At 67.6% G+C, this 43,126-nt stretch carries 27 protein-coding genes and 1 pseudogene; 18 read left to right on the top strand and 10 right to left on the bottom strand.

What is annotated here, in order from left to right; translation table 11 throughout:
* A pseudogene (locus tag RJ1_RS34840) lies at positions 1-707 on the bottom strand (N-acetylmuramoyl-L-alanine amidase); the annotation flags it as partial.
* A 236-nt stretch (positions 708-943) separates the two neighbouring features.
* Here RJ1_RS34840 and RJ1_RS34835 point away from each other — a divergent pair.
* Entirely contained in the window at positions 944-2,521 is a 1,578-nt protein-coding gene (locus RJ1_RS34835) for a SpoIID/LytB domain-containing protein (protein ID WP_073367013.1), read from the top strand.
* On the opposite strand, the gene RJ1_RS34830 is transcribed toward RJ1_RS34835, so the two are convergent.
* Entirely contained in the window at positions 2,518-3,633 is a 1,116-nt protein-coding gene (locus tag RJ1_RS34830) for a glycosyltransferase (RefSeq protein ID WP_073367011.1), read from the bottom strand. The genes RJ1_RS34835 and RJ1_RS34830 overlap by 4 nt on opposite strands.
* A 148-nt stretch (positions 3,634-3,781) precedes the next feature.
* On the opposite strand from RJ1_RS34830, the gene glf reads away from it, so the two are divergent.
* The 14 genes from glf (at position 3,782) to RJ1_RS34760 (ending at position 26,516) form a co-directional block, all read left to right on the top strand.
* Positions 3,782-4,999 (top strand): UDP-galactopyranose mutase, encoded by a 1,218-nt coding sequence (glf, locus tag RJ1_RS34825; protein ID WP_073367009.1) that lies wholly within the window; start codon positions 3,782-3,784, stop codon positions 4,997-4,999.
* The gene (locus RJ1_RS34820) at positions 4,996-6,912 is read left to right on the top strand and encodes a glycosyltransferase (RefSeq protein ID WP_073367006.1); all 1,917 of its coding nucleotides are present in this window, start codon (positions 4,996-4,998) and stop codon (positions 6,910-6,912) included. Before glf ends, RJ1_RS34820 begins: the two co-directional genes overlap by 4 nt.
* The gene (locus RJ1_RS34815) at positions 6,893-7,411 is read left to right on the top strand and encodes a phosphatase PAP2 family protein (RefSeq protein WP_073367003.1); all 519 of its coding nucleotides are present in this window, start codon (positions 6,893-6,895) and stop codon (positions 7,409-7,411) included. The genes RJ1_RS34820 and RJ1_RS34815 overlap by 20 nt, the downstream gene beginning before the upstream one ends.
* A complete protein-coding gene (locus tag RJ1_RS34810) occupies positions 7,408-8,313 on the top strand; it encodes a decaprenyl-phosphate phosphoribosyltransferase (protein WP_073367000.1) in 906 nt (301 codons plus the stop codon). The genes RJ1_RS34815 and RJ1_RS34810 overlap by 4 nt, the downstream gene beginning before the upstream one ends.
* 1 nt (position 8,314) lies before the next feature.
* Positions 8,315-10,234, top strand: a complete 1,920-nt coding sequence (locus tag RJ1_RS34805; RefSeq protein ID WP_073366997.1) for an arabinofuranosyltransferase AftB family protein — start codon at positions 8,315-8,317, stop codon at positions 10,232-10,234.
* A 338-nt stretch (positions 10,235-10,572) separates the two neighbouring features.
* Complete coding sequence (locus tag RJ1_RS34800; RefSeq protein WP_073366994.1) at positions 10,573-11,583, top strand: alpha/beta hydrolase; 1,011 nt, start codon at positions 10,573-10,575, stop codon at positions 11,581-11,583.
* A gap of 291 nt (positions 11,584-11,874) precedes the next feature.
* A complete protein-coding gene (locus RJ1_RS34795; RefSeq protein ID WP_083400555.1) occupies positions 11,875-12,870 on the top strand; it encodes an alpha/beta hydrolase in 996 nt (331 codons plus the stop codon).
* A gap of 133 nt (positions 12,871-13,003) precedes the next feature.
* Positions 13,004-14,908, top strand: a complete 1,905-nt coding sequence (locus RJ1_RS34790) for an alpha/beta hydrolase-fold protein (protein WP_073367020.1) — start codon at positions 13,004-13,006, stop codon at positions 14,906-14,908.
* Between the two features lie 126 nt (positions 14,909-15,034).
* Entirely contained in the window at positions 15,035-15,616 is a 582-nt protein-coding gene (locus RJ1_RS34785; protein WP_073366991.1) for a DUF732 domain-containing protein, read from the top strand.
* 6 nt (positions 15,617-15,622) lie between these two features.
* Positions 15,623-16,603: a cutinase family protein gene (locus RJ1_RS34780; protein WP_073366989.1), complete on the top strand. Its 981-nt coding sequence runs from the start codon at positions 15,623-15,625 to the stop codon at positions 16,601-16,603.
* A gap of 192 nt (positions 16,604-16,795) precedes the next feature.
* A complete protein-coding gene (locus RJ1_RS34775) occupies positions 16,796-17,785 on the top strand; it encodes an LLM class F420-dependent oxidoreductase (protein ID WP_073366987.1) in 990 nt (329 codons plus the stop codon).
* 187 nt (positions 17,786-17,972) lie between these two features.
* Positions 17,973-19,868, top strand: a complete 1,896-nt coding sequence (gene fadD32 / locus RJ1_RS34770) for a long-chain-fatty-acid--AMP ligase FadD32 (RefSeq protein ID WP_073366984.1) — start codon at positions 17,973-17,975, stop codon at positions 19,866-19,868.
* Between the two features lie 103 nt (positions 19,869-19,971).
* Positions 19,972-24,975, top strand: a complete 5,004-nt coding sequence (gene pks13, locus RJ1_RS34765; RefSeq protein WP_073366983.1) for a polyketide synthase Pks13 — start codon at positions 19,972-19,974, stop codon at positions 24,973-24,975.
* A complete protein-coding gene (locus RJ1_RS34760; RefSeq protein ID WP_073366982.1) occupies positions 24,972-26,516 on the top strand; it encodes an acyl-CoA carboxylase subunit beta in 1,545 nt (514 codons plus the stop codon). Before pks13 ends, RJ1_RS34760 begins: the two co-directional genes overlap by 4 nt.
* 71 nt (positions 26,517-26,587) lie before the next feature.
* Here the strand turns inward: RJ1_RS34760 and RJ1_RS34755 are convergent, their stop codons facing one another.
* From RJ1_RS34755 to RJ1_RS34740, 4 genes are all read right to left on the bottom strand, one after another.
* On the bottom strand, positions 26,588-27,562 hold the full coding sequence (locus RJ1_RS34755) for a hypothetical protein (protein ID WP_073367016.1): 975 nt from the start codon (positions 27,560-27,562) through the stop codon (positions 26,588-26,590).
* Positions 27,563-27,840: 278 nt separating this feature from the next.
* Positions 27,841-31,164 carry an arabinosyltransferase domain-containing protein gene (locus RJ1_RS34750; RefSeq protein WP_073366981.1) on the bottom strand — a complete coding sequence of 1,108 codons (3,324 nt, stop codon included), beginning with the start codon at positions 31,162-31,164 and terminating at the stop codon, positions 27,841-27,843.
* Positions 31,165-31,230: 66 nt separating this feature from the next.
* Entirely contained in the window at positions 31,231-34,467 is a 3,237-nt protein-coding gene (locus RJ1_RS34745) for an arabinosyltransferase domain-containing protein (RefSeq protein WP_073366980.1), read from the bottom strand.
* A 107-nt stretch (positions 34,468-34,574) separates the two neighbouring features.
* Positions 34,575-36,365 carry a glycosyl transferase gene (locus RJ1_RS34740; RefSeq protein WP_073366979.1) on the bottom strand — a complete coding sequence of 597 codons (1,791 nt, stop codon included), beginning with the start codon at positions 36,363-36,365 and terminating at the stop codon, positions 34,575-34,577.
* A gap of 214 nt (positions 36,366-36,579) precedes the next feature.
* Between RJ1_RS34740 and RJ1_RS34735 the strand changes: the two genes are divergently transcribed.
* Positions 36,580-37,281, top strand: a complete 702-nt coding sequence (locus tag RJ1_RS34735) for an MspA family porin (RefSeq protein ID WP_073366978.1) — start codon at positions 36,580-36,582, stop codon at positions 37,279-37,281.
* Here the strand turns inward: RJ1_RS34735 and RJ1_RS34730 are convergent.
* The 4 genes from RJ1_RS34730 to dprE1 form a co-directional block, all read right to left on the bottom strand.
* A complete protein-coding gene (locus RJ1_RS34730; RefSeq protein ID WP_073366977.1) occupies positions 37,278-37,553 on the bottom strand; it encodes a hypothetical protein in 276 nt (91 codons plus the stop codon). The genes RJ1_RS34735 and RJ1_RS34730 overlap by 4 nt on opposite strands.
* 112 nt (positions 37,554-37,665) lie before the next feature.
* Positions 37,666-39,558 carry a galactan 5-O-arabinofuranosyltransferase gene (locus tag RJ1_RS34725; protein ID WP_174695058.1) on the bottom strand — a complete coding sequence of 631 codons (1,893 nt, stop codon included), beginning with the start codon at positions 39,556-39,558 and terminating at the stop codon, positions 37,666-37,668.
* An 11-nt stretch (positions 39,559-39,569) separates the two neighbouring features.
* Entirely contained in the window at positions 39,570-40,331 is a 762-nt protein-coding gene (gene dprE2 / locus RJ1_RS34720) for a decaprenylphospho-beta-D-erythro-pentofuranosid-2-ulose 2-reductase (protein WP_073366975.1), read from the bottom strand.
* Complete coding sequence (dprE1, locus tag RJ1_RS34715) at positions 40,331-41,764, bottom strand: decaprenylphosphoryl-beta-D-ribose oxidase (protein ID WP_073366974.1); 1,434 nt, start codon at positions 41,762-41,764, stop codon at positions 40,331-40,333. Before dprE1 ends, dprE2 begins: the two co-directional genes overlap by 1 nt.
* Positions 41,765-41,862: 98 nt before the next feature.
* On the opposite strand from dprE1, the gene RJ1_RS34710 reads away from it, so the two are divergent.
* Both RJ1_RS34710 and RJ1_RS34705 read left to right on the top strand, forming a co-directional pair.
* Positions 41,863-42,339, top strand: coding sequence for a GtrA family protein (locus RJ1_RS34710; RefSeq protein WP_073366973.1), 477 nt, complete (start codon positions 41,863-41,865; stop codon positions 42,337-42,339).
* Positions 42,340-42,452: 113 nt separating this feature from the next.
* The coding region (locus tag RJ1_RS34705; RefSeq protein WP_073366972.1) for a PIN domain-containing protein at positions 42,453-43,126 on the top strand (674 nt) is incomplete at its 3' end.

Raw genomic sequence — 43,126 nt, 5'->3', positions numbered from 1 at the left:
TCGGGCGCCGGTGCGGGAGCAGGAGTCGCTTCGGGCGCGGGCGCGCCGGCGGGTGCGGACGCCCCGGTCGGGGTCAGGATCTGGATCGCCTTGGTGAGCCCGACGTACACGGGTTCGGTGGCGACCTTGCCGTCGGACGCGGTCTTGTCGGTGCGACGAGTGTCGATCATGTCGGGGGAGACCCACTGGCCCCACGTTCCGTCGGCCTGCAGCGCGCGGACCTTGGACTCCGCGGATGCGAGCGTCTCGGAGGTGAGCGCCACCATGCTGAACGGGGTGTCGCGGGACAGTTCCTTGACGATCGCGCCGGGCTGCTGATCGGCCGGGGGCAGGATCGCGGGGTCGGAGACGTCGCCCGGGGCGGGGAGCTTCAGAGGGATCTGCAGGCTCGGGATCTGGATTCCGCCGGGAAGCTGCACGTTGCTGGGGATGTGGAGGTACGGCGGGATCTTCAGGTTCCGGAGGTCGCCGATGTTGACGTCGGGCAGGTTCAGCCCGGTCAGTTCCTTCAGCGGGATCACGATGTCGGGGATCTGCGACAGCACGACCTGCGCGATCTCGGTGGACACTGCCGAGTTGGAGGTTTCGTTCGTGGAGCGGACGTCGGAGGGTGCGCTACTGATGCCGTAGACCGCGACGGGACTTGCGACAGCCAGAGCGGCGACAGCCCCGAGGACGATCGAGGGCTTCGGTCGACGGTGCGGCAAGGGGGACTCTCCTCAGTTGTAGTTTCCTGCGAGCGACCTCGCGTGTCTGCAACTCGTGATGCTCGTGTGACGGAAGAGACTGTTGTTGCTAACTCCAGTCACTCTTGCCACACTAGTCGCACAGGTCCATAACGCTCAACCTTACATTGAGACTTTATCCCGGATTTCTCGGACCCGCTGAGACGAGGCGCACACCCCGTCTCAGCACTCGTTGTTCAGCGATGAGGAGTGCAGTGATGGCGAAGACCGAATTCGGGGTTCGTGCAGGTAGACCTGCCTGGACCCGCAGGAGGCGGTACATCGCGGGCCCTCCCGCCCGGCGCGGGTTCACGGCATCGCTGCTCCGCGCGTCGGCGCTCGGCATCGCACCCGTCCTCGTGATCGGCGCAGTCACCGGCGTGGTCGTGCATCTGCACTCCTCCGGGCAGGAGGTCCGGGAAACCGTCGCGTCCGACACGCCGTTCACGCTGTCCGGTCACGGCAACGGTCACGGCCGCGGGATGGGTCAGTGGGGCGCCTACGGATATGCGAAGGATCAGGGTTGGGCCGCCGAGCGCATCCTCGGCCACTACTACGGCGGGACCACGCTCGGAACCCTCGCCGACGCCCAGATCAGCGTCCGCCTGCAGGCGCGGGACGACCAGGCTCTCGACGTCTACTCCGACGCCGGCGCCGTCGTCGCCGGCAAGCCCGTCGGACCGGGGGAGGCCGTCCACCTGACCCCGACCGCCGACGGCGGCGCCAACGTCGTGGTCACCCGCGGATGCGCCGGCGAGGTCCTGTGGCAGGACGCCACCGACCACCCGTGGGTCGACCCGATCGACCTGGCCCCGGACCGCCCGGTGAACGAACACCTCAAGCTGTGCGCCGGCGACACCCCCTACCGCGGCGCCCTCGGGATCGCGCTCGACGGCGCCGCCATGCGCACCGTCAACGTCCTCGACATGGACGACTACCTGCTGGGTGTCGTGCCCGCCGAGGCGAAGGCCGACTGGGCCGACACCGGTGGGGCCGAGGCGCTTCGGGCGCAGGCCGTCGCGGCCCGCTCCTACGCCGCCGCCGAGAACCGCGAGGAGTACGCGAAGACCTGCGACACGCAGAGCTGCCAGGTGTATGGCGGTTCCGCAAAGGAAGACCCGCGGACCACCGACGCCGTCCGCTCCACCAAGGGCATGATCCTGACGAAGGACAACGAGGCGGTCGCGGCCGAGTTCTCCTCGTCCACAGGCGGATACACCGCCGGCGGCGAGTTCCCGGCCGTCGAGGACCAGGGTGACACGGTGTCACCGAACCACGACTGGGCAGTGACCCTGACCGCGGGCGACATCGCGTCCGCGTTCAACGTGGGAGACCTCGAATCGTTCGAGGTGATCACCCGCAACAACTTCGGAGTCGACGGCGGACGCGTCACCGGCGTGAAGGTGGTCGGATCGTCGGGGACGGCCGAGGCGACGGGCGCCGAGGCGAGGGCCAAGCTGAAGCTCAAGTCCGACTGGTTCACCGTCGGTGAAGGGCTCGGCGTGCCCGCACCCCCGGCCGCCCCCGATGTACCCGAATCCACCCTCGCGTCCGCGGGTGAGGACCAGGACACCGTCGGCACCACCGAGGGTTCGCCGATCGCCGAGAAGTACAAGGAACTCGGCGGCGTCAACAGCACGCTGGGGGCACCCGTCGGTCCGGAGATGATGCTGCCGTCGGAGGCGGGGAAGTTCCGGATGTTCACCAACGGAACCATCATCTGGACGAAGAAGCTGGGCGCGCAGGTGATCGACGCCAGCGTGCTCCGCGAGTGGTTACCGTCCGGCGGCAGTTAGGCGCAACCGGTTCCCTCGAGCACGGCGAGCATCCCGTCGACGGACTCGGCCCACCCGAAGTCCTCGGCCCGCCGCCGGGCCGACGCCCGGCGGGTGCGCGAGGGGATCTCGAGAATGCCGCTCACCGCTTCGGCGAACGCCGGACCCCGGTCGCGGGCGAGCGCCCCGCAGCCCGGTGTGATGATCTCGGCGAGAGCCGACGACTGTGACGCGACCACCGGTGTGCCCGCCGCCAGTGACTCGAGCGCCGACAGGCAGAACGTCTCGTGCGGTCCGGGCGCGAGCGACACGTCCGCCGACGCGAACAGCGACGCGAGGCGGCCCTTGTCGCTGATGAACCCGGTGAAGTGCACGGGGAGTCCGCGGGCCCGGTACTGCAGCGACTCGCGGCGGGGGCCGTCACCGGCGATGACGAGCCGGGCGTCGTGCCCCTGGCGTCGCAGCAACCGGACCGCGTCGATGCTCCGTTCGACCTGCTTCTCCACCGACAAGCGCCCGCAGTGCAGGAGGAATCGCTGCGCCGGGTCGGCGTAGGAGTCGCGCATCACCTGATCGTGTTTGCCGGGGTGGAACATCGTGAGATCCACACCGAGCGGGACCCGGTTCAGGTTGGGGGCCCCGATCCGGGTGAACTCCTCGCTCGCGAAGTCCGTCGTGCAGACGACGGCGTCGTAGTTGCGCGCCATCCGGCGGTTCGCGACGTCGGCCCAGCCGCGGGCCACGCGCCGGGGGAGGAATTGTCCGAGCAACCGGTCGAGGCGTTCGTGTGACACGACCACACTGCGGACCCCGCGGGCGCGGGCCCAGCCCCCGAAACCGCGCAGCGTCAGCCGGTCGGACACCTCGAGGACGTCGGGTCGCAGCCCGCTGACGACGTCGGCAACCCGCCGCGGATTGACGACGCGATAACCCCCCGTCGCGGGGATGGTGGGAGCAGACCGGGTGATCCGCAGGACCCCGCTCGGCAACAGCTCCTCGCAGTCGCGCTGACCTGGGACAACGAGGATCACCTCGTGTCCGCGTCCGACGTACCCCTGACCCCAGTTGTGGAGGGCCGTGCGGAGTCCACCCGACCGCGGTCCGTAGAAGTTCGCCAGCTGGACGATGCGCACCCGCTCATGAAGCGCGATCGCCGCGTCGGCGGGAACAACGAGGTCTGCAGAACCGGTGAATACAGGGAGAACTCCTCGTGCGTGCGGAAGGGGGTCCGTGCACCCCTTGGCCGCGCACGGGCGGCGGAGTCGCTTACCCTGGTTCATCGTGACCGCTGCAACCCCAGAGACAACCGCCCCTGGCCGGTACGACCTCATCGTCGTCGGCTCCGGATTTTTCGGACTGACCGTCGCCGAGCGTGCAGCAACACAGCTGGGTAAGCGTGTGCTGGTGCTCGACCGTCGTCACCACCTGGGCGGAAACGCCTATTCGGAGGCCGAGCCCGAGACCGGAATCGAGATCCACAAGTACGGAGCGCACCTGTTCCATACCTCGAACAAGAGGGTGTGGGACTACGTCACCCAGTTCACCGAATTCACGAACTACCAGCACCGGGTGTTCGCGCTGCACAAGGGGCAGGCGTACCAGTTCCCGATGGGGCTGGGTCTGGTGTCGCAGTTCTTCGGGCGCTACTTCACCCCGGAGGAGGCGCGGAAACTGATCGCCGAGCAGTCGAGCGAGATCGACTCCGCCGCCGCGTCCAACCTGGAGGAGAAGGCGATCTCCCTGATCGGGCGGCCGCTGTACGAGGCGTTCGTGCGCGACTACACCGCCAAGCAGTGGCAGACGGATCCGAAGAATCTGCCCGCGGGAAACATCACCCGACTGCCGGTGCGGTACACGTTCGACAACCGCTACTTCAACGACACGTACGAGGGCCTGCCCGTCGACGGCTACACGGCGTGGCTCGAGAACATGGCGAAGGACCCGAAGATCGAGGTCCGGCTCGAGACCGACTGGTTCGACGTCCGCGACGACCTGCGCGCGGAGAGCCCCGACGCCCCCGTCGTCTACACCGGCCCCCTCGACCGCTACTTCGACTACTCCGAGGGCGAGCTGGGCTGGCGGACCCTCGACTTCGAGACCGAGGTGCTGGAGACCGGTGACTTCCAGGGGACGCCGGTCATGAACTACAACGACGCCGACGTGCCCTTCACCCGGATCCACGAGTTCCGCCACTTCCACCCGGAGCGGGACTACCCGAAGGACAAGACGGTCATCATGCGGGAGTTCTCCCGGTTCGCCGAGAGCAAGGACGAGCCGTACTACCCGATCAACACCCCGGACGACCGCGCGAAGCTCACCGCCTACCGCGACCGCGCCAAGGAGGAGATGTCCGCGAACAAGGTCCTGTTCGGCGGCCGTCTCGGCACCTACCAGTACCTGGACATGCACATGGCGATCGCCAGCGCGCTCTCGATGTTCGACAACTCCCTGCGTCCGCACTTCGAATCCGGTGCGGACCTCGTGGGGGATGCCGAATGAGCGCCCGACATCTGCTCGAATCCGAGAAGGTCACCGCGGACGCCCCGTTACTCGGCAAGTCGCTGCTGCAGCGGGTGATCCTGCCGCGCGCCGGTGAGCCGCTCGACGTCCGCACCCTCTACCTGGAGGAGGCGAAGACCAACAGCCGCCGCGCGCATTCGCTGTCGCGGACGTCGCTGTCGGTCGGAGCCGAGTCCGAGGCGTCGTTCTGCACCTATTTCAACGCATTCCCGGCCAGCTACTGGCGCCGGTGGAGCACCCTGAACTCCGTGGTGCTGCGGCTCGAGCTGTCCGGGCACTGCCGCATCGACGTGTACCGCTCGAAGGCCGACTCGTCGCGCATCCACGTGGAGGGCCGCGAATTCCAGGACGGTGACGCCGCGCTGGAGTTCGAGATCGAGCTCGCCCCGTTCGAGGACGGCGGCTGGATCTGGTTCGACATCACCACCGACACCGAGGTCGTGCTGGAGAGCGCCGGCTGGTTCGCGCCGGTCGAGGCGCCCGGTGAGGCCACCGTCGCGGTGGGCATCCCCACGTTCAACCGGCCGACCGACTGCGTCAAGGCACTGACGGCGCTGGCGTCCGACGAACTCGTCACCGACGTCGTCAAGGCCGTCATCGTGCCCGATCAGGGCACCCGCAAGGTCAAGGACGAGCCCGGTTTCGCCGAGGCCGCGGAAGCGCTCGGCGACCGCCTGGTGATCCACGACCAGGCGAATCTCGGCGGATCCGGCGGCTACAGCCGCATCATGTACGAGGCGCTGAAGACCACCGACTGCCAGCACATCCTGTTCATGGACGACGACATCGAGATCGAACCCGACTCGATCCTCCGCGCGCTCGCCATGTCCCGGTTCGCGAAGACCCCCATGCTCGTCGGCGGCCAGATGCTGAACCTGCAGGAGCGCAGTCACCTGCACACGATGGGTGAGGTCGTCGACCGCCGCATCTTCATGTGGTCCGCCGCACCCAACGTCGAGTACGACCACGACTTCTCCCGGTACCCGCTCAGCGACCGCGAGAACTCGCGCCTGCTGCACCGCCGCATCGACGTCGACTTCAACGGCTGGTGGATGTGCATGATCCCCCGGCAGGCCGCCGAGGAACTCGGTCAGCCGCTGCCGCTCTTCATCAAGTGGGACGACGCCGAGTACGGTCTGCGCGCCCGTGCCGCCGGCTACCCGACGATCACGATGCCCGGTGCCGCGATCTGGCACATGGCGTGGAGCGACAAGGACGACGCCATCGACTGGCAGGCGTACTTCCACCTGCGGAACCGGCTCGTCGTCGCCTCGCTGCACATGCCGGGCAACGGTCGTGGCCTCGTGATCAACACCGTCAAGGCCACGATCAAGCACCTGCTGTGCCTCGAATACTCGACGGTCGCGATCCAGAACAAGGCGATCGAGGACTTCCTGCAGGGCCCCGAGCACATCTTCGCACTGCTGCCCACGGCGCTCGGCGACGTGCACGCGATGCGCAAGGAGTACCCGGACGCCGTCGTGCTGCCGTCGTCGACGAGCCTGCCGATGCCCTCCGGTGAGGAGGTCGGCGCGGTCGGCCTGCCGACGAACCCGCTCGCGAAGATCGTGCGACTCGGCAAGGGCCTGGTCCACAACGTGAAGCCCGCGCACGAGCAGCACCACGAGCGCCCCCAGCTCAACGTGCCCACACTGGACGCGCGCTGGTTCCTGCTCTCGCAGGTGGACGGCGTCACCGTCACCACCGCGGACGGGCGAGGAGTCGTCTACCGCAAGCGCAACCCGAAGCAGGCGCTCGAACTGCTGAAGGAAGCGATCCGGCTGCGCCGCGAACTGGCCCAGCGGTTCCCCGAACTCAAGCGCGAGTACCAGGACGCCGTTCCTGCCCTGACCAGCAAGGAGAGGTGGGAACGTGTCTTCGGCATCCAGTGAGGTCCAGATCCTGCAGACCATCCAGTCCACCATCGCGAGCCGTCCCGGCGTCGTCTCGACGGCGCGCGGGATGTCCCACTTCGGTGAGCACGCCCTCGGGTGGGTGGCGGTCGCCGGAATCGGCGCGGCGCTCGACAAGCCCCGTCGCCGCCAGTGGGCGGGCGTCGCGGTGGGTGCCGTCGGCGCTCACGCAGCCTCGATCGTGATCAAACGCATCGTCCGCCGGCCCCGGCCGAACGACCCGTCGATCCAGGTCAACGTGTCGACGCCCAGCAAATTGAGCTTCCCGTCCTCGCACGCCACGTCCACGACAGCGGCTGCCGTGCTGCTCGGCCGCCTCACCGGGCTACCCTTGCCTGCGTTGTTGGTACCGCCGATGCTGCTCTCCCGGCTCGTTCTGGGAGTGCACTACCCGACCGATGTGCTCGCCGGATCTGCCCTGGGGGCCGCCTCTGCGGTCGCGGTGCTGAAGGCCGAGCAGAAGTTTGGAGAGAAATGAGCGAGGAACCGGCCGTCGTCACCGGACCCCCGACATCCCTGGCGGCAGGCATCGTCAAGGCCGTTCGCCCGCGTCAGTGGGTCAAGAACGTCCTGGTCCTCGCAGCTCCCGTCGCCGCGGGCACGGCGACGGAATCCGACGTCCTGCTTCCCGTCGCGCTCGCCTTCGTGGTGTTCTGCATGGCAGCGTCCGGCATCTACCTCGTCAACGACGCGATGGACGTCGAAGCGGACCGCGCGCATCCCACCAAGCGTTTCCGCCCCATCGCCGCCGGTGTGCTGCCCGTCAACCTGGCGTTCGCGATGGCGGTCGTGCTGCTCGGCGGATCGATCGCCCTGTCGTTCCTCGCCAACTGGCAGCTGGCGGTCGTGATGGCCGTCTACATCGGTATCCAGCTGGCGTACTGCTTCGGTCTCAAACACCAGGCCGTGCTCGACATCTGCATCGTCTCGTCCGGGTTCCTGCTGCGCGCCATCGCCGGTGGTGTGGCCGCCGAAATCGCGCTGTCGCAGTGGTTCCTGCTGGTCATGGCATTCGGTTCGCTGTTCATGGCGGCCGGTAAGCGGTACGCGGAACTGCAGCTCGCCGAACGCACGGGCGCCAAGATCCGCAAGTCCCTCGAGAACTACACCACGACGTACCTGCGTTTCGTCTGGACGCTCAGCGCCACTGCGGTCGTGCTCTGCTACGGACTCTGGGCGTTCCAGCAGGACGACCTGAAGGGCACCAACTGGTACGCGATCTCCATGGTGCCGTTCACCATCGCGATCCTGCGCTACGCCGTGGACGTCGACGGCGGCGAGGCGGGGGAGCCCGAGGAGATCGCGCTGGGCGACCGTGTCCTCCAACTCCTCGCGATTGCCTGGATCGGAGTGGTGGGTGTCGCTGTCTACCTCGTCTGACTTGGTAGGAGGCGCCGAGGACTCGGACGCCGCCGCGGAGCGGACCACCGAACGCCACCGGAAGGCCATCCTCTCGAGGGTGGTCTTCCTCGGGGGTGTGGTCGTCTCGGCTCTCCTGATGTTCTGGGGCGCCTGGGAACGGCGATGGATTGCCGACGACGGTCTGATCGTGCTGCGCACGGTCCGAAACCTGCTCGCCGGCAACGGGCCGGTCTTCAACACGGGCGAGCGTGTCGAGGCCAACACCAGCACCGCGTGGACGTACATCGTCTACGCGTTCAGCTGGCTTTCCCAGGCCCGGCTCGAGTACGTAGTCCTGACGATCGCGCTGGTCCTGTCCACCGCAGCGATCGCGCTCGCCATGTTCGGCACCGCCCGCCTCTACCGCGGTGGGTCCTTCGCCGGCGGCGGCACGCTGTTCCTGATGCCCGCCGGTGTGCTCGTCTACATCGCGGTGCCCCCGGCCCGCGACTTCGCGACCTCGGGACTCGAAAGCTGCCTCGTCATCTTCTGGATCGCGCTGCTGTGGCTGCTGCTGATCCGGTGGAGCCAGGCCGCGACCCCGTCCACCACGTCGGTGCTGATCCTCGCGTTCACCGCGGGCATGGGGCCGCTCGTGCGCCCCGAACTGGCGATCCTGGGTGTTGCGTCGCTGGCCATGATCTTCCTCGCGCCCGGTCTCACGTGGAAGGTGCGCGTCGCGATGGTCTTCGTCGCCGGCATCGTCCCGGTGGGCTACCAGATCTGGCGCATGGGCTACTACGCCCTCCCGTACCCCAACACCGCGGTGTCGAAGGACGCCGGTGGTGCCAAGTGGTCGCAGGGTTTCGCCTACCTGTGGAACCTCCTCGGCCCGTACCTGCTGTGGCTGCCGCTGGTGTTCCTGTTCGTGGGCGCGGTGATCGCCTGGCGCGGTCGCGACAAGCACATCGGCGATGGTGTTCGTCACACCGAGGGGAACCGGCTGACCCGCCTGCGCCGGTGGCTGCGCACGCAGAACGCCGTCGTCGTCTTCATTCTCGCGAGCGGACTGATCCTCGGTCTGTACTCGTTGCGGGTGGGCGGCGACTTCATGCACGGCCGCGTACTTCTCCCCGTTCTGTTCTGTTTCATCGTTCCCGTCGCCGTTATTCCGGTACGAATTCCGGACCGTGCGTCGTGGGGACGTAATAAGGAATCGTCGATTTTCCTGGCAATGGCATTCCTGTGGGTCGGCACCGTGGTGTGGGCATTTTTCGCGTCGAACACGACTGGGATGCCGGAAGGTGTCGTTATCGGACGTTCCGGAATTGTCGACGAACGAGCCTTCTACGTTCTCAACACCGGTCATGCGCACCCGATTCGTGCCGACGACTACCTGGACTACCCGCGCATGCGCGCCATGGTCCAGACCATCGCGGACACCCCCGACGGTGGCCTGCTGATCCCGTCCGCCGACTACACGTACTGGTTCGTCGTTCCACCGCCCCTTCCGATCCCGGACGGCGGCGCAGGCCACACCGTCTACTTCCTGAACCTCGGCATGACAAGCATGAACGTCGGCCTCGACGTACGGGTGCTGGACCAGATGGGTCTCGCGTACCCGCTTGCGGCGCACACCGAGCGAATGGACGACGGCCGCATCGGGCACGACAAGAACCTGTACCCCGACTGGGTCGTGGTGGACACGGGAATGATCGACAAGCATCCGTGGATGCCCGGATTCCTCGACGAGGAATGGGTGACCGAGGCGCGGGTCGCGCTCACGTGCCCCGAGACGCAGGACCTGCTGACGTCGTACCGCTCGGAACTGACGTGGCCGCGTTTCAAGCAGAATTTCAAGGACGCGCTGCATTTGGCGAGTTATCGATTCGAGCGAGTTCCCGCATACGAAATTCAGCGGTGCAATCTCGAGCCGCCGTTCCCTGATCCGGCCAAATAGGGCGAACCGGGCCGGGCGTGTGTCACTGCGGCGTCCCGGGCAGATCTCGATGTCGGAACATCAGATCTCGTTTGTGTAACGCGGGAGCTGTCGGCGACGATGTACGTCGATGATGAGTCATTGATGACGGTGGTCTGGAAGTTCTCCGGAAAGCGCTCCGCGAGCGTTTGTCAGGGAACTTTGGGTGACATACAGTCCACCAAGCGCAGTGTGACTTGGAAGAGGTCCGCTGCCGACCCGGCGTCGAGCCAGGGCCGGCAGGTCGCCTGTTCCCCGACGGAATCCGCCGGAGCCGCCCAGTTGGCGGAGTCCGCAGACGAAGAGAGAGAGCAGTATTCATGCGTTTTGCCAGACCGAGGTTGTCTCAGCGCCTCAAGCAGCGTGCGATGGCCATCGGCGCCGTCGCACTGGTACTGCCTGTGGGCGCAGGAATCGCTGGTGGAGCCGTCGCCGCAGCAGCACCGACACACGCGGGTCCCGCCAAGACCGCGCCTGCGGGTGGCTACGAGGAACTGTGGGTTCCCTCTTCCATGGGACCGATCAAGGTCCAGGTCCAGTGGGCGGCCCGCGGCGGTAGCTCCGCGCTGTACCTGCTCGACGGACTGCGCGCACGCAACGACCGCAACGCGTGGAGCTTCGAGACCAACGCATTCGACCAGTACCGCAACGACAACGTGACCCTGGTCATGCCGGTCGGTGGCGAGTCCAGCTTCTACTCGGACTGGTACTCGGCGAGCAACTTCAACGGTCAGCCCGTCACCTACAAGTGGGAGACGTTCCTGACGCAGGAACTTCCCGACTTCCTGGCCAACTACGGTGTCTCGCGCACCAACAACGCCGTTCTCGGCCTGTCGATGGGTGGCAGTGCTGCCCTGACCCTCGCCGCGTACCACCGCGACCAGTTCAAGTTCGCCGGTTCGCTGTCCGGCTACCTGAACATCTCGGCTCCCGGTATGCGTGAGGCGATCCGCGTCGCGATGCTCGACGCCGGTCGCTTCAACGTCGACGCGATGTGGGGCCCGCCGTGGAACCCGGCGTGGCTGCGAAACGACCCGTTCGTGTTCGCCCCGCGTCTGAACGGCCTGTCGATGTTCATCTCGGCTGCCAGCGGTCTGCCCGGCGAATTCGACCACCCGCGCGCTCCGATCGACTACTACAACACCGCGAACGGCATGGGTCTCGAGGCCCTCGCCCTGGCCAACACCCGCGCCTTCCAGGTGCGTCTGGCCAGCCTCGGTGTCCCGGCCACCTTCGACTTCCCGGCCAACGGCACGCACTCGTGGCCGTACTGGGGTTCGGAGTTGTGGAAGGCCCGTGGCCAGATCCTGGACACGCTGGGCGCCTGGTGATCTAGACGCCACCACGTTCGTGGCGACCGCCGCCCCGCCTCACCGGCGGGGCGGCTCGCGCGCGTCCTGAAGTGCACCGTCCGGGATCGGACGGGTGAGAGGAAAACCTCGGATTCCGTTGCCCCGGGAGTGCACAACGGAACGCTTTGTCAGTAAGGTGATCCCGTCGAGACGCCACCCGCGCAGCGATCGCTGTGCGGGTGGCGTCTGTACGTGAGATTTTCACGAGAGTTATCAAGTGGTTGCCGCGGCCGCGGCGCGAGACGCATCAAGCGGAGGGAAGACGAGTTCATGCGAGTTGGGGGTTCGACGAGAACAAGCGGATGGGCCAGGCGTACTGCCGCCGCAATTGCTCTGGCGGTCGCACTGCCGCTGGGTGTGACCATGGTGGGCGGCGGCGCAACCGCATCCGCAGCCTTCGACCCCGCCGCGCAGGACTTCTGGGTCGATTCCTCCATGGGGCCGATCAAGAGCCGCATCTGGCGGGCCGCCGACGGCAACACCAACCGTGTCGTCTACCTGCTCGACGGTCTGCGCGCGCAGGACGACCTCAGCGGCTGGGAGGTCAACACCGACGCGGGCCCGTTCCTCGCCTCGCAGAACATCAACGTCGTCCAGCCGGTCGGCGGGCAGTCCAGCTTCTACTCCGACTGGTTGTCGAACTCGAACCTCAACGGCCAGAAGACGCCGTACAAGTGGGAGACGTTCCTCACCGAGGAACTCCGCGACGCCCTGGCGAACCGCCTCGGCTTCCAGTCCACCCGTAACGGCGTCATCGGCCTGTCGATGGGTGGCAGCGCCGCCCTGACCCTCGCCGCATACCACCCGGACCAGTTCAACTACGCGGGCTCGCTGTCCGGTTACCTGAACATCTCGGCTCCCGGTATGCGTGAGGCCATCCGCATCGCGATGCTCGACGCCGGCCGCTACAACGTCGACGCGATGTGGGGCCCGCCGTGGAACCCGGCGTGGCTGCGCAACGACCCGTTCGTGTTCGCGAACAAGCTTCGCGACAACAACACCCGCCTGTGGGTGTCGGCCGCCAACGGCATCCCCGCTCCCGGCGGCGCCGCACCGACCGGATTCATGGATGTCTTCAACGCGTCCACCGGTGCGAGCCTCGAGGCTCTGTCGCTGGCGAACACCCGTGCGTTCCAGGTCAAGATGGCGACCCTCGGCGCGAAGAACGTTTCCTACAGCTTCCCGCCCCGCGGTATCCACACGTGGCGTTACTGGCAGCAGCAGATCCACGATCTGGCCGGCGACCTCGGCAACACGATCGGGTAGCTGGGACGTAACAATTGCACCAGCTGTAACAGCGCGGCACCCCCACTCGTCTGTTGTTTGCGTGTAGAAAGAACCGGAACGCGAGGCCGTGCTCCGTGTTGTGGCCTCGACGCGCAGAGAGAGAGTGAACGTCATGCGAGTAGGCCTGTTCAGGGCAGAACGTCAGCGTTCGTCGGCCGGAAATGTTCGAAGGCGGACGCTGGCCTCGCTTGCCGCTGTGCTCGTGGTGCCGGTGGCGGTCGGGTTCACCCAGACCGCCACCGCCTCGGCTCTGCCGGTCGCCCATGCGGCGCCTGCCGCCGCGCAGGCGCCGGTGGCCACGCAGGCCCCCAGCGGCGCGACGATCCATCACGTCGACTGGCTCTCCGACCGTCGCGTCGCGATCTGGATCAACTCGCCGTCGATGGCCGTGCCGATTCAGGTGCAGATGCTGCTGGCACGCGACTGGAACTCGAAGCCGACGGAGAAGTTCCCGTCCGTCTACATGCTCGACGGTCTCCGCGCGCAGGACAACGAGAACGGCTGGACACTCGAGACCGACGCCGAATCGTTCTTCGCCGACAAGAACATCAACGTCGTCCTCCCGGTCGGCGGACAGTCCAGCTTCTACTCCGACTGGGTGGCCCAGGACAACGGCCAGAACTACCAGTGGGAGACGTTCCTCACGAAGGAACTGCCCCCGATCCTCGAAAGCGACTGGCGCACCACGCAGACACGCGGCGTCGTCGGTCTCTCGATGGGCGGCACGTCCGCGATGTTCCTCGCGGCCCGCAACCAAGGATTCTTCAAGTTCGCCGCCTCACTGTCGGGCATGCTGACCACCACCGCGCTCGGCATGCCGCAGGCGGTTGCGTACGCGATGAGCGACGCGGGCGGTTTCGACGCGAACGCGATGTGGGGTCCCCCGACCAGCTCGGCGTGGGAGGAACACGACCCCTACCTGCTGGCCGACAAGCTGAAGGGCGTCAGCCTCTACATCTCCAGCGGCAGCGGAACCACGGGTCCGTACGATCAGCCGTCCGGGATCCCCGGCGTCAGCACCAATTACGCCGGAATGGGGCTCGAGATCCTGTCTCGCCTCACGTCCCAGACCTTCGCGACCAAGCTCAACAAGCTGGGCATCCCGGCGCAGGTCAACTACCGGCCGTCCGGCACGCACTCGTGGCCGTACTGGCAGTTCGAACTGCACCAGCTGTGGCCGCAGCTCGCCAGTGCCGTCGACGTCGATCCCGAGAAGCCGGCGTGCACCACCGGTGGTTCCATCGCCGGGGTCGCGGGCGCCAACCCGTGGATCGGTGATTGCCTCACCCCCGAGTACAGCCTCGCGGGCGGAACGGTCCAGGACTTCCGCAACGGCCGCATCTTCGCCAAGTCCGACACCGGCGCGCAGCCGGTGGCCGGTGCCATCGGCGGCGTCTACCAGGCGACCGGTGGTCCGGGCGGGCCGCTCGGCTACCCGACGACGCCGGAGCTGGGCACCCCCGACGGCCGCGGCCGTTTCAACCACTTCGAGCACGGCTCCGTTTACTGGACGCCGCAGACCGGTGCGCACGCCGTCCGCGGGGCGATCCGCGACGAGTGGGCACGTCAGGGCTGGGAGGGCGGACCGCTCGGATACCCGGTGGCCGACGAAGTTCCGACCCCCGGCAAGGACGGCGCGGTACAGGGCTTCGAGATCGGTGCCATGTATTTCAGTCCCGCGAACGGCACGCACCGCGTGCAGGGAATGATCATGGGCAAGTACGCCGAACTCGGCTACGAGGGCGGCTGGCTCGGATTCCCGAAGACCAGCGAGATCCCCGTCAAGGACGGCGGCCGGTTCAACCAGTTCGAGAACGGCAACATCTACTGGAGTCCACTTTCGGGCGCCTGGGCCGTCGAGAACGGGCCGATCTTCGACGCCTGGAAGAGCGCCGGCTACGAGGGGGGTCGGCTCGGATTCCCGATCAGCGACAAATTCGCAATCCCGGGCGGCGTCCAGCAGAACTTCCAGACCGGTTACGTCACACTGATCGACAACAAGGCCGAGATTCACTGATGGCCGAGCAACGCTAGAAATGTCACGCGCAGCGGGCGGGGCCGGGTCCGGCGGACCAGGTTTCCGCCCGAACTGCGTCTGTACCCTGTCGAGAGACAACGACTTGGAAAGCAAGGACGGAAATAGATGCCGCAGCACTCACGAATCAGCACCACCTTCCGACGGGCGATCGCGGTAGGCGCGCTCGCTGTCGCAGCGAGCGGATTGTTGGTCGGGTGCGGTAGCGACGACTCCACGGCGACGTCCAACCCGTCCACCAGCGCAACGACATCCGCCGCGGCGTCCAGCTCCGCCGAGAGCTCGGCGTCCGCCGCGCCCAGCGCGAGCGCGTCGGCCTCGGCGTCGGCCTCCGCACCGGTGACGAGCCCGGGTGAGGCGGCGACGGCGCCGCCGGAGCAGCCCGAGGAAGTTCCGGGCGATTTCCCCGGCCCCAGCGAGGTCCCCGTCAGCGCCGACGGACAGAAGTTCCTCGACGCGCTGAAGAGCAAGGGCATCGAGCCGGCCGCCGACGGCACCATGGCAGTCAGCACCGCCGACTTCATCTGCCAAGCCAAGGCCGAAGGCAAGAGTGACGTCGACACGATGGTGTTCGTCACAGCGATGGTCGGAACCGAGGCGTCCGCTGCGGGTCAGGAACTGACCCAGGAGCAGGCCACGGCCAACGCGCAGACCTACATGGATGTCGCCCACGCGACCTACTGCAAGTAGACGCCGATGACGTTGACCGGGCGCGGAACGCGGAAGAAGAAGAGCAGCCTCCTGCGCAAGCTGATGGTGCTGATCGTGATCCTGCTGGTGATTCTCGTCGCAGTGATCGCGCTCTGGTACCTCCTCGCAGGACGGCTGCCCAAACCGATCCCGATCCCGCCCGGTCCCGAACGTCCCAACGCCCAGCCGGCGTCCTGCCCCGACGTTCAGGTGGTGGTCGTCCCGGGCACGTGGGAGTCCAGCGCCGCGGACGACCCGTACAACCCCACGGCCAACCCGGCGTCGCTGATGCTCAACGTGTCGCGGCCCCTGCAGGAGCAGTTCGAGCCGTCGCGCGCCGACGTGTACACCGTTCCGTACGTCGCCCAGTTCTCGAACCCGGTCGCCTTCCCGCCGGACGGGCAGCAGTCGTACAACAACAGCCGCGGCGCAGGTACGGCCGCCACCAACGACATCCTGGTGCGTCGCCACGCCGAGTGCCCCCTCACCAGCTTCCTGCTCACCGGATTCTCCCAGGGCGCTGTCATCGCCGGCGATGTCGCGTCGAGCATCGGTGCAGGTGACGGGCCGATTCCGGCTGATCTGGTGCTCGGTGTCGGGCTCATCGCCGACGGTCGCCGGGATCCGGCCGCCGCCACCGACGTGGGCCGGCCGGTCGCCGGCGTCGGAGCCGAACTGTCGCTGGCCGGGCTGCAGATCCCCGGAATCACGATGACCGGTCCCCGGCCCGGTGGCTTCGGTGATCTGACCGACCGGGCGGTCGAGATCTGCGCCCCGTCCGACGGAATCTGCGACGCTCCGGCGCAGGCGTTGAAACCGAGCAACTGGATCGGCAGCGGACTGCGGCTTCTCGAGTACAACAACAACCCCGTCCACGCGATGTACAACTCGTACGTGGTGGACGACTCCGGCACGACCGCCACACAGTGGATCGCCGGATGGGCTGCCGAGAAGATAGAGGCCGCCCCGACCCCGGCCCACAGTTGATTTTGTGGCGGATGGGTTCATCGTGGTCGGTGAGCCGTGAAACGTCCCAAACAGATAGGCGAGACGCGTACTGGCCGGTAGTGTGCGTTTCTCGGCACCGGTAGAGTGCTGCACTGTTGCGGCACCACCGGTGCCCGACCCACCGATGTTCACGTCCTGAACGGGGGCGTTTCACCACAGGAGAAGCTATTCATGAGTTCCGACGCCAGCTCGTTGCGTAAGTTCCGATTCGCGGCAGGCGGAGAGGGCAACGCAGACGAGGGCGGCGCGCGTCGGTTCGTCAAGCTTGCGCAGAAGGCCGAGGAACTCGGGTTCGACAGCTTCATGATCCCTGACCACCTGGGCAACCAGGTCGGCCCGATCGCCGCCCTCGGCGCGCTCGCGGTCGCCACCGACAAGATCCGCCTCGGCACCGCGGTGCTCGCCAACGGCTTCCGGCATCCGGCGATTCTCGCCAAGGACGCCGCCACCATCGACGTGCTGTCGGGTGGCCGCCTCGAGCTGGGCATCGGCGCCGGCTGGATGAAGGAAGAGTTCGACAAGGGCGGCATCGAGTACGAACGCCCGGGCGTCCGGATCGCCAAGCTCGAGGAGTCGCTGCAGATCCTCGACGTTTTGCTGCGCGGCCAGGAGTGCAACTTCGAAGGCAAGTACTACCAGATCAAGGGGCTCACGGGCAGCCCGCGGCCGCGGCAGGGTCCGCGTCCCCCCATCGCCGTCGGCGGTGGCGGCCCGAAGATGCTCGCGCTCGCCGCCAAGTACGCCGACATCATCTCCGTGGCGACGCCCACCAGCAAGGAAGGCAAGCTCCTGCTGTCGGGGGTCACGCTCGAGAAGACGATGGAACGAGTCGACCGGATCCGGGAAGCTGCCGGTGACCGGTTCGACGACATCGAACTGAACTGGACGATCACCACCATCGTCATCACCGACGACCGGGAGCAGACCGCCGAGATGGCGCTCGCGGCCCTCGACCAGGGCTTCCCGCCGAACATCGAGGTCGACACGAAGCTGTCCGTCGAAGACATCCTGAGCTCGCCGTATCTTGCGATCGGAAGCTTCGAGGAGATCGCGGATCAGATACGTATGGTGCGAGAAAAGACGACAATGTCTTACGTCGGTGTGTTCCCCACACAGATGGATGCGTTCGCGCCGATCATCTCGCAACTGAAGGGCGAGTAGACGCAGCGTACTGAGGGCGGCGATGCCAATCTGTAACATATCGATGGTTTGGACTCGATGAACTTATTCGGGTGAGTGGCGTGTTACGTCGTTTCCCGCGAGTTGTACAAGATCCGATTCGGCGAAGGAAGTCTGGGGCGCAGTCATGCCGGTGGCATGCCTGTGTGATCGCTTCGGAGGAGATGGAATGAACGCGAAGTTCGATGATTTTATCGACGAGAAGGGCCATATCAGGCTCGACTCGGGAAGCACGCTGGTCGACTACGTCCAGCGGCACACCCGGGAGAACTCGGACGAGCTGGCATACCGCTACATCGACTATTCGCGGGACAGAGACGGCGAAGCGCAAGAGCTGACCTGGGAACAGTTCGGTCACCGGCTGCGCGCCGTCGCGGCCCGCCTCCAGCAGGTCACGAAGCCCGGCGATCGTGTCGCGGTCCTGGCGCCGCAGGGTCTCGACTACGTCATCTCCTTCTTCGCCGCCATCCACGCCGGAACCATCTCGGTGCCCCTGTTCGACCCCGACGAACCCGGCCACACCGACCGCCTGCACGCCGTCCTCAGCGACTGCAAGCCTGCCGCCATCCTCACGGCCACCTCCTCCGCCGCGGGTGTTCGGCAGTTCTTCCGGTCCCTCCCGGCAGCCGAGCGTCCCCGCATCATCGCCGTCGACGCCATCCCCGACAGCGTCGGCGAATCCTGGGTGCGCCCCGAGATCGATCTCGACGACATCGCGTACCTGCAGTACACGTCCGGCTCCACCCGTGTCCCCGCCGGTGTGGAGATCACGCACCGCGCCGTGGGCACCAACGCCCTGCAGATGGTCGACTCCATCGAGCTCACCGAGAACTCGCGCGGCGTCACCTGGCTGCCGCTGTTCCACGACATGGGTCTGCTCACGGTCATCCTGCCCGCCCTGGGCGGCAAGTACATCACCATCATGAGCCCGCGCGCGTTCGTGCAGCGGCCGTACCGGTGGATCAAGGAACTCGCAGCCGTGTCCGACGGTGCGGGCACGTTCGCGGCTGCACCCAACTTCGCGTTCGAGCACGCGGCCGCCCGCGGTCTGCCGAAGAACGGGGAGAGCCTCGACCTCAGCAACGTCATCGGCCTCATCAACGGCAGCGAGCCGGTGACCACGTCGTCGATGCGCAAGTTCAACGAGGCGTTCGCGCCCTACGGTCTGCCGAAGACGGCGATCAAGCCGTCGTACGGCATGGCCGAGGCCACCCTGTTCGTGTCTGCCACCAGGCACTCGGACGAGGCCCGCGTCATCTACGTCGATCGCGACGAACTCAACGCCGGCCGCGTCGTGAAGGTGGACCAGGACGCCGAGAACGCCATCCCGCAGGTGTCCTGCGGGTACGTCGCGCGCAGCCAGTGGGCCGCGATCGTCGACCCGGAGTCCCGCATCGAGCAGCCCGCCGACCGGGTCGGTGAGATCTGGTTGCACGGCGAGAACATCGGCATCGGGTACTGGGGCCGTACCGACGAGACCGCCGAGACGTTCCACAACAAGCTCACCAACCGGCTCGCCGAGGGCAGCCACGCGGAGGGCACGCCCGACGACGCCAACTGGATGCGTACCGGCGACTACGGCGTCTACATCGACGGCGAGCTGTTCATCACGGGCCGCGTCAAGGACCTCGTGATCGTCGACGGCCGCAACCACTACCCGCAGGACCTCGAGTTCTCGGCGCAGGAGGCCAGCGGGGCGCTGCGTCCCGGCTTCGTCGCCGCGTTCGCGGTCCCGGCCAACCAGTTGCCCGCCGTCGTGTTCGAGAACACCCATTCGGGCCTGAACTACGACGCGGACGACTCCTCGGAGCAGCTCGTGATCGTCGCCGAGCGCGCACCGGGTGCGGGTAAGGCAGAGCCCCAGCCCGTCGCCGACACGGTGCGGGCTGCGCTGTCGAGCAGGCACGGGATCACCGCGCGCGACATCCTGCTGGTGCCCGCGGGCTCGATTCCCCGCACGTCGAGCGGCAAGATCGCCCGCCGCGCGTGCAAGGCGAGCTACATCGAAGGCACCCTGCGCGGCGGATACACGCAGACGGCGTTCCCCGATAGCGTTTCCGAATAGTCCACTTCCTGACAGGTAGCTTGGTGAGTTGATGGCTGAAAAAGATGATGACCGGGTCGGGGCGAGCGAAGCGACGGGGAATGTCACCGGCAGCACAGGTGACATGACGGTCGCGCAGCTGCGCGACTGGCTGCGTAACTGGATTGCCGACGCAACCGGGCAACCGGTCGGTCAGATCACCGACGACCGCCCGATGGAAGAGTTCGGTCTGTCGTCTCGCGACGCCGTCGCACTCAGCGGCGAGATCGAGGAACTGGTCGGTGTCACGCTCACGGCGACGGTCGCGTACCAGCACCCCACCATCGCGTCGCTGGCCACCCGCATCATCGAGGGCGAACCCGAGCAGCCCGACGACTCGGCCGACGCCGCGTACTACGCGTCGGCGACGACGTCCGACGCACACGACATCGCGATCGTCGGCCTGGCGTCGCGGTTCCCCGGGGCGGGAAAGACTCCTGCCGAGATGTGGCAGATGCTGGCCGAGGGCCGCGACGGCATCTCCGACCTGCCCGAGGGCCGCTGGGAGGAGTTCACCTCCGACCCGCAGATCAAGGCCGCGGTCGAGAAGGCCAACACCCAGGGTGGCTACCTCGACGACGTGAAGACCTTCGACGCGGAATTCTTCGCGATGTCCCCGCTGGAGGTCGCGAACGTCGATCCGCAGCAGCGTCTGGCGATGGAACTGACGTGGGAGGCGCTCGAGCATGCCCGCATCCCGGCCAGCGACCTCAAGGGAGAGCAGGTCGGTGTGTTCATCGGCAGCTCGGCCAACGACTACCAGTTGCTCGCGGTCAGCGATCCCGTCCACGCGCACCCGTATGCACTGACCGGCACGTCGACGTCCATCGTCGCCAACCGCGTTTCCTACTTCTACGACTTCCGCGGACCGTCCATCGCCCTCGACACGGCGTGCTCGTCGTCGCTCGTGGCGGTGCACCAGGCGGTGCGCTCGCTGCGGACCGGTGAGTCGGATCTCGCGCTCGCCGGCGGCGTCAACATGCTCGTGGCCCCACCCGCGACGCTGGGCTTCGACCAGCTGGGTGTGATGGCCCCCAACGGCCGCATCAAGGCGTTCTCCGCCGACGCAGACGGCATGATCCGCGCCGAGGGCGGCGGTCTCGTCGTCCTCAAGCGTCTCGAGGACGCCGAGCGTGACGGCGACGAGATCCTCGCCGTCATCGCCGGCAGCGCGGTCAATCAGGACGGTCGCTCGAACGGTCTCGCGGCACCCAATCCCGATGCGCAGGCCGACGTCCTGCGGCACGCCTACCGCGACGCGGGCATCAACCCGGCCGGGGTCGACTACATCGAGGCGCACGGCACCGGCACCATCCTCGGCGATCCCATCGAGGCCGACGCGCTCGGACGCGTCGTCGGTCGTGGGCGCGCCGACGACAAGCCGGCGCTGCTCGGTTCGGCCAAGACCAACTTCGGTCACCTCGAGGCCGCCGCCGGCGCCGCGGGTCTGATCAAGGTCGTGCTGTCGATGCAGGAAGACACCCTGCCGCCGACGCTGAACTTCGCCGGACCCAACCCGTACATCGCGTTCGACAAGGCGCACCTGCAGGTCATCCCGGAGGGCGCGGCGTGGCCGCGCTACACCGGGTCCGCCGTCGCCGGTGTGTCCGGATTCGGTTTCGGTGGCACCAACGCGCACGTCGTCGTGCGCGAGTACACCGGCCCTGCCGTCGACGACACGGCCGAGCCCGTCGACGGCGTCGTTCCCGCCCAGGAAGTGGTTCCCGCCCAGGAAGTGGTTCCCGGCCAGGAATCGGTGGCCGAGACCATTGAGCCGACGGTCGTTCTCGCGGTGTCGGGTGCGCTGCCGTCGCGGCGCCGTCGTGCCGCCGCGGAACTGGCCGACTGGCTGGAGACGGAAGAGGGCAGCACCACGCCGCTCACCGATGTCGCCCGCGCTCTCGCGCGCCGCAACCACGGCCGCTCGCGTGCCGCCGTGCTGGCGAAGACCCGCGCCGAGGCCATCACCGGTCTGCGCGCCGTCGCCGCCGGCAAGCCCGGGCAGGGTGTGTTCTCCGCGGACTCGCCGTCGTCGAAGGGCGCCGTCTGGGTTCTGTCGGGCTTCGGTTCGCAACACCGCAAGATGGCCAAGCAGCTCTATCAGGAGAACCCGGTCTTCGCCGCGGCCATCGACGAGGTCGATGCGCTGATCGAGGACGAGGCCGGCTACTCCATGAAGGAGAAGTTCCTCGACGACGCGATCGACTACGACGTCGAGACCTCTCAGGTCGGCATCTTCACCATCCAGATCGGCCTGGCGGCGCTGCTGCGTCACCACGGCGCCGAGGCCGAGGCCGTCGTCGGCCACTCGATGGGTGAGGCCGCGGCGGCGTACATCTCGGGCGGCCTGCCGCTCGAGGACGCCGTGCGGGTGATCTGCGCGCGGTCCCGGCTCATGGGCGAGGCCGAGGCCACGCTCGAGGGCGACGACATCCGGTTGATGGCGCTCGTCGAGTACAGCGCGTCCGAGATCGAGACCGTCCTCACCGACTTCCCGCACCTCGAGGTCTGCGTGTACGCGGCCCCGACGCACACCGTGATCGGTGGGCCGGAGCCCGAGGTCAACGCCATCGTCGCGCGCGCCGAGGGTGAGGAGAAGATGGCCCGCGTCCTCAAGACGAAGGGCGCCAGCCACACCTCGCAGGTCGATCCGCTGCTGGGCGAGCTGGCCGCGGAACTGGCAGGCATCGAGCCGACCAAGCTGAAGCTGGGCGTGTACTCCTCGGTCGACCAGGACACGTACTACCGCGCCGGCCACGAGCCGATCCACCGCGAGGAGTACTGGACCAAGGGTCTGCGCCACAGCGTCTACTTCACCAACGCGGTCCGCCTCGCCGTGGGCAGCGGGCACACCACGTTCGTGGAGCTGGCGCCCAACCCGGTGGCCCTGATGTCCGTGGCGGCCACCGCCTTCGACGCCGGGCTGCACGACATGCAGCTCATCCAGACGCTCAAGCGCAAGGAGGACGAGCCGCTCGGTGTCCTCGCGGCACTCGCGCAGCTGTACGTGCACGGGCACGCCGTCGACCTGTCGTCGCTGCTTCCCGAGGGTGACTTCGCCGCCGTTCCGCGCACCGCGTGGATCCGCAAGCCGTACTGGGTGGAGACCCGGATCGACTCGAGCGGCAACACCCGTGTCCCGGGCGCGCACGTGTCGCTGCCGGACGGCCGCCACGTGTGGGAGGTCCAGGCCGGTGCGGTCACCGACCTGCCCGCTCTGGTCACCGCCGCCGCGTCCCAGGTGCTGTCGGACGTGACGCTCGCCGCGTCCGTCCTGCACGCTCACGTTCCCGCAGAGGGAACGCTCACCACCACGCTCAATCCGCATCCGGGTGGTGCGTCGCTGCAGGTCCACGCGAAGAGCGGCGCGACCTTCACGCTGCTGTTCGACGCCGCCGTCACGTCCGGTGAGGCTCTGCCCCAACCCGTCCTCACGGCACCCGTGCAATCCACCTCCCCGGTGGAGGAGCTGCCGGAGGTCGTCGAGGACATCGGCGACAAGTGGGATCGGAACGGTTCGCAGACGCTGGAAGACCGGCTCGCGCTGATCGTCGCCGAGTCGATGGGCTACGCACCGGAAGATCTGCCCGCCGAGATCCCGCTCATCGAGCTGGGCCTCGATTCGCTGATGGCCGTCCGCATCAAGAATCGTGTCGAGTACGAGTTCGACATCCCGCAGCTGCAGCTGCAGGCCGTCAAGGATGCCAACCTGATGGAGGTAGCCAAGTACCTGCGCTACGCGGTCGAGAACCGCGAAGAGGTGCAGGCGCTGGCGGACCAGCAGAAGGCCGAGAAGGAGGCAGCCGACGCAGCCGAGGCCGCCGAGGCCGACCTTGATACGGAGGTTTCTGAGGCCGAGGGTGTTTTCGAGTCCACGCTCGACGCCGAGGACACCTCGGTGGAGGCGGAGGCCGAGGCGATCATCGCGGACACCCCGGTGCCGGAGACCGCGGAGGCGCCCGAGACGGGCAGCACGGAAGCGTTCGCCGACGGGAGCGGTTCCGACGTTCCGCCGCGCGACGCGGCCGAGCGCCTGACGTTCGCGACGTGGGCCGTCGTCACCGGTGAGTCCGCCAAGGGCATCTTCAACACGCTGCCGATCCTTAACGACGAGCAGGCGGAGAAGCTCGCGGCCCGGTTGTCGGAACGCGCGAACGGTGGGATCACCTTCGACGACGTCCTCGACTCCACCACCATCGAGGAACTGGCCAACGTGGTGCGCGGATTCCTCGAGGACTCCGGCAAGATCGACGGGCTGGTCCGCGCACTGCGGCCCCGCCCGGAGGGATCCGACGCCGTCCCCGTGTTCGTGTTCCACCCGGCCGGTGGGTCGACCGTCGCGTACGAACCGCTGCTGAAGCGTCTGCCCGCGGGCACGCCGATGTACGGGTTCGAGCGCACGGAGGGGCCGATCGACGTCCGGGCGGCCGAGTACCTGCCGTTGATCCGCGAGATCCAAGGTGACGGACCGTACGTGCTGTACGGCTGGTCGCTGGGCGGCGTGCTGGCATACGCGGTGGCGAAGCTGCTCCGTGAGTCGGGTGCGGACGTCCGGATCGTCGGACTGATCGACACGGTGATGGCCGGGGAGAAGGTCGAGGACACTCCCGACGAGATCCGTAAGCGCTGGCAGCGGTACGCCGCATTCGCGAAGAAGACATACAACGTGGACTACCCACTGCCGTACGACAAGCTCGCGGCGGCGGAGAGCGACGAGGAGCAGATCAAGATCCTCACAGAACTGCTCAAGCTGAGCGGCACGAAGATTCCGGGCGGGATCATCGAGCACCAGCGGACGTCGTGGCTCGACAACCGGGCGATCCAGACCGCCGAGTTGGAGCAGTACGACGGCGACGTCGTCCTGTACATGGCCGACCGCTACCACGACGACGTGATGAACCTGGAGCCCGCGTTCAAGACCCGCAAGCCGGACGGCGGCTGGGGTGACGCGGTGAAGAACCTGGAGATCATCCACGTGGGCGGCGATCACATCCAGATCGTCGACGAGCCGTACATCTCGAAGGTCGGTGCCGACCTCACCAAGAAGCTGTCGGCGATCCAGGCCGCCGGAACCGGAGCGCATCAGTGACCACCACCACCGCAGAGAAGCTTGCCGAACTGCGCGAAAAGCTCGAACTGGCAAAGGAACCCGCGGGCGACGTGGCTGTTGCCAAGCGTGCGAAGAAGGGCATCCCGAGCGCGCGCGAACGCATCGACATGCTGCTCGACCCGGGAAGTTTCATCGAGGTCGGCGGCCTGATGCGTCAGCCCGGTGACCCGAACGCCCTCTACAGCGACGGCGTCGTCACCGGCCACGGCACCGTCGACGGTCGCCCCGTCGCGGTGTTCTCGCACGACCAGACCGTGTTCGGCGGTTCCGTCGGTGAGATGTTCGGCCGCAAGGTCGCCGCGATCATGGAGTTCGCCGCCAAGATCGGCTGCCCCTGCGTCGGCATCAACGACTCGGGCGGAGCCAGGGTGCAGGACGCCGTGACCTCGCTGGCCTGGTACGCGGAGCTCGGCCGCCGGCAGGAGCCGCTGTCCGGCATGTGCCCGCAGGTCTCGATGATCCTCGGCAAGTGCGCGGGCGGCGCGGTCTACGCACCGATCAACACCGACGTCCTGGTGGCCACCGAGGAGTCGTACATGTTCGTCACCGGACCCGACGTGGTCCGGAAGATCACCGGCGAGGACGTCAGCCTCGAGGAACTCGGCGGCGCCCGGAACCAGGCCCAGTACGGCAACCTGCACCACGTCGCGCCGGACGAGAAGGCGGCGTTCCAGTGGGTGCGCGAGTACCTCAGCTTCCTGCCGTCGAGCTGCATGGAGAAGCCGCCGGTCGTCAACCCGGGTCTCGAACCGGAGATCACGGCGTCGGACCGCGATCTGGACACGTTCATCCCGGACGCCGACAACGCCGGCTACGACATGCACGACATCCTGCTGAGGATCTTCGACGACGGTGAGTTCCACGAGATCGGCGGGCAGGTCGCGCTGAACATCATCACCGGCTTCGCCCGGGTGGATGGTCGCACTGTCGGAGTGATCGCCAACCAGCCGCTGGTGGCGGCGGGTGCGCTCGACGCTGCGGCGTCCGACAAGGCGGCTCATTTCATCCGTATCTGCGACGCCTTCGACATCCCGCTGGTGTTCGCGGTCGACACCCCGGGATTCCTCCCGGGCCTCGAGCAGGAGCGGATCGGCGTCATCAAGCGCGGTGGCCGGTTCATCTTCGCGTTCGTGACGGCGACGGTGCCGAAGGTGACGGTCGTGATCCGCAAGGCGTACGGCGGTGCCTACGCCGTGATGGGCTCGAAGCAGCTGGGCGCCGACATCAACTTCGCGTGGCCCACCGCCCGGATCGCGGTGATGGGCGCCGAGGGCGCTGTCGACCTCATCGGCCGCCGGCAGATCGAGGCTGCGGGTGAGAACGCTCCCGCGGTGCGCCGGCAGCTGATCAACTTCTACAATGAGAACATCGCGACGCCGTACATCGCCGCCGAGCGCGGGTACATCGACGCGGTCATCGAGCCCGCGACCACCCGCCTCGAGATCCGCAAGGCGCTGACGATGCTGCGCGACAAGAAGGTGCAGCGCAACCCGCGCAAGCACGACCTGATGCCCCTTTAGTTCGTTTTCCCCGGCTCGCCCGATGTCGCACAGTGCGATTGCACCGATGCCACATCGGGCGCGGCGGGGACTCATGCCGACCGCAGGTTCGGCTCGGTGTGGACGAATACCGGCGGCCGCGGGCGTGACGCGGCCAGCGAGTACGCGGCGCGCAGATCCGCGAGAACCGTCGACGGGTCGGTCTGAATCTGCCTGGGCAGATGCGTCACGACGATGATCCCCTCGCGCTGCATCCGTGCCCGCCGCCGGACCGTCGCCTCATGTAACTCGGGCGAGAAATGGTACTTGAGCGAGTCGATCTCCCAGGCGACGGCGACGTCGTCCAGCCAGCCGTCGGGTCGCGCGATCCACAGCCCGGCGGCTGACAGCACGTCCACGTTGTGCCGCATCGGCGGCAGCCCGCTCGTCGCATACAGCCTTTGCGCGTGGACCTCGGCGACGGAATGCGCGTCGTCGCTCAGATCCCGCAGGACCGCCCGAGGCAGGCGGCTTCCGCGGTCGCTGCCCTGCGCGAGTTCGCGTGCGAGTTCGTCGACCGTGACGTCGCCGCGCTGGATGCCGCCGGCGAGGAGTGCACGGCAGCTGTCCGCCTGGACGGTGCGACGTCCGGCGTCCAGGAGGCTGCGCGCCGGCGGGGCGAGGCGTAGGAGGCCCCGGTGGACCGGTTCGGGCATGCGCCAGGTGCGCTCGACCTTCACGTACGACCAGTCCCGGCGATGCCGCGACGACGGGATGAGCAGTAGCACGTCGTTCCTGGACGCCGAAGCGGTGTAGCCGAACGCGGCCAGGGCGGCGTGCCCCGACAGCAGCGCGTCCGGGCCGCCGTATTCAAGGGCCGCGAGATTGCGCTGCAGCGTCGTCGGTGGCCCGTTGTGCAGCAGCACGACGCCGGGGAGGATCCGCTGCCAGGGACCGCCGTCGTTGCAGCGCGAGGAGATGGTGCCCTTCGCGACGCCGAGTCGCTCGAGGGTGGCGGCGCGGATCACCCCGTCCCGGCTGACGGCGGCTATCGCAGAAGGGTCTTCGGCCCAGGTTCCTCTTCGCATGGGTCCGAGCATGCCGTGGGCGAATCGGCCCGTCGCCGGAAAGCCCATGTCGGAAATTGCCCTGTGGATGGACGGGAAGTTGTGGACAACTCCACCGCGGAGCACCCGTTTCCGTCGTGTCGGACCGCCCGTCGCGGCGCCCGATGCGACATTCGTTCAGTCAGACGGAACGAATGTCACATTGGGCGATGCAAGCCGAGCGGGCGATGCAAGCCGAGCGCGCGACGCAAGCCGAGCGCGCGACGCAAGCCCGCACCGACGCGAGCCGAGCGGAACCGTTACGGGCTGTCGTACACCCGCAGGGTGCCGGGGTTCCACAGTCCCGAGCGGGTTGCGGTGTCGGTGTCGACGGTGGCCGCGGTGGCGTTCGGGAAGTACCGGTCGAAGCGTTCGAGGGAGCCCCAGTCGCGCCCCCAGTCGTCCCGCATGTAGGTGGGGATGGCGGTGGCGCTGGCGAGGAGCTCGGTGAACCCGAGGGGGCCGCCGTTCTCCGCGGACTGCCAGGTGTCGGTGGAGCTGACGGCCAGTGGGCGGTCGGGGAGGATGCGGTAGTTGGGCATTTCCGCGACGCCGTACTGGTGGTCGAACGGACGCTGGCAGGGGAACTGCAGGCCCACCGCCCAGTCCAGCAGCACCGGCTGTGAGCTGCCGATCGTCGAGTTGAGGGTCTCGAGCTTCGGTACCCGCGGCGGGGTGAATGCGAGCCACTGGTCGCCGGTGAGGTTGGGGTCGTTGGCGACGATCCGGACGGCGTCGGCGTCGGGGGACAGCTCGCCGATCGGGACGCGCAGGTTGCGCCACGACGGTGCCGGCCCGATGTCCTTGGGCAGGTAGGTGCCCTGGGCCTGGACGGTGCCGTCGGGCTGACGTTTGCCGTATTCGAGGAGCAGCGACTGGCCGTAGGTGAGGGCACCGGTGGGGTCGACCGACCAGATGCGTCCTGCTGCCGACATGACGATCAGCGGGGTGTCGTCGCTGCGTTCGGGGAGTGCGTACCAGCTGGACGACAGTGTGGCCGGTTCCTGGACGCCTTCCTGGTAGCTGCCCATCACGGGGGTGGTGCCGGGATCGAGTCCGAACGGCAGTTTGGCGTCGCTGCCGTTGACGCCGACGCGTCCGGTGCCGCCGCTGGTTCCAGCACTCGATCCGGTTTCGAAGCTGGGGCCGACGCTCTGATTGTCGGTGTTGCCCATGCCCTGCTTGACCTCGACGTAGTCGGCGGTCAGGTCGGACGGCACCCCGTTGGGGGAGAAGCCGACGGGGTTCGCGCCGCCGAGCGGGTCGGCGGGGTTCGCGAGCGGCTGCCCGGGATCGGCGAGGGGTGTGAGGTTTCCGCCGTTGGTGTCGCCTTCGACGAGGACGTCCTCGGCGAGGCCGCACGTCTGACCGGTCAGGGAGTCGAAGTTGGAGCGGGCCAGCGAGTACGCCGGGTACTGCGAGACGGCGCCCTTGAGGAGGGAGAGGACCTCGAACAGCACCATGATGCCGGCGATGACGGTGAGCGGGGCGGCAGCGAATTTCCTGATCCGCCTGCCCTTCTCGGTGTTCGCGCGGACGGGTGGCGCAGCGAATCCCTCGCGCAGGTACTGCCAGGCGGCCAGTGCGACGGCCAGTCCGAACAGGACGAGGAAGAACGTGTTGGACTGTCGCCCACCGATGGAGACGGGCTTGTCGAACCACGGCACGCCGTAGCTCGAGACGTACCAGTACCCGTTGATGCCTGCGAACGTCAGGGCCAGCATGAGCAGCAGCCCGGCCAGGAAGATCGTGCGGTTGCGGCGCGACCGCAGCGCGGACGCCGACACCGCGACGGCGGTGAGTGCGGCCAGTGAACCGGCGATACCCGCGTACGCCCCGAAGTGGTGGGTCCACTTGGTGGGGTTGAACATCATGAAGAAGATCGTGCCGAACACGACACCGAGCAGACGCCAGGACGGGCCGGTGGCGGCGCCGGGAATCCGCTTGCGGCGCAACAGGATGAACAGTGTCGTCAGCAGGCACAGGATCATCGTCAGGAACGCGAAGCGGCGCGCCACGGACCCGTCGACGGTCGGGACGAACAGGTAGTAGTAGCGCAGGAAGTCCTTGTACCACTCGAGGTTCGGGCCGATCAGGGTGCGGACCCGGGTGGCCTCCATGACGGTGGCCAGGGTCTGGTCGGCGAACACGACCACCAGGACTATCGCTCCTGCGGCCGCGATCGGAGCCAGTAGCGGCAGCGTCCCCACCTGGCGGTGGCGTTTGACGACGATGCGGACGAGCGGGCGGGCGCCGGCGAGCAGGGCAGCCACACACATGAGGCCCGTGGGGGCGGCCGCCAGAGTGAACGCGCCGATCAGCACCGCGACAGCCGCGGGGAGGAGACGTCCGGTGGCGATGGAACGCTCGATGGAACACCACGTGAGCAGGGCGCCGAGCGCCACGATGGGCTCGGGCCGCAGGCCGTTGTTGAAGGGCAGCCAGAACGACAGGAAGACGAGGCCGCCCGTCCACAACGCGACCTTGTTCCGCCGCACGGACCGGCCGAGGCGGGGAGCGACCTCCCGGCTGATCACCATCCAGCACAGGATGCCGGCGATGAGCGCGGGCAGCCGCATGAACGGACTGGCCGTCGAGATCTTCGCCATCGCCGCGAGGACGTCGTAGTACCAGCCGAACGGCGCCTCGGGCACACCGAACCAGCGGAAGTAGTTGGCCATGTACCCGGCGTGGTCGGAGACGCGGGCCATGGTGAGCAGGTAGCCGTCGTCGGAGGTGTTGGCGCCGATGAAGTGCCAGAGCACCAGCGTGCCCACGACGAGCGTGTCGAGTCCGGTGAACTTCCACCAGTGCGACGGGAGGAAGTTGCGGTGCCCGCGCCCGTCGGTGCCGTCGAGGCGGCCGAGGGCGACCAGGGCGATGGCCGTGGTGAGGAGGGCCACGATCATGGCGACGAGCTTGATGATCGTGGGACTCGACGAGAACCGGGAGTCGACGTTCATCGTGAACGACAGGCCCGCCGGCGCCGCCCCGTCGCGGAGGTCGCTGAACACGCCCACCACTTGGGGACGGAGGTCGCCCGTGAGGGAGCCGGCGATGGGGACGCCGGTCGGGGTGGTGAGGCCGACGAACTCGGCGGACGTCGCGTCGATGTTCGATGTGATGCGGATCTCGGAGCAGGCGCTCGACTGCACCTGTTCGCGCGGTGCCGTCGCGATCGTCACGTTGCGGTCGAGCACGTCCACGGACTTGTCGGACACGCGCACGAACATCGCGTTCAGCGCCGCACCCTCGCCCTGCGCGGGCGCCGTCGCCAGCAGGATTCCGCCCTGCGGGGGCAGTTGGGCCACCGCGGAACACGGAATGGTCGCCGACAGGTCGACTGGTACCTGCGACATCAGCGGAGCCTCGACGTCGCCGACGACGCCGTTCTCCGGCCAGTTCACGGCCGCGGTGGTCTGCTGGACCGGCATGAACGGGGCGGCCACTGCCAGCACGAACCCGATGAGGCCGGTGACGATGGCAACCAGACGAGCGGTCCGGAACTCACTCCGCCGGTCCTGGCGAGCAGGCGGCAAAGAGGCTTCGGGTTCGGAGACGGGAGTTGTCAGAGCGTCGGGCACGGTTGTCGATGGTATGTCAGGAACCTGAGGAGGCATATCCGTGGCTACCAGACGGTAGAGCCCTGCCTATTGGTAGCGCACCGGTCCGGCCGACCAGGTACCCGACCTGGTCACCTGTTCGGACTCCACGTGCGCCGGTGTCGCCGACTCGTCGAGCGGTGTGTACTGCTCGAGCGAGCCCCAGTCGCGGTCCCAGTCGTTCGACAGGTACGTGGCCAGGGTGCTCGCCGACAGGAGCTGGTCGGTCCAGCCCAGCGGCCCGCCGCCGAACTTGTCCTGCCAGGCGTTCGTGGACTCGGCGCCGATGCGGTCGGGCAGCACCCGCCACTCCGGGACCTCGGCGACGCCGTAGCGGTGGTCGAAGGGTCGCTGGCACGGGAACGCGAGCCCGACGGCCCAGTCGAGGAGCACCGGGTCGCTGGAGCCGACGACGGTCTGCAGCGTCTGCATCTTCGGCAGCCGGGGCGGCGTGACCGCCAGCCACTGGCCCGGGTCGGTGTCCGGGTCGTCCGCGACCAGCCGGACCGTGTTCGCCTCGGCGGGGAGCTGATCCAGCGGCACACGCAGGTTGCGCCACGACGGCGACGGCCCGATGTCGATCGGGTCGACGGTGCCGAGCGCGGTGACCGATCCGTCGGGACCGGTGACACCGTACTCGACCTTCAGTCTCTGACCGGGGGTGACGACGCCGTCGGCATCGACCGACCGGATGCGTCCGGCGGCCGAGAGGGTGAGGATCGGTGCGTCGTCGCTGCGCTCGGGCAGTCCGTACCAGCCGGTGGTGAGGGCGGCGGGTTTCTGCTCCCCGCCCGACTGGTAGCTGCCGAGAACCGGGGTGCGGGCGGGATCGAGGCCGAACGGCAGCGTCACGGTGCTGCCGTTGACGCCGGCGGTGGCCTCGGTGCCGCCGCCGGTGCCGGAGCTGGTGCCCGTCGTCGTCTCATCGGTCTCGGTGTCGACGGTGTTGGCGCCGCCGGTGGCGATCTTCTCGGAGTCGGCGGTGAGGTCGTCGGCGATGCCGTTGGGGGTGAAACCCTCCGCCGTGGTCGCGGCGAAGGCGCCGGCGCCGTTCGGGTCGGTGACGGGGGTGAGCGGCTGCAGCAGGGCCGCGGTCGGGTCGGTTTCGACGAGAACCTCGTCGGCGAGGGCGCACGTGCCGCCGGTCACCGACTCGATGTTGGCCTTCGCGATGGAGTACCCGGGGTACTGCGCGACGGCGCCCTTGAGCAGCGACAGCACCTCGAACAGGACGACGGCACCGGCCGCGACGGTCAGCGGAGACGGCGCGAGCATCCGGGCGCGCTTGCCGTTGGGTTTCGTGCCGTTCTCGTACGGTTCGCGGACGTGGTACCAGGCGGCGAGGAGCAGGGTGAGCACCGTGAGGCCCAGGAAGAGGGTGGAGAAGCCCTTGCCGGCGATCATCGGCGGCTTGTCCCACCAGGGGACGCCGTAGCTGGACACGTACCACCAGCCGTTGGAGCCGGTGAACGCCACCGCGAGGATGAACAGGACGCCCGCGGCGAACAGGGTGCGGTTGCGTTTGGACCGGATGCTCGCGGCCCCCACCCCGACCGCGGCGAGCACCGCCACCGAGCCCGCGAGGCCCGCGTACACACCGAAGTGGTGCGTCCACTTGGTGGGCGTGAACATCATCAGCAGCAGCGACGCGAACACGATGCCGAGGATGCGGCGGGACGGTCCGATCGCGGTCCCGGGCACCTTCCCCTTACGCAGGATCAGCATCACGCAGACCACCACACACAGCAGCATCACGAACACGCCGAATCGGCGGGCCAGCGAACCGTCCGGCGAGATCCCCATGAGCGAATCCCAGCGCAGCCGCTCGTCGAACCAGGCGACGTTGGGGCCGAGGGCGGTGCGCACCCGGGTCGATTCGAGCACCGTCGCCAGCGTCTGATCCGCGAAGACGGCCACCATCACCACGGTTCCCGCGGCGAGGATCGGCAGGATCTGGGACGCGAATCCGACCCGGTGGCCGCGCGCCATCACGATCTGCAGGATCGGCCGGGCACCCGCGATGAGGGCGGCGATACAGATCAGGCCCGACGGTCCGGCAGCGAGCGAGAACGCGGCGATGAGCACGGCGACCGCACCGGGCAGCAGTCGTCCGGTGGCGATGGCGCGCTCGATCGAACACCACGTGAGGAGGGCACCGAGCGCGATCACCGGTTCCGGGCGCAAACCGTTGTCGTACGGCAGCCAGAACGCCAGGAAGACCAGGCCGCCGGTCCAGAGGGCAGTTCTGTTGCGGCGCACGGCCACACCGAGCCGGGGGATGACCTCCCGGCTGATCACCATCCAGCAGAGGAGGGCCGCCAGCAGCGTCGGCAGCCGCATCCACATGCTCGCGGTGCTCACCTTCGCCAGCGCCGCGAGCAGTTCGTACGACCACCCGAACGGCGCCTCGGGGACGCCGAACCAGCGGAAGTAGTTGGCCATGTACCCGGAATGCTCCGAGACGCGGGCCATGCCGAGGAGGTAGCCGTCGTCGGAGGTGTTGGCGCCGACCACGTGCCACAGCAGCAGCGTCCCGATCACGACGGCGTCGACGCCGGTGAACTTCCACCAGTGCGCGGGCAGGAAGCGGCGGGCGCGTCGACCGTCGATGCCGTCGACCCGGTGCAGCGCGTACAGCGACGTCAGCGTCGCGAGGACGCACACGATCATCGCCAGCAGTTTGAGGAGGGTGGGGCTCGACGAGAACCGGGAGTCGGGGTGGACGTGCACGTTCAACCCCGCCGGCGCGGCACCCTCGAGGTCGGTGAACAGGCCGACCATCTGCGGGCGCTGATCGCCCTCGATGGAAGCGGTGACGGGTTCCGCGGTGCCCGTGACCTCGGCGGACGTCCGCTGGTAGTCGGAGGTGACGGTGAGTCCGGTGCAGCCCTGGAGGTCCGCGGCGGTCGCCGAGATCAGCGACATGCCGCGAATCGACACGTGGACCGTGCCGTCGGCGCCGGACCTGACGACGAGGCCGTTCTTCTCGAAGTCGGGTGCCCGGTTCGGGAGCGTCGAGACGACGGTGCCGCCGTCGGACCCGAGTTGGGCGAAGGCCGAGCAGGGGACGCTCACCTGCATGTCCAGCGGTGTGTACGAGACGAGCGGTGCCTCGACACTGTTCAGGGTGCCGCCCTGCGGCCAGTCGATCGACGCGGCATCCTGCTTCACCGGCAGGAACGGGGTGGCCAGCGCGAGAACGAAACCGATCAGACCGGTGACGATCGCGACGAGCCTGGAAGTGCGGATGCTGCGAAGGTCGGGCGGCGACGGCTGTGATGGCACAGGACGATGTTAGGCGATTGTGGCTCCGCCACCCGTGAGTACTTGTTAACCGCGGGCGGTTGACAAGTACTCACGGGGCCGAAGGCCATTGACGCGGTATATGTTTCCTACGTCAGCGCCCGCACATCCCACACCCACACGCCGTCGACGGACCTGGCGGGAGACCCGACGAGCTGACGGACCGTCTCGCGCAGCACGCGGTCGTTCTGGGTGTGCGGTAGCACCAGGACGTCGGCGTTCCAGAACTTCAGATCCGCCAGCGCCTGCGCCTTCGTCGCGTCGTCGATGGCGGGCACCTGTCCGGACGATTGGGCGGAGGCGAGGAGCAGGGCGGTGGGGCGGTCGTCGGGCCCGTACTTGCCCCGCTGTTCACTGCCGGCCGGCCCGACGAAATACCCACCGGCGATGGGGAATGCGAGATCCTGTTCGGTCTGCCACCGCAGCATCCGCGCGTTCTCCGGGGAGGGGAGCGGCACCGTGACGACCGAACCGTCGGTGACGTAGTCCCGCCACGTGCCGTCGGCGAAGAAGTTCGGCGCGGTGTCGCGCTGCACGACCGCGAGTGGCGTGGGGGCCAGCGGAAGCAGCGCCACGGCGAGCCAGCCCACCCACAGCAGGGTGGTGGTCCGCTGGCCTTCGCGAGCGGACGCCAGGGCGCGGTCGGTGCCCAGTGCGAGGAGCAGTGCGGCGGCGGGCAGACAGCCCATCGCGAACCGCGATTCGAGCACGGATTCGAGGAGGGGGAGGTGGGAAATCAGCTTCCACGGCAAGGGAATTCCGGTGTCCCAGCCACCGATGGTCAGTGACGTTCCGAGCGACAGGACACCCATCAGGGCGACCGTCGCGGCCGCGGCGCGAGCGAGGGGCATGCGCCACAACCACAGGGCCGACAGGCCGAGGAGGATCAGCAGGGGCCAGCCGAAGTACGCGTTCTCCTCGGTCGCGTTCATGCTGAACTCGGCGGACCCCGGTTCGCCGGCCAGCGAAGACGTGGGGAAACTCGTGAATGATTCGGTGTCGTTGCCGACCGGTCCGTGCTCGATCGCCCGGTAGCTGTCGGGTCCGAAGAACTGCCACCACAGGGGCACCGCGGCGATGGCCAGCGCGACTCCGCCCGCGACCGCGAACCCCTTGATGCTGCGCTTGGCCGCCGCGAACGCCGTCCGCGGGCGGGATGCCGCGAAGGCACAACCGAAGACCGCGAACGCCAATGCGTAGATCAGCAGGGGTTCTTCGCCGAGGAAGATCTGATAAGCGATCAGCAGACCCAGGACGATGCCGTCGCGCACTGGGCGCACGCCGCTGCCCAACCGGATCACGGCCAGTGCGATGAACGGCAGCAGGAACAATGCGACGAAATTGGGGTGCCCGTTGGTATGCGAGATCAGGGCGGGCGCGAAACCGCACAGGCCACCGCCGACGGCGGCCGCGAATCGTGACGACACCACGTGCCGGGAGAACACCCGGTACCAGGCAATTGCGGTGCCCGACAGGCCAAGTGTGAGTGCGAGTGTGAACGTGACGTTCGGCCCGAACAGCAGCGTGACGGGCGCCAGCGGGATGCTGATGCCGAACATCGCCGTGTTGCCCATCAGGTTGACGCCGAGCGGATAGTTCTGGAGGTCGCTGGACAGCGGATTCTCCAGGTGGACCAGCGATCGTGCGGCGACGGCGAAGAACCACTCCCACATCGTCTGGTCCTGGCCGCTACGGACCAGATAGCCGGTCCCGAGGTGTTTCCACTGGCGTGCCAACACGAATGCGGCCAGGCCGACGTAGAAGACGACCGCCGCGACGTCGGCCGGGTGCGGCCGGATGCGGGAGCGGAGAGGGCGAGCAGTGGTGCTGGTGCTCTCTGCCGGCCGAGTGGTCTCGACCTGGGTGAGTATCTCAGTCACGCAGCAGCGCCTCCGGTTCTCGGGTCGATGTCAATCGACCGAGGGTACCGGAGGTCGCTGAGAGGTTCCTGGGCTGCGATCCGCTGTTTGTTGCGTGCGTCACATCAAGTTGATTTGTGAACTTCTGATCAATACAGGGATATTGTCCTGCCCCACTGGTTACGCTCAGCATGCTTTTTCGTATCGGTTGCAGTGCACTCTGAATGGGGTCGGCATGACGGACATCAGCACATCTCGATTTGGGTACAAACGGTTTACACGCTCGGTGGCAGTCGCAGGCATCGCCGCGCTCGCCATGGTCATGGGAAATGGCACCGCGTCGGCCGGCGTGGACAATTCCAGCTCCGTGATCGATTCCAAGGGAAATCGCATCGAAGTCGTGCAGGGCGACACGGTGTATCAGACGGTACCGCCGCTGGACGGCGTACCCACCAGTGTGGAGTTCTTCCACAACGGCTACGCCGGGGTCGCCATCACCGGGCCGAATTCGGAGGAGTTCGAGGGCACTCAGCTCACCGTCGGTTATCAGATCGGCTATCCGGTCGCATTGGCCGGCGCGACGATCGTCCTGAACACGCCCGGACTCGGGTTCGCGATCGGCTCGAGCAACGGAATCGACCTGGGACTCGTCCCGGACTTCACGTTGGGCCTGAATGCAGGAACCAACGTCGAACTCGCCGGTGACATCATTCCGTCGCAGGAACTCGACATCGACCTGGAGCCCGGTGGAATCACCACTGTTCCGATCCTCGAGGGTCAGGAGTTCGACGGATCGGCCGCTGTGGTCAGGATGCAGGGAGTTCATGGCTCCATCTCCGGTGCTATCGGGCCGGTCACCATCCGTCCGTACGCAATGGCCGTGACGGAGAACGGTGACACCGTCATGACTTACGGTGTGCCGCAGAAGCTCAACTAGGCAGCCCGCCCGACAGGGTGCCTGACAGGGGTCGCCGGACTGATGTCCGGCGACCTTTGTCGACTGACATGGATGACGATGTCGCCCGCGATCCACACGGCGGCACCGAGCAACGCGATCACGAAAAGCGCCCAGTGCCCGACGTAGACACCGATGATCGCTCCGATCGTCACGGCGAGTCCGGCATGCACGACCCCCTCACCGTCGGCGGTGCCGAGAAGATGGTCTTCGGCACCGCCACCGGCACGTCGAGGCTCCACAACATCCGGCATGACCGCTCCTCGCGACGAACCGACAATTCCCCTCGGGGGGCGGAAAATGCCCGCCTCCCTGATTGGGTGCGGAGTTCCCGCGAGCAGGGCGAAGTAAACGCGAACAGACCGATCAGTTTCTTGTGACGACGACGAACGGTCCGGTCTCCGACACCGTGAATCGCGGGTCGTCGAACAGTTCCTTCGGGAACGTGACGGTGTAGCGGCGGACGTTGGGATCGTTGGGATACACGTCCTCGGCGAGGCGCAGCGTGTACCCGTCGGGACCCTGACGGAACACGAACGCGTCGGGTGCCCGCCACTCCGCGGAGTCGAGTGCGGCCACCAGTTGGTCGGGGGTGTCGAGTTCGCTCCAGTCGGCGATGGTCTGCGCGCGTCCGGCGAAGTCTGCCAGGGGATTCGAGTAATGCGACGTCAGCGCCTGGAACCCGAGGTAGGGGTAGAAGCTGAGGAAGCTGGTGTCGGCGGTCAGGACGACGGTGTCGTCGCGGTCGCGGGGGACCTGCGCCTGGATCAGCTCGTCGACTGCCGCGTAGTGGGCGGCGGCGCCGGGTGGACGCTGGTCGGCGCGTTCGCCGTTGCCGTCGGTATCGGTGTACGCGACGGCGATGTCGGAGTCGAGGAACTTCGGGATGTTCTGGACGAAGGACAGTGCGCCCAGCGCGCCGATCACGACGACCGCCCACTTCACGCGCGGGTTGTCGCTGGTCGCGAGGATGAGCCATCCTGCGAATTCGACGAATCCGAAGACGCCCGCCGCGCCGAGCAGGACGATCAGCACGGGCTCGAGCCGGAACGAGAGAAGGGTGCTGCCGAGTACGGTGACCGCCATCGACAGCAGCGACCACAGGTAGATGGCGACCACCCCGACGCCGAGTGCCTGGGCTCGCCGCGAAGAAGACGCGCGGGCCACGAGCCAGATAGTGCCGAGCAGGCACAGTGCGCCGGTGAGGGAGAAGTGGATCATCGGCAGCGGCAGATGCGCTCCCGCCTCGGGCAGATAGTGCAGCGCGGTTCCCGAGGCCGCCGGTGAACCCCCCACGACCTTCAGCAGATACGGCAGCCAGACGGTGAGTGCGAGGAGTCCGGATACTGCGGCGATCACGATCAGCCGGACCAGCGGGTCGATCGCTGCGCGCCAGGACTTCTGCGCACGGATCCGCAGGGCTGCCGCAAGCACCGCGAGCAGCGTGATCGCAAAGGCGGCGAGTCCGAGGTACAGCGTGTAGAACGTGGCGGCGAGTCCCAGGAACAGCCCGGTGCCGATCACCGCGCCCCACCCTCCGCGTCCGTCCACCCGATTGAGGCCGCCCCAGGCGAGGACGAGTGCGGGGCCGATCAGGAGGGTGATGACGGCGCCGTACGGCTCGGGTGATCCGTAGGCCAGGACGAGTGCCGCGGTCGCGAGGGACACGACGATCGCCAGGTCGTGGCGGATCAGGTTGCTCCACAGCACGAGTGCGACGACGGCCGCGACAGCGAGTGATCCGATGGCGTACGGCTTGAACGCTTCCCAGCCGGCCGTGCCGAGGAGGTTTGCGACGCGCCCGCCCAACCAGAACCAGCCGGCGGGGTAGTAGGGCGGCAGGTCGGCGTACGTCATGTCGCGCAGCGTCGCCGAGTCGGTGAGCCGCGTGAGGTATTCGGTGCGGAACTCCTGGTCGACGGACACGCCGTGCAGGTAGAGCTTGGTCGCGGCGAGAGGCAGTCCCAGGGTCACGGTCACGAACCCGGACAGACTCGCCCACGACAGCAGCCGGGCGAACCGCGGAGCCCGGTGCAGTCGCACGAGCACCACGGACACCGCGATACCGGCGATGGCCACCACCTGGCCGACGGTGGTGACGGCCTGGGTCACGTTGGACGAGTTGAACGCCGGCCACTGCACGCGCGCGAACGCGAACAGTCCGACCGCCGCGACCACTGCGGCCACGACGGCCCCCAGCAGCATTTCGACAGCTGTCGACAGGGACCGTCGGGCCGGTGCTACGTCTGCTTCCGTCACGAGGGGGAAGCTTAGATGGGCAGCTTCTTGAAGATCGGTCGCGGGATGTGCCGCAGAATCATCATCACGTACCGGAATGCGCCGGGCGCCCAGACGAGATCCTTGCCCTTCTCCGCGGACGCGACGGCGAGCTTGGCCACGTCTTCCTTGTTCACGGTGAGCGGGGCTTCCTTCACGTCCGCGGACATGCGGGTGCGGACCTGGCCGGGACGGATGACGAGGACGCGCGGACCGAACTCGCGAAGCGCCTCACCGAGACCGAGGTAGAACCCGTCGAGGCCGGCCTTGGTGGAGCCGTACACGAAGTTGGAGCGGCGCACGCGCTCACCGGCGGCGGACGACATGGCGATGATCTGGCCGAAGCCCTGCGCCTTCATCTTCTCACCGACCAGGACGCCGACCGAGACGGCCGCGGTGTAGTTGACCTCGGCGATCTGCACGGCCTTGCGCTGGTTCTGCCACAGTTCTTCGGCGTCGCCGAGCAGGCCGAACGCGACGATGGCGACGTCGACGTCACTCTTCGCCCACGCTTGGTCGATGACCTTCGGGTGGGTTTCGGTGTCGACGGCGTCGAAGTCGATGACGTCGACGGCATTGGCGCCCGCGGCCTTCAGCTGGGCCACCGCGGCGTCGCGACCGGGGTCGCCGGGCAGCGCGGCCAGGATCACCCGCATCGGCGCCTTCTTCAGGTACTCCTCGCAGATGGCGAGACCGATCTCGGAGGTGCCACCGAGCAGCAGGAGAGTCTGGGGGTTCCCGACAGCGTTGATCACTAGAGTTCCAACCTTCTGGACATATCGGAGGCGAAGACATTGGTGGGGTCGTACTTGCGGCGGGTGGCGATCCACTCGTCGATCCGCGGGTACATGGCGTGGAACGTCTCGGCGGTGGTCCGCGAGTCCTTGGCCGTGTAGAGGCGGCCGCCGAACTTCAGCACGCGCTGATCGAGTTCGGTGACGAACTCGTTGAGGCCGGCCTTGATCGGGAAGTCGACGCACACGTTCCAGCCCGGGATCGGGAAGCTCAGCGGCGCCTGGTTGCCCTCGCCGAACAGCTTGAACACGTTGAGGAACGAGTAGTGCCCCGACTTCTGGATGTCGCGGATGATGGCCTTGAACTCGTCGACGGCGTTCGTCGGCACCACGAACTGGTACTGCAGGAAGCCGTTCGAGCCGTAGGCGCGGTTCCACTCCCCGAACATGTCGAGCGGGTGGTAGAACTGCGTCAAGTTCTGGACCTTGTCGCGGTAGGTGCCGGACTTCCGGTACCAGAGTTCGCCGATCGGTCCGAACGTGTACTTGTTGGCCAGGCCGTTCGGGAAGACGTCCGGGAACGTCAGCAGCTGCGGCGCGTCGAACGCGAGCGGGTTCTTCTGCAGCTTGGCCGGCAACTGGTCGAGCTTGGCCAGCGATCCACGGGAAATCGCGGCGCGACCCAGCTTCGGCGGCGCCGCGATGGCGTCGAACCAGGCGCTGGAGTACTCGTAATTCGCCTCGGAACCGTCGCTGTGGAAGGCGATCGTCTCGTCGAGGCTGCCCGTGACGTCGCCGTCGGCGATGAAGTACGCCGTCTCGGTGGGCGTCATCTCGATGGTGGCCTTGAGGATGATGCCCGTCAGGCCCATGCCGCCGATCGTCGCCCAGAACAGTGCGCCCTTGGGGTCGTTGCGGCCGCCCTTCGGCGTCAGCGTCCGCACCTTGCCGTCGGCGGTCAGCAGGTCCAGCGACACCACGTGGTTGCCGAAGCTGCCGGCGCTGTGATGGTTCTTGCCGTGGATGTCGGAGCCGATGGCGCCGCCGATGGTGACCTGCCGGGTGCCCGGCAACACCGGGACCCACAGGCCGAACGGCAGGGCCGCCTTCATCAGCTGGTCCAGGTTGACGCCGGCGTCGACCTCCACGAGGTGGGTGTCGCGGTCGATGCGGTGGATCCGGTTCAGCGCATTCATGTCGATGACCAGGCCACCGGCGTTCTGCGCCGGGTCGCCGTAGGAGCGGCCGAGGCCGCGGGCGATCACCCCACGCTGCAGGTGAGCGGGCTTCGACTCGTTCTGCTCCGCGACCTGGGCAACCGCTCGCGCGATCACTTCCACGTCGGGAGTGGACAGCACCTGCGCGGTGGTGGGCGCGGTGCGTCCCCAGCCGGTGAGGGTGCGGGTCTGTGTGGGGAGCGCCTGGGTGGGCGTCTCTTCTGCTGTCGTGGACATCGAGGTAGAGGGTACCCGGACGCCGGCCCTGCGGGCCCGTGCGTACTTATCCACCGCGGGCGGTTAACAAGTACTCACGGGGCGCTAGCCTCGTCGTCGTGTCAGAAACCCAGCCGAGTCACGAGCACGAACCTCACGTTCCGCTCCCCGTCGAGATCCCTGTCACCGAGAACATCGCGGACGACGCACTGGACCTGAAGACGCAGATCGTCCGTTTCGTCCTGACCGGCGGACTGTCGGCGATCGTCGACTTCGGCCTGTACTTCCTGCTGTTCCAGGTGGTCGGGCTCCCCGTGAACGTGGCGAAGTCGATCAGTTTCATCGCGGGCACCACCACCGCGTACCTGATCAACCGCCGGTGGACGTTCAAGGCCGAACCGAGCCGGGCCCGCTTCGTGGCCGTCGTGATCCTCTACGCGGTCACGTTCGCCGTCCAGGTGGGCCTCAACTGGGTGATGTACCACGCATTCCCCGACGAATGGTGGCGTCTGCCGCTCGCGTTCGTCATCGCACAGGGCACGGCGACGGTCATCAATTTCGTCGTGCAGCGCGCGGTGATCTTCAAGATCCACTAGGGCAACCGCCGGGCAACGCCCCTACCGGTGGTGCGATGCCGCCGATCGGGGTGTTTCGGTAACGACTCAGCAACTTCTCTGGCGCGGTTGTCGCGTTCGGTGAGAATCGATCAATGCTGATTGTTCTCGACACCTCGGCCGTCACACGGGACGCGCGCTTCGAGACGTTCGTCCGCGGCGCCCTCGACCGGGGCAGCCGAGTGCTCGTGCCCCGACTCGTCCTCGTCGAGGTCGCGCACCGGTACCAACGGGAGTCGGTCGCGATGATCGAGGCCCTCACCGTCCAGGCGCGCATGTACGACCGGCTCGGGCTCCGCGACGACCTGTCGGTGTTCGTGGACGCCGCACGGGCCAAGGCCGACGGGTACGTCGACTCGCTCGCCCGGCAGCTGGAGGCGATGGGTTGTGACGTGATCGAGCCGGCGCACGCCTCGCACCTCGAGATCGCCGGGCGCGAATTGCAGCGTCGTCGCCCGTATGTGGACAGGAAGCGGCACGGCTACACGGCCACCGTGAACTGGCTGACCGTGCTGGACATCGCCGACCGCCGCCCGTCCGAGGAGGTGGTGTGGGTCAGCGCGAACTCACGGGCGTTCGGCAGGGGCGAGCCCTCGACCTGGCACGACGAGATCTGGGACGAGCTGCAGGAGCGTGGGCTGGACCATCGGGTGCGGTGGGTGACTGACCTCGACGACGTGGACCTCCGGGATTCGGACGCACCCCGCCGCGATCGGATCGTCCGGCCCGTCGTCGCGCGGCCGGTGGCCGCCGTCCCGGCGCCCCTGCC

It is taken from the genome of Rhodococcus jostii NBRC 16295 (assembly GCF_001894825.1).
GTDB lineage: Bacteria > Actinomycetota > Actinomycetes > Mycobacteriales > Mycobacteriaceae > Rhodococcus_F > Rhodococcus_F jostii.
Note: the sequence above shows the minus strand (reverse complement) of the source record. Positions and strands in the feature narration are given on the sequence as shown.

Excerpts from the sequence above, each read along its gene's own strand:
- RJ1_RS34835 (WP_073367013.1), top strand. The coding sequence starts at position 944 with ATGGCGAAGACCGAATTCGGGGTTCGTGCAGGTAGACCTGCCTGGACC.
- RJ1_RS34820 (WP_073367006.1), top strand. The coding sequence starts at position 4,996 with ATGAGCGCCCGACATCTGCTCGAATCCGAGAAGGTCACCGCGGACGCC.
- RJ1_RS34810 (WP_073367000.1), top strand. The coding sequence starts at position 7,408 with ATGAGCGAGGAACCGGCCGTCGTCACCGGACCCCCGACATCCCTGGCG.
- RJ1_RS34800 (WP_073366994.1), top strand. The coding sequence starts at position 10,573 with ATGCGTTTTGCCAGACCGAGGTTGTCTCAGCGCCTCAAGCAGCGTGCG.
- RJ1_RS34795 (WP_083400555.1), top strand. The coding sequence starts at position 11,875 with ATGCGAGTTGGGGGTTCGACGAGAACAAGCGGATGGGCCAGGCGTACT.
- RJ1_RS34790 (WP_073367020.1), top strand. The coding sequence starts at position 13,004 with ATGCGAGTAGGCCTGTTCAGGGCAGAACGTCAGCGTTCGTCGGCCGGA.
- RJ1_RS34785 (WP_073366991.1), top strand. The coding sequence starts at position 15,035 with ATGCCGCAGCACTCACGAATCAGCACCACCTTCCGACGGGCGATCGCG.
- RJ1_RS34780 (WP_073366989.1), top strand. The coding sequence starts at position 15,623 with ATGACGTTGACCGGGCGCGGAACGCGGAAGAAGAAGAGCAGCCTCCTG.
- RJ1_RS34775 (WP_073366987.1), top strand. The coding sequence starts at position 16,796 with ATGAGTTCCGACGCCAGCTCGTTGCGTAAGTTCCGATTCGCGGCAGGC.
- fadD32 (WP_073366984.1), top strand. The coding sequence starts at position 17,973 with ATGAACGCGAAGTTCGATGATTTTATCGACGAGAAGGGCCATATCAGG.
- pks13 (WP_073366983.1), top strand. The coding sequence starts at position 19,972 with ATGACGGTCGCGCAGCTGCGCGACTGGCTGCGTAACTGGATTGCCGAC.
- RJ1_RS34755 (WP_073367016.1), bottom strand. The coding sequence starts at position 27,562 with ATGCGAAGAGGAACCTGGGCCGAAGACCCTTCTGCGATAGCCGCCGTC.
- RJ1_RS34735 (WP_073366978.1), top strand. The coding sequence starts at position 36,580 with ATGACGGACATCAGCACATCTCGATTTGGGTACAAACGGTTTACACGC.
- RJ1_RS34730 (WP_073366977.1), bottom strand. The coding sequence starts at position 37,553 with ATGCCGGATGTTGTGGAGCCTCGACGTGCCGGTGGCGGTGCCGAAGAC.
- dprE1 (WP_073366974.1), bottom strand. The coding sequence starts at position 41,764 with ATGTCCACGACAGCAGAAGAGACGCCCACCCAGGCGCTCCCCACACAG.